The sequence below is a fragment of the Desulfosalsimonas propionicica genome (genome assembly GCF_013761005.1).
Classification (GTDB): Bacteria; Desulfobacterota; Desulfobacteria; order Desulfobacterales; family Desulfosalsimonadaceae; genus Desulfosalsimonas; species Desulfosalsimonas propionicica.
Genome location: NZ_JACDUS010000009.1, coordinates 57,672 through 114,319, shown reverse-complemented (window position 1 = coordinate 114,319; position 56,648 = coordinate 57,672). Strand labels below are relative to the sequence as shown.

Genomic DNA, 56,648 nt, shown 5'->3' with positions numbered 1-56,648 from the left:
CATTGGCGGGCACCAGGCGGATTTGCACCGGCCAGTGGGAAAGGGCGGAATCCGGGCTCTGATCTCCTTGAACGCTTCGGGCACCTTGACCGGAATCCTCGAAAATCTGCACTTGCCGGGACGGGCATCCGCAGGCCAATTCCGGCTGGGTTTCGTTTGTTTCAGACCCGGTTTGCTGAAGATTTTCCAGATGTTTTTCCACGGCTTCCTCGTCAAACTCCTCGGCTTCGCGTTCCACGATTTTCAGGGCGCCGGTGGGGCATTCACCCATGCAGGCCCCAAGGCCGTCGCACAGATTCTCGGAAATGACCTTGGCCTTGCCGTCGATGATCGCAATGGCGCCTTCGGCACAGGCAACAACGCACTGGCCGCAGCCGTCGCAGAGATCCTCGTTGATTTCTATGATTTTTCGCAGGGTTTTCATTATTTTCTCCGATGAATACGCTTTGATGGTTTGGTAAAAAGTTTCTAAGTAACTTCCAAAAAAAGGTGCTGTTATAGTTTGATCCCGGGGTTTGGGCCGGGAAGAACGCTTCCAAGGAAGCCCAAGAGCGAGGTCGGTTTTTGAAGCGACATTGAGCGTTTACGGAAAAATTCAGCAAATGCCGGAGCGTAAAAATTTCAAATTGTTTGAGGCCGACAGGCCGAGTTTTTGAAATTTTAGCGAAGGCATTGGCTGAATCCGTAAACGATCAGGAGCGAAAAAACTGACCCCGACCGCAGGGCTTCCTTCCTGCAAAAATGCCAGGCGGAATAAAAAGCTTCTTCCGATTCTGTCATTTTTTTGTTATTTGTAAAAATTTGAAGTTAATTCAAAAAAATCTCTTTTGCCCGCTTTTGGCCGGCTTGTGTTAGAAACTGCCGGCTGATAACCTTTTCCATGTGGGCTTTGTCCGGTTCTTTGCTTTTTGCCGAATCCTCCAGGTTGGCGATCAGGTCCGCATCATAGAGGACCCTGAAGTTCAATGTCTCATTTTCCCGGGGATGGTGGTGGTGGCCGATGATGTCGCAGACCTCGTCGATCATGGCATCTGCCGCGCCCACATCCTCCATGATCTGTCTGGCAACCCGAGGGCCTTCTTCCTCCTGATAGCGGGCAGCGCTGCTGCCATGCTTTTTTTCCGCCTCTGGAATGCCGATATCATGCAGGTATGCGGCTGCCAGAATCACCGCCATATCCCCGCCCTCCCGGCCGGCGATGGCTTCGGCATGCCGGGCCACCCGGGTGGCATGTCCGATGCGCTTGAAGTCCTGCCTGAAATATTTTTTCATTTCCACGGCAATCCGGTCCTTCATCAGCTCCTGGCGCTGGGCCAGCAGTTCCGGGGGCAGCTCGCCGAGACACTGGTCTGCGAACTTGCAATAGGCCGCGCACCCGAAGTCCATGTTCGGATTGACAAACCGGTGACCGCAGTGACCGCATTTGCGCATGGTATCATCCTTGAAAAATTCCACCGGCTTTTTGCATTCCGGGCACTCGGTTTCAAAAATGGCGCCCGGTTTCCAATATCTGCTGTCCTGTCCTGGGCATTTCATTCTATGCTCCTCCTTTTTGCCGGCCCTGGATTCATATGCAGCGCCTGGTTCACGTCTGATCTCAAATTAAGCATCCATTGGGATTGCGTAAATTGTTTGTCTCCTTTTTAAGGTATTTGCCGGGGTCCTGCATTGACTTAAGTCAAGCTTCCGGTTTGACAGTCTCCACGAGTGGAAATAGTTTATAAGAAAACCAGTACGAATGAATTTTAACCCACCGGACCCAAAGGAGAGGCTATATGGCTGACAAGGAAGCGCTTTGCGAAAAAATCAAAGAGATTTACCCGGATATCGGCGAATGCGGCATTGATGTAACAGTGGATTATGACCAGGAAAACAAGGCCTGGGTCGTGGATTTGAAAAAAGACCAGCATGAGCTCAAAACCTTTCTCGAACCCGAGGATGCAGAGACCTGCATGATGGGCAAGCAGTGCATCGGCCTGGGCATCCAGATTGCCCAGCTAAAGGACAATATCCTGAAAACCTAAAGATCTGCAAAAATCCCGGGCTGGATACACAAATCCAGCCCGGTAAAAAAAACGATAAAAAATCTTGACAAAGTTTTCACGATAGCGTAGTTAATTTTTAATAAAAGTTAGAGAAGCAAAATTTAATGAGAGCTCTCAAATGAATGAGCCCCAAAAACCGGATACAAAGGATAAACCGTTGACACCGGTGATGGAAGATTATCTGGAAGCCATTTTCGATTTGGCCGCTGAGAAAAAAGTGGTCCGGGTCAAAGATATTGCCGGTCGGCTGGACGTAAAGATGCCCACTGTTACCAGTATGCTCAAAACGTTGAGCAAACGGGGCCTGGTTCATTATGAAAAGTATGAATATGTTGAATTGACCGCCAACGGCCTGGCCGTGGGAAAGGAAATGCGGCGACGGCATGGGATCTTATATCAGTTTTTAACCGATATTTTGCAGGTTGAGCCGCAGATGGCCGACGAGGAAGCCTGCAGGATGGAACATGCGCTCAGCACTTCGACACTTGAAAGTTTTACGGATTTTATGGCCTTTATTCAGCAGTGTCCCCGGGCAGGGGAAAACTGGCTTCAGCATTTTGAAGAATACCGGCTTTGCGGCTATCAGCCGGAAAAATGCCGGGCCAGAACCGGTGACTTTGCCTGTGAACTCAAAAGTCGGGTCGGTTCTTTAAAAGACACTTCATCGGAAAAATAAGCCGCATAGGCTGATATCCGCCGTATTTTTTGGCATGGGGCCAGAGGCGGTTATTTTTTGGTGCATTCAGTTAGAAATATAAAACAATTAATGTGTTATCTAATCAATCAATAGTTGTCTATCCCGGAATCCCTCCTCAAGCCGGGGAAGGTTTCCGGGAAGGTTATGGCAATTTTTGGAAAGGACTGGAAAATGACATTGGATCAATTAAAGCCCGGGGATGAAGCCTATGTTGAAAAATTGTGCAGCCGGGACAGACTGGGGCGCAGGCTTATGGATATGGGGGTTTACCCCGGCCTGCGGATTCGGGTGATCCGGAATGCACCCCTTGAAGATCCCATGGAAGTGGAACTGGACGGATATTATATCAGTCTTCGGCATGAAGAAGCCAGGGCAGTGGAGATTGCATGCAAATGAGGCAGCAAAAAACGAAAATTGGACTGGCCGGCCAGCCCAACTCCGGCAAATCCACACTATTTAATGCTTTGACCGGTGCCCGGCAGCATGTGGCCAACTATCCCGGAGTAACCGTGGAAAAAAAGATCGGTTGGTATGCCGGCAACGGGGAAAATGTGGAAGTCGTTGATCTCCCGGGCACCTACAGTCTGACCTCCTATTCTCCGGAGGAGCAGGTGGCCCGGGATTTTATCCTCCGGGAAGATCCGTCCGTGGTGATCAATGTGATGGATGCATCCAATCTCAAGCGCTGCCTGTTTTTGACGTTTCAGTTAATGGAAATGCAGGCGCCGGTGGTCCTGGCCCTGAATATGATCGATCTGGCGGAAAAACGCGGCATTTCCATTGATACGCAAAAGCTTTCCGGACTTTTGGGCATTTCCGTGGTGGCCACGAATATGAAAACCGGCCGCGGGAAAAAGGAACTGCTCGACACCATTTCAGCACTGGCGGATACCAGTGGTTCGTCAGGCGGCATCGGGCTGGACTACGGGGAGATGGAGCCGTTTTTGCGCGACATTGAAAGCCGTGTTCTGGCCGAGACCCCGCAATTGCCGGCAGCTTATCCCCTTCGCTGGCTGGCCGTCAAACTAATGGAAGGCGACAGCGAAGTAATTCGACTGGTTGCATCGGTCCATCCGAGCCCTGAGGATTTTACCGCAGATATTGAACGGCTGCGCGCAGACTTCGAGTCCCGGTTTGATGAAATGCCGGAAATCCATATTGCCAACCGCCGCTATCAGGAGGCGGATCGGATCGCCAGATCCTGCATGTCACCGGGGCAAGCCCGGCGGCTTTCCTGGTCGGATCGGATCGATAAAGTGGTCTGCCACCGGCTGATGGGGCCGGTGGTCCTGGTGGCGGTGATCTGGCTGCTTTATTATTTGTCCATTGTCCAGGGTTACAATGTCACCAATTATACCTGGCCGATTCTGGCAAAGATCCGCAGCTGGGTGGAAGTCCTCCTGCCCGGGGCCGGATTTATTGAAATTCCGGTAATGCGGGCCTTTGGCTTGTGGTTTGTTGACAGCATCAATGCCCTTCTCAATTACATTCCCATATTTTTTATTCTGTTTGCCTTAATTGCCATTCTGGAAGATTCCGGTTACATGCCCCGCATGGCCTTTATCATGGACCGGCTTTTTTCACGCTACGGCCTGCACGGCCAGTCCACCCTGCCCATGGTGCTCGGCGGTATTTATGTGGGCGGATGCGCCGTGCCCGGAGTCATGGCGTGTAAAGCAATACCCGATGAACGCTCGCGGCTGGCCACCATTTTGGTGATCCCCCTGCTCAATTGCCTGGCCAAGGTGCCCCTTTATGTACTGTTGATTAATATTTACTTCGCTTCCCACAAAGCCTGGGCCATGTTTTTCATTTCCACGATCAGTTTGCTTTTGGTGCTGCCCATTTCAAAAATCCTGACTCTGACGGTGCTGAAAAAAAGGCCCACTTCCCCTTTTGTCATGGAAATGCCCCCCTATCATGTGCCCACTGTGCGCGGAGTGCTGACCCGGGCAGTGGAACGGGTCTGGCTCTTTGTGCGCAAGATTACAACTATTGTGGCCGCCGTGGCCGTGGTGGTGTTTATCCTGATGCGGTTTCCCGGCATCAGCGAAGAGCGCATGGCGCATTATCAGGAAGAAAAGCACAAAGCGGTCTCATCTTTTATCCAGGATATTGAGGATACGGATTATGCCGACGCTATTGATCCGGACAACATCATGGATTTTGTCCGGTACTGGAGCGGTTACAAAAATGCGCGCCTTGGGGCGGGCGGCGGTGATGCCGCCAAAGCCGTCAATGAAAGATTCAGGGAAAAAGACCCGGAGCTTTATGAAATTGTCACCCGCCAGGGAAAAGACGGCATGATTGCCTATCGGGCCGCCCGTAGCCTGGAGCGGAGCCGCAAGCAATTGCTCATGGATATGAAAAATGAGCAGATCCATAACAGTTTTCTGGGATGGGCCGGAAAGAGCCTGGAGCCGGTTACCCGGTATGCAGGGTTTAACTGGCGGGTTAACGTGGCGCTGCTAAGCGCGCTGGCCGCCAAAGAAAGCAGCGTTGCCACCCTGGGAGCCCTGTATGAATCAGATGAGCGGGGAGAATCCCTGGAAAAACGCATGGCATCAAAAGAGACAGGATTCACTCCGCTGCATGGTCTTTCCCTGATGCTTTTCATGGTGCTTTATCCGCCGTGCCTTGCCGCGGCTATTGCAGTTAAGATTCAGGCCGGGGGAACCCGGTGGATGCTGTTTTCCATTGGCTATTCCATGGTTTTGGCACTTGGCGTTGCCGTGGCGGTTTTTTCCGGGGGCAGGGCCCTGGGGTTCAGCGGCTTTCAAGCCATGTGGATTTTCTACGGTCTTGCCCTGACATTGACGGTGGTCATGGGACTGGTCCGAAACCGGCCGGATTTTGATGTTATTTAGGGCGGTAACATTATTTGGCGGAAAATCTGAATGTTTATTGAAAGGAATCGTTTTTTTAATGGACGGATGAGGGGCCCTGAGCGCTTCCGGGCCCCTCATCAGGTTTTAATTTACTTAATTTAAAGGAGGTTTGTTGTATGCAAAAGACAAGATGGACGGCACTTATGGGATTTATTCTGATTCTCGCGGCATCAGGGCCGGCTCTGGCCCATACTCCCGTGTGCTCCTGCTATGGAATTGGCGATGGCACGGTGGTTTGTGAAGGTGGATTTTCTGACGGCTCGTCTGCAGCGGGCGTGGAAGTACGCGTGGTCGCAGAAGACGGAAAAGTGCTGGAAAAAGGCAAAATGAATGATTTCAGCGAATTTGAGTTTGACCAGCCGGAAGTGCCCTACACCGTCATTTTTGATGCGGGAAAGGGGCATGAGGTTGAAATTCCAGGCGAGAAAATTGATTAGCAAATCAACCGCAATGATTCTGAAAAAACCTTGAAAGTCAAGATAAAAAGGGAGATGCAGGAATGAAAAAATGGGTAGTGATGGCTGCAGCCGCCGCAGTATTTATGACAGCCCCTGCAATGGCACATTTCCAGATGATTTATACCCCGGAAACCGCTTTGGAAAACGGGCAGGCCATTGATCTGAAACTGGTATTCACCCATCCTTTTGATGCCGGCCATACCATGGATATGGAAGAGCCCGAGCAATTCTTTGTGGTGCGTAAACAAAGAAAAAAGGATTTGAAAGACACCTTAAAACCCATTGAGTGGACGGGGCTGGAAAACAGTGGTGCAGCCTATGAAAGCACCTGCCGCCTGAGGGGGATGGGCGACAATGTGTTTTGCCTGGTGCCGACCCCTTATTATGAGGAAGAAGAAGACGTTTATATTCAGCAGATCACCAAGATGATGGTCAATACGGCCGGGTTTCCAACGGATTGGGATGCGGAAATCGGGCTGCCGGCTGAAATCGTGCCCCTGGACAAGCCTTATGCGCTGTGGACCGGAAATGTATTCCGGGGTGTTGTCAAAAGAGAGGGCAAACCGGTTCCATATGCAGAAATCGAGGTGGAATATCTCAATCATGAACCGGATATGAAAAAAAACGCCTTTGCCGGAAAGGCGAAAGTCCGGGCCCCTCAGGATTCATTTGTCACCATGACCATTAAAGCCAATGCCAGCGGTGAATTCACCTATGGCCTGCCCAGGGCCGGGTGGTGGGGTTTCTGTGCTCTGGGTGCGGGCCCGGCCACTGAGCACAACGGCAGGGAACTTTCCCAGGATGCCGTGATCTGGGTCCAGGCCCGGGATATGAAATAAAGGAAATTCGTTCATGGAAACCGTGCTGCTTGTGATCATCGGGTGCGCGGCCGTCTGGTACCTGTGCCGTTACATTGTCCGCGCACTCAGCGCGGGTGGTTCCGGGTGCGGGTGTGCAACGTGCCGGGATTGTCCATTGGCGCAAAAACAAGAAAAGCAGGAAAAATGCCAATAACCCCGGCAAGGCAATTCATTATTTGCAATTTAAAATAAAAAAAGAAATGGAAAAGGAAAGAATGAAACAGATTATTGTATCGATACTCAGTTTTTGCATGTGCGTGATAGTGACGGGCTCGCCGGTATTTGCCAAGGAGCTGTCCAATTATGAGTTAACCCGGAAAATTAACGAACTTGAACAAAAAGTGGGAATAAGGGATTTTTCCGGTCAGTGGACGGATCGGATTTCCATCAGCGGCCTGCTGGAAGTCGAAGGGGTGTATGAAGATCGGGACAACCGGGACGGCACAGGTGAAGATTCCAGCGATCTGAACCTGGCAACGGTCGAGCTGGGCATTGATGCGCAGTTCAACGATTATGTTAGCGGACATGTTGTGTTTTTGTGGGAAGAAGACGACACCGAGCCCGTGGACCTGGATGAAGGTTTTATTACTTTAAGGCCGGGCAGAGCCAGTCCGTTTTATCTGACCGCCGGCAAACTCTACGTGCCGTTTGGCAATTTTGAAACCCACATGGTTTCCGATCCCCTGACCCTGGAACTCGGAGAGACCCGGGAGTCGGCCGCAGTGGCGGGTGTTAAGCAAAACGGCTTTTACGCATCGGCCTACGTTTTCAACGGGGATACGGACAAATATAATGATGACAGTCACTTGGACAATTTCGGGGCCAATGCCGGATATATCATGGAGAGGGAAAACTTCACCCTGGATGCGGGTGTTGGCTATATCAACAATATCCTTGATTCAGACTTTTTATCCGATGAAGGCATTGAAGAAGTAGATGATTATGTGGGCGGGGTCGCAGCCCATGCCATTTTTTCCTCCGGGCCGGTGACCCTGATCGGCGAGTACATGACCGCCTTGGATGATACCGAGTATACGGACAATGGCAACATAATGGAAATAAAAGAGATTTCCGCATGGAACCTGGAACTGGCCTATGGCTTCACCTTTGCGGAAAAAGACACCACCCTGGCTGTGGGTTGGCAGGGAACAGACGATGCAGGCGGGTTTCTGGCAGAGGACCGCTACATCTGTGCGATGAGCATGGACGTGTTTGATTCCACATCCGTTGCCCTGGAATATTTCCATGAGGAATATGAAAATGATGATGAAAACGATGCCGTGACCGCCCAGCTGGCCTTCGCATTTTAACCAGCAGAATTGCCGCAAAATGAGACATTTGCTTGACTTGAACCGGTAACGTGCTATGATTTTTCCCCTGCTTTGGCCTTTGTGCCCGGCAGGGGTTTTTTAATTTTGCAGCCGGCTGCAGCTGCGGCCGGCAAACAGATGGATCCAGGCGAATCAAACGGTTTAAAACAACTATGTCTGACGACACACTCACCCGGCTGCTTTCGGAAAAACAGAACCTCATACGAATCCTGGATCATTTAAAGGAAGGTATTATCGCCCATGATCTGAAACGCAGGATCTTTTTTTTCAACGAGGAGGCAGAACGGCTCACCGGATACAGCCGCAATGAGGTGCTGGGCAAAGACTGCCACGAGGCGTTTGGCCAGCCGTTTTGCGGCCAGAAGTGCCTTTTCGATGAAAACCAGCCGGAAAATCACCAGGATCTGCCTGAATACATGGAGTATCCGGTCACGATCCTGACAAAAGACGGCCAGAGCCGCAAGGCGGAAATGTCGGTTTCCCCGATCCGGGATGATACCGGTGTTATCGTGGGTGTGCTGGCCTCTGTGAGCGACCTGACCGAACTGCTCAAGCTCCGGTTCAAGGCCGGGGAATTATCCGGATTCGGCAGCATTATCGGCCGGGATTACAAGATGCTCCAGATTTTTCAGCAGATCCGGGATCTGGCCGCTTATGACTACCCGGTGCACATCTCCGGGGAAACCGGCACGGGAAAAGAACTGGTGGCAGAGGCCATTCACCATGAAAGCCGCCGGGCCGGGGCATCCTTTGTCCCCATCAATTGCGGGGCCCTGCCCGAAGGCCTCATTGAAAGCGAGTTGTTCGGTCATGTCAAGGGTGCTTTTTCCGGGGCCATACGGGATAAAAAAGGCCGTTTTGAGCTGGCGCACAACGGGACGGTGTTTCTCGACGAGATCGCCGAGCTTTCCAATGCCATGCAGGTCAAGCTGCTGCGGTTTCTGCAGACCGGAAAATTTGAAAAGGTGGGCGGCGAAAAGACCGTGAGCGTGGATGTGCGCATCATCAGCGCCACAAACAAGGACCTGAAAAAACAGATCCAGGCCGGGGCGTTCCGGGAGGATTTGTATTACCGGTTAAATGTGATTCCGGTTCATTTGCCCCCCCTGCGGGAGCGGCGAAATGACATCCCGCTTCTTATTGAACATTTCCTGCGCAATGCGGCCCGGGAGCACGGCGATGAACCCCCAAAGGTGGTCTCCGAAGAAGCTTTGGGTATTATGCTCGATTATGACTGGCCCGGCAATGTCCGGCAGCTGCAGAATGTGCTTCAGTTTGCCATTGTCAAATCCGGCGGCAGCGTGATCCGGCCGTCAAATCTGCCATTGGAGCTTCGCAGTGCAAAATCGTCTGAAAAGCGGCGGGGGCCGGACAAAAAACTCGATGTGGATTCCGTTCGTGCGGCCCTGGAAAAAACCGGGGGAAACAAGGTCAAGGCGGCAAAGCAGCTGGAAGTGGGGCGCGCCACATTGTACCGGTTTATCCGGGATTATCCGGAGGCGGTCCCGGAAAACGAGTAAGGCAGGCGGTTTCTGAGCCCGATGCCGGCCATGTCCATGTACACGTCATAGACCAGAATTTCCACCCCGTTTTTTACAGCCCTTCGCAATTCCTCCCCGTATGCCGGGTCAATGTGGTCGGCCGGCATAAATTTGACGGCGTCCATGCGCTGTACCAGGAAAAACATCACACACCTGTGGCCTTCTGCGGCCTGGCGCTGCAGCTCTTTTAGATGATTTCGACCGCGCTGGGTTTGCGCGTCCGGAAAATACCCGGTCTGGTTTTCCACCAGGGTGCAGTTCTTGATCTCCACCCAGCATTTTCCGGTTGTGCGGCTTTCCAGCATCAGGTCAAACCGGGTGTGATCCCCGGCCCGCACTTCGGCGCGCACTGAATCATATCCCGACAGCTCCGGGATCACGCCGGATTCCGTACACCTGCGCACCAGCCGGTTGGGCACCAGGGTGTTTGTGCCCACTAGGGAGCCGGGCATTTCAATGAGTTCCCAGGTGTATTTGAGTTTGCGCCGGGGATTGTCGGAAACAGAGATGTAAACGGGCCTTCCGGGCTGGCTGCAGCCGGCCATGCTCCCGGAATTGGGACAGTGGGCCGTTACCGTCTCACCGGTTGCCAGCCGGATGTCTGCAATAAACCGCTTGTATCGGCGGATCAGTGTGCCGGCGATGAGTTTTGGCCATTGGATGAAACAATTTTGTACCATGATACAGCCCTGATACATCAAAATCGACAGAAAGAAAACCCAATCCGTGCATTGCCGGTCATGTCTGCATGACTTGACAACATCCTGCGGCAACTCCCATGATAAAAATAACACTTTGTTTTTATATAAAAATTGATTTATATTGGGATTGGTTTTCAGGGGGACCAAACAGCTTTCTGCCCAAAAAACCGGCCGGTGCAGCAGTGTTTTGGCATGAAAGTTGTAAAGTTTGCATCATATGATTCAACAAAAAATCAAAAGCAGCAGCAACCCCTGTCAGCACAAAAATAAATGCCAGCATTCACAGAAATGATGGATTTCAGGTATTGAAACCGGCCAACGAAAATATTAAAAGAACAATGGAACTTGTCAAAGCCATGCTGGAGCTTGCCGATGATGGTGATGCCGAGCGGGAGGATGCGGGCTGCGGCGTTCTTTACGGGATGATCCGGGATGCGGGCTACAAAATCCGTAAACGGGCTGAAGCCGAAAAGGCCGCCCATATGCAGAAAGGCAACTGGCGATAACCCTCTGCAGCGTTTTGTCCGGCATCTGCAGCAGTCAGCCGGCATGGGACTGGCAAAAAAATTTATAGGCATTATTTTTGTGAAAAGTGCTGGTTTGTTAACTTTAATACAACGGAGGAAGTGATGGCTGCATTTGATTTCAGCGCTGATGATGTTTTTAAGCTGGCCGAGGATATCGAGATCAACGGTGAGCAGTTTTACCGAAAAGCCGCACAAGATGTGGACGACCCCAAAAACGAGGAAATGCTTAACAATCTGGCGGACATGGAAGCAGATCACAAGCGGCTTTTTGAGCAGATGCGCGCTGAGTTAAAGGAGAAGGAAAAAACCCAAACCGTATTTGACCCTGAGGGAGATGCGGAAAATTATCTCAAGGCCCTGGCAGACATTCGGGTGTTTTTTGAAAAACCCATTGACACATCTTCCATGGAAAATATTTTAAAAGCCGCCATCCAGGCGGAAAAAGACTCCATCGTGCTTTATCTGGGCATGAAGGAACTGGTGCCGGAAAAATACGGAAAAAACCGGCTGGAAAATATCATCAAGGAAGAAATGGGGCATATCCGCCTGCTGAGCGGGGAACTGACCAAGCTCAAGAAATAGTTTCCCCGCCGGCGCCGGACCAGGGCCCTATAACCGTTACCATGCAAAGGAGGTGACACTATGCCCAGCTGGAAGTGCAGCAACTGTGGATACACATTTGACGCTGATGCGCCGCCGAAACAGTGTCCGTCATGTAAGGAAAAATGCGAATTCGTGGACAATTCCTGCTACACTCCGGATTGCGCGGACTCGGGCCGTGACGACCGGATCGGTTCCAAACGCTGATAATCCGTTTTCACATGAACATGGTTGACGGTCCGCTGATGCTCAAAAAGAGCAGCCTTGGCGGCGGCATCAAGATGGCACAGGATTACGGCCGCCAGGTTGCGGCCAAACTGGAATGATTTTTAGCTGAACCAACAGGAGGAAATGAGCATGGACAAGTATGTTTGCACCATCTGCGGATATGTGTATGACCCGGCCCAGGGTGATCCGGACAACGGCATTGCAGCGGGCACCAGTTTTGAGGATCTTCCCGACGACTGGGAATGCCCGGTCTGCGGTGCGCCCAAGGCTGATTTTGAAAAACAGGCATAGAACCGTAAAACCGGTTTCAGGCATTTTTGCGCTCCCGTCCGGGAAAAGCTCCTGAAACCGGTTTGTTTTTTTGTAAACCCGGCGGATTGTCAATCTGTGCCGGTTTGAACCAGTGACGCAAATAAGACCGACAATTTCAAAAAGCAGCAAACAGAGAGGCGACAGGCTATGAAACCGGTGGAGATCGCAAAAGGCGTTTATCATGTCGGCGTACATGACTGGAACATCCGGGATTTTCACGGATATTCCACGGAAAAGGGCACCAGTTACAATGCTTTTCTGATTGTGGATGAAAAAATCGTGCTCATCGACGCTGTCAAAAAGGAATTTGCCGACCAGCTGCTGGCCAATATCTCGCAGGTTGTGGATCCGAAAAAAATTGATATGGTGATCAGCAATCATACCGAGATGGACCATTCCGGGGGACTGCCGCGGGTCATGCACTATATCGGTGAAGACAAGCCGGTGTTGTGCTCCAAGATGGGCAAAAAGAACCTGTCCCAGCATTTTTCACAGGACCTGAACTACCGGGCAGTGGAAAACGGCGAGGAGATTTCCCTGGGCGGCCGGAGCCTGGTTTTTCTTGAAACCCGCATGCTGCACTGGCCCGACAGCATGTTTACCTTTGACAAGACCAACGGAATTCTTTTTTCCAGCGATGCATTCGGCCAGCACTATGCCGGCTATGAAATGTTTGATGACGTGATCGGCAATGCCATCATGGCGCATGCAAAGAAGTATTTTGCCAATATCCTGCTGTTGTATGCGCCCAAAATTTTAAAGCTGGTGGAGCAGGTAACCCAAATGGGCCTGGATATCCGCATGATCTGTCCCGATCATGGGATTATCTGGCGAACGGATCCGGCCAAAATCATCAATGCCTATGTTGCCTGGAGCCAACAGGAGCCATTGAACAAGGCGGTGGTGGTCTATGACACCATGTGGAAAAGCACCCGCATCATGGCCGAAGCCATTGCCGACGGCATCGCCGAAGCCGGCGTGGCGGTCAAGCCCATCCACATCCGGAGTTCCCACAGAAGCGAGATCATGACCGAGCTGCTCGATGCCCGGGCTTTTGTGTTCGGCTCGCCCACGTTAAACAACAATATTTTTCCCACCGTGGCCGATGTGTTGACCTATGTAAAGGGTTTGAAACCCAAAAACCGCCTGGGCGCAGCCTTTGGCTCCTACGGCTGGAGCGGCGAATCCGTGAAAATCATCCAGGCCGAGCTTGAAGCCATGGGCGCGCAGATCATTGACAAGGGCCTTCGGATCCAGTACGTGCCGGATGCCGATGCCGTGGCGCAGTGCGTGGATTTCGGCCGCCGCATCGGACAGGCTGTCAATGAATAACCAAAAACCCTCTGAGCCTGACGTTGAGCTGGCCGATTGCATTGAATGCGGCGTGTGTGCGGATCTCTGCCCGGATGTGTTTGAAATGACCGATGCCGGGTATGTGCGGGTGATTCCCCAGCCGGTCTATCCGAAAGACTGCGTGGATGAAGCCATCAAGCACTGCCCGGCCGACTGCATCCGCTGGAACCCTCAGGCTCCCGCAGGAGACGAATCATGAAAAAAGTGGCGCTGTTTGTATTCAATGATGATCCCATGTGTTTTACCCATGTGCTGTTAAATACCCTGGATATGCATGAGCGTGGATATAATGTCCAGGTGGTCCTGGAAGGCGAGGCCACCAAGCTGCTGCCCGGCCTGGAAAACGAAAAAACAGCAACTTACGAAATGTGGCGCAAGGTTATAGACCAAAAACTGGTGGCCGGGGTGTGCCGGGCCTGCTCCAAACAGATGGGCACCCAGGCATCTGCGCAAAAACAGGGCCTGGGGCTTCTCGATGACATGTCCGGGCATCCCTCCTTTGCCGGTTTTCGGGACCAGGATTACGAAATACTGGTATTTTAGCCGTGACTGGCGCCAGAGCCCTGAAACGTGAAATCCGGCAGGTGCTGGCCGATTCCGGGCAGGACAAGGCCATGGCCAGCATAGGGGGCCATCGGCCCAGGCAGGCCATTAATGCTCTGATATCGCATTTTTATGAAGCAGAAGCCTTGATCCGCTGGCGTGCAGTTACTGCCGCCGGCATTGTCACCGCGGATCTGGCCGAAGCAGAGCCCGAGTCAGCCAGGGTGATCATGCGCCGGTTCATGTGGATGCTAAATGACGAGTCCGGGGGCATCGGCTGGGGCGCGCCCGAGGCCATGGGTGAGGCCATGGCCCGAAATTCCCTGCTGGCCGCTGAATACGCCAGTGTCTTGTGCTCCTACATTGATCCCGGACAAAATTTTTTGGAACACCCGGGTCTTCAGCGCGGGCTGCTCTGGGGCCTGGGGGAACTGGCGCGGGCCCGGCCGCAGATGGCCGCATGGGCAGCACTGCATATCGCCGGGTTTCTTGATTCAGATGATGCTTATCACCGCGGCATCGGGGTCTGGGCGGCCGGCAATATGGGCAGCCCGGACAATCTTGACCGGGTTCATGCACTGACTTCAGACAGGGCTGTGATCGAATTTTTTGAAGACTGGCAGCTTTATTCGGTCTCTGTTGCAGAATTGGCCCTGCGGGCGGTTTCAGCCATTACCCGGACACAAGAGGAGGAATGATGTACGTTTTGGGTCTTCAGGGCAGCCCCCGGGCAAAGGGCAACACTAACTTTCTGATTGACGGATTGCTCGATCACCTCAGGGCAAAGGGTGCGGAAACCGAAAAAATTAATGTCCGCCGGCTGCGGGTGGAGCCTTGCATCGGCTGCGGCTACTGTGAGGAAAAAGGCATCTGCGTGTTTGCAGACGATGACATGACCGCCCGGATTTATTCCATGCTGCGCCGGGCCGATGTGGTGGTCCTGGCCGGGCCGGTTTATTTCTACAATTTTCCCGCACACATCAAGGCGGTCATTGACCGCACCCAGGCCCTGTGGTCGCGAAAATACCGCCACAGCCTGGAAGATCCGGGCCGGCCCTGGCGAAAGGGCATCCTTCTTTCCGTGGGGGCCACCAGGGGCAAGAACCTGTTTGACGGCATGAAGCTCACAGCCCGGTATTTTTTTGACGCTGTTGGTGCGGACTACACTGATTCCATTGTCTACCATAGAATCGAAGCCCCGGGCGATCTGACCCATCATCCCGGGGTGGCAGATGACATCCAATCCTGCGCCGCAAACCTGGATTCGCTTCTGGCCCGGAAAAAAATCCTTTTTGCCTGCCGGGAAAACGCCTGCCGCAGCCAGATGGCAGCGGGATTTGCCCGCTACCTGGCCGGCGACCGCATCGAGGCGCTAAGTGCCGGCAGCACCCCGGCGCCAAGGGTCAATCCCGTGATGCAGGAAGTCATGGCGGAAAAGGGCATTGACATGGCTTACCGCACTTTGCGATCCATCGAGGATGCTGTTTCCGGGACCCGGCCGGACATGATTGTGACCATGGGCTGCGGTGAGCAGTGCCCCTATATTCCCGGGGTGTCATATGTGGACTGGGACTTACCAGATCCGGCCGGCCAGTCCATTGATTTGATGCGGCAGGTCAGAGATGAGATTGAAAAGCGGGTCAGGCAATTGATGGACAATCAGGACGGGTCCGAATCATTGTCAAAGGAAAATTCCTGAAATCCGGCGTTTTCCAGATCCACGTAAAGCATCCGGTTTCGCAGCACCCGGCCCCGGCCCAGAAGAATCTTGATGATTTCCATAACCTGAAGGGTTGCCATGAGCGCCGGCGTCACCCCGGGAACCCCCATCATGGCCTCGGGCGACGGGGCGGAAGCGCTCTGCTGCTCCGGTTTTCCGTAAAGGGCTTCTATGCCGGGATCCGGGGGAAACACGGTCATGACCTGGCCTTCAAGCCCGGCAATGGCGGCATGCACCAGGGGGATGCCCGCCTGCCTGCAGGCGGCGGCAAGGGTCATCCGGCTGGCCACGCTGTCCAAGGCATCGGCTGCGGCGTCCGCGCCCTCAAGAATCTCTCCTGCATTTTGCCGGTCCATGGCCACGGTAAAAGCCCGCACGTCAACTGCCGGGTTGATTGCGGCAAGGATTTTTTTTGCGGCCTTTGCCTTGTTTGTGCCAAGGGTTTCTGAAAAACACATTGCCTGGCGGTTGAGGTTGGATTCGGCAAATGCGTCCGGATCGGCAATGGTGATTTTCCCGATGCCCGTGCGCGCGGCGCCGGCCGCGATATGGCCGCCCAGGCCGCCGGCCCCGATAACGGCAATGCCGGATTCGGCCAGTTTGAGCTGGTCTTGTGTGGAAAGGCTTGTTGCGTTTCGCATGTAGCGAACAGGCCAGATGCCGGCTTCCAGGGCGGCCGTGTAAGCCCGGGCAAGACCGGTTTGACACAGCTCTGCCGCCTGCTGCGCCCGGGCCTCGGAAATCACCTGCACGGGCCTTTTTGCCGGATCATGGATTTTTTCCGCCATGTCTGCCACGGTCTGGCCGAGGCGGGAGTCGCTGTTTGGGTTCATATGAACGCCTTTGTGTGAAAATCCCTTAACCAGCGCGGGGATGGAAAATGAATGTTGATTTTTACCTGTATGCCTCACTGGCCCGATACCTGCCCGAAGATGCCCGGGCGGAAAAAAAGACCATTGTTTCGGTTTCGCCCGGTACAACGGCCCGGGATTTACTGAAAACTTTTGAGGTCCCCGAAAAAGAGGTCAAGCTCGTGTTTGTCAACGGCGTGCGCAAGAACCTGGATGCGGTTGTTTCAGAAGGCGACCGGGTGGGCATGTTTCCGCCCGTGGGCGGCGGTTAGCCCCATTCCCCGGCGGCCGGTTTTTTTGCTTATCACCGCCCCTGTGCGTCTGCGGCATGGATTTGAATGCGCATGGTGCCGGTTTTCTGGCTAAGGGTTGCTGCCACATCTCCGGCATGAATCTTTGTGTGATTGATCTGCACCTCAGGGTTGTCTTTTTCAAGTATGGATCCCTGGCGTGTCCAGAAGTCCAGGAAATCCTTGATCTCCATGACCACGCCCGTTTCCAGCAGTTGATTTCCCAGGTCTGCGGCCACCTGGTTGAAGCATTTGACCGTGACGGCAACAATTCTGCCCTGTTTAACCCTGTTCTTATTTTGCCGGATTTCGCTGCAATGGCGCCGCAGGCCGCTGTATGTGCCCTGCTTGCGGAAGGCAGCCCCGAACACCCCGGGCATGGCCGCTGATACCGCAAGGGTGCAGGTGTTTTGAATCTCTTCGGATTCCGGGCTGTCCACGGCCCGGCCGTCCATGAACAAGGTCTGGATTCGGTTTTGAATGTAGCCGGCATCCGTGCACAGGGCCTGCTGCAAAAAATCGCTGACCCGCGTGCCGGCCGGTGTCTCAAATTGGATGCCGTAGCCGAAAACAAGCCGGATAAGCGAAAGTCGGCTTTGAGCCACGATGATGGCCATTTCCACGGACGGCTCAGCAATGGATGTCATAAGCGCAATCTGATCCTTTTTCAACAAAGGTGGAATCGTAAAAAAACTTTTTACAGGCTTATCAACAAAAGCGCCCCGGAGAAAACAGGTGGTTTTTCGTCCGGGGCGTGTTGTGTCGGTTTTCACACGGTACTGAAATCAGAAGTCAAACATCGTGTCCAGATCCGCGTCATTGACCTGGAAGGTGATGTTGTGGGGCGCCAGTGCTTCCTGGCGGAAGTAAGCCGGCAGCCGGTCGTCTTTGGGACCAAAGCCTGCGCGCTCGTTAAAGTCCCGCTCCATTTTCAGGATTTTTTTGCCCATCTCCGTGACATCATCGCCTGTGAAGTTCAGGCCGTGAAAAGCGTTGATCATGTCAATCAGGGCCTGAAAGGTTTCCTCCTGGTCCAGGATGGCAAATGCAATAAACAGGCACATGCCTGTTGAGTCAATGGCTGCGGTGGCAATCTGGAGATTGCGCGAAAGCTCGATCTGGCCTTCGGGCTTCAGGGCGTCCACGCTTCCGCCCACGCCCATGATATTGGCGGTCACAGCGTATCCGGCCGTGTGGTCTGCGCCCATGGTGGAGGTGGCATAGGTAACCCCCATTCCCTGAACGGCCCGGGGGTCATATGCGGGCATGGACTGGTTTTTGACCACAGGCACCCGTTCCACGCCAAAGACCTTGCCGGTCACGCCCGCGCCCGAGCCCAGGATCCGGCCCAGGGGCGTGCCCTTGCCCACTTCTTTGACCAGTTCGATGGCTTTGGCGGCATCTCCGAATTCCGCCAGGCCCGCGTCCATGGCCACGCCGATGGTGGCGCCCATTTCGATGGTGTCGAGTCCAAAATCGTCGTCCAGCCGGTCGAGCATGGCGATGGAATCCAGGTCGTCAATGCCGCAGTTGCCGCCGTGGGCCCACACGGTTTCATACTCGGGCTGCTTGGTCAGGTAATGACCGTCTTTGTCCATATAAGTGCCGGAGCAGCGGATCACGCATCCCCGGTGACAGCCGTGGGTGGCCTGGCCGCCCCGGGCGGTTTCGGTTTCTGCCTGGGTTTCGCCGCTGATGGCCGCAGCCTTGTCAAACCGGCCGGTTTTAAAATTATAAGTGGGATACCCCCCTGCCTCGTTGACCACGTTGGTCAGCACGTTTGTGCCGTAAGCGGGCAGGCCCTGGCCCGTGACCGGATGCTTCTTTAAGCCGGCCACAAAAGCCTTGTTGGCTTCCTTGAACTTGTCTGAATCCATAGGCGAACGCATGGACAGGCCCGAGTCATCCAGTACGATAGCCTTGATCCCCTTGCTGCCCATCACCGCGCCGACCCCGCCGCGGCCGGCATGCCGGGAGGGACGCAGTTCCATGTCCGTGCACGCCACTGTGGCGGCCCCCAGCTTCATCTCGCCTGCCTGGCCGATGGAAAGACAGCAGATCTTGTCGCCGTACTCTGCGGTGAGTTTTTCCACAGCATCGTAATTGCCGAGCATTTTCAGATCATCTGCCGGCAGGATTTCCACGCCGTCTTTGTTGACCACAAGCTTATAGAGTTTGTCCTCTGCGGGTTTTCCCTCCAGGACAATGGCCGCATATCCGAGCCGGCCCAGCACCTGGGCGGCCTGGCCGCCGGAATTGGCCTCCTTGATGCCGCCGGTCAGCGGGCTTTTGCACCCAACGGAAATCCGGCCGGACATGGCGGCAGCGCTTCCGCTGAGCAGGCCGGGAGCAATGACCAGCTTGTTTTCAGCGCCCAGGGGATGGCACAGGGGCGGGACTTCTTTGGCCACCACGGCCGATGTCATGCCCCGGCCGCCGGAACCGGCGTAATCGCCGATGGGTTCTGTGACAGCTTTGGGGGGATGGTCCGGACCCATCTGGATGCGGAGAATTTTGTCCATGAGAAAACCTCCTTATAATTCAGGCTGGTTAAAGGATGATGGCACCATCTAAAAACTGACTTTTACGAAACCGTCAAAGGATCGGAAAAAGGCAGAATTGGTTTCTTATTCTATTTTTATGGGAAATCCGGAAGATGTCAAGCAATTCATGCAGATGGCCGGGCTGTAAATCGACAGGCCAGGGTTTAGCCATCGTCGGCATTATCAAGGCCCAAGGCCGGATCCGGGGGCTTGCGGTTTTGCCCGTCCCTGTAGCATTTGCCTGCATACCAGTTGATCTGCCGGCAGATGCCCCGGATCAGGCTTACCTCCCCTGCGCGCAGGGGCAGGCGGGAGAAAAATCGCCGGAACCGGTCCATCCAGTGATCCGGGTTTTCAGGCTGAAGATAGTTGATGCGCACCAGGGTTTCGGTTAACTGGGCGTACATGGCATCAAGCTGTCTGCGGTCGGCCAGTTTCGGGGAAAAGGCCTTTGGCGGGGCAAGGGTGGCCTTAAACAGTTCATAGCAGATAATGGTCACTGAGTGGGCCAGGTTGATGGAGGAAAACCGGGCAGTGGGAATATGGACAAGGCTGTGGCAGAATTGCAGTTCGGCATTGGTCAGGCCCCGGTCCTCCGGGCCGAACAAAACAGCCGCCTTGTTTTGTGCGCTGATGGAAATCAGTTTTGCAGCTGTTTTTTCCGGGGAGGAAAGGACCTGCCGCCGCCCCCCGAGCCGGGCGGTAGTGCCGGCCACGTAGCTGAAGCCGCCAAGCGCGGTCTGTAGATCATCAAAAACTTCGATGCCGTTTGCCAGGTCTGCGGCCGCGTGCGTGGCCAGGGTGAGAATCCGGCTGGTGTCAAAGTTTTCCGGGCTGACCACGATCAGGCGGCCCAGGCCCATGTTGCACATGGCCCGGGCCGCGGCCCCGATGTTTTCCGGATACCTGGGCCGGTTTAAAACAATGGCGATATTTTCCAAAAAAGGGTGCGGATCCATGATGTCCTGGTTTTTTCCAAAGGTTGGTTTTTTCTTAGCAGGCCCCGCAGCATCGGTCAAGCCGGGGGCTGGAATTTTATATCCCCGGCACCGGGCCAATGGAAAACCGCATTTTTTGCCCGGATCACTGAATTTTTCCGGTCCGGTTAATTGAATTTCATGGTATACATCACAGTTAAACGTTTTGAAAGCGAAACCCTTCAGAAATAGCCGGAACCGGAGACCCTTATCAACCTGTTGGCGGTTGACCAATCGCATACGGGGCGTTGCCGAAAAACCGGTTCATGAGGGGGAACTTTTGGCTGCAGTCCGAATGTTACAAGGTTTTGAAATGAGATTTTATCTGAGCGTGTTATTCATTCTGGCATGCGTCATCCCGTTTTTGGCTTGTGCCGATCAGAATCCCGAAGACCAGAAAGGCGGCGGTCCTGAATCAGAAGCCGCCGCAGCCCCGCCCGAGGTGGGATACATCACGGTGAAGCCGCAGCAGATCACGCTGTCCAATGAACTGCCCGGCCGGGTAAAAGCGTATCGTATAGCCGAGATCAGGCCCCAGGTAGGCGGCATCATCGAATCCCGGCTATTCAGGGAAGGCAGCTTTGTCGAAAAAGGCCGGCAGCTCTACCAGATCGATCCGGCCCGCTATGAGGCCGACTTGCAGAGTGCCCAGGCCGGGCTGCAGGATGCCAGGGCAAAGCTGAAAAACGCGGCCGCCCTGGCCGGCCGCTACGAACGCCTGATCGGCGCCAAAGAGATCAGCGAGCAGGCCTACGACAACGCCATGGCCGATCTGGAGCAGGCCAGGGCGGCAGTCGCGCTGGCCCAAGCCGCAGTGCGGACCGCAAAAATCAATCTCGACTACACAAAGGTCTACGCCCCGATCAGCGGCTATATCGGGCCGTCGGCCGTAACCGGGGGGGCGCTGGTCACCGCCGGGCAGCAGGCCGCTCTTGCAACGATCCGGCAGCTGGACCCGGTCTATGTCGACCTGTCCCAATCGGCCTCAGAAGCCCGGCAAGTGCAGCAGCGCATCATGGCCGACCGGATGAAGGGAAAGCCTGAAACCGAATATCGCGTGTCTTTGTTGCCCGGCAGTTCAGAAGAACCCTATCCCCATGCCGGCGCACTCGATGCTGCTGATCTTTTTGTCGACCCGCAGACCGGAACCATCCGCCTGCGATCGGTGATTCCCAATCCGGACACTGAACTGCTGCCGGGCATGTTCGTGCGGGCCTCCCTGGAGTTGGCCGGGGCCATGGAGGCCATTATTGTCCCCCAGAAAAGCGTGATCATCGAACCAGACGGCACAAATTCCGTTTGGGTGATCGGCGAAGGCGACCAGGCGGAAAAGCGCGGCGTGAAAACCGGCGCTGCCTGCAAAAACAACTGGGTGATCCGTGAAGGCCTTGAGGCCGGCGACAGGGTGATCGTGGAGGGGACAATGATGCTGCGCCAGGCAACGGTGGTAGAGCCCATAGCGCTTGAAGAAAAAAAAGACCCGGGCAATAATCCGGATCCGGAGGGCGCCGGGAAAACCGGTCCCTCGGGCAAAAATAGGTCATAGGCAATGCTGTCGAGGTTTTTCATCAACCGGCCGATTTTTGCGTGGGTCATCGCTCTTGCCATCATGGGGGCGGGGGCGCTTTCCATTTTTATTCTGCCGGTGGAGCAGTATCCAACGATCGCCGCCCCGAAAATCGTGGTTTCGGCAAACTATCCGGGCGCATCGGCCGAAACGCTCGAAAATACCGTCACGCAGGTGATCGAACAGAATCTTACGGGAATCGACAACCTGCGCTATATTCAGGCCACGAGTTCCTCTGCCGGGCGGGCGAGCATCACCCTGACCTTTGAGCCGGGCACGGATCCGGATATCGCCCAGGTGCAGACCCAGAACAAAGTCTCCCAGGCCCAGGCCTCGCTGCCTTCAATCGTTCAGCAGCAGGGCATCTCGGTTCGCAAATCCGGCAGCAGTTACGCGCTGATCGTCGGGTTTTACGCGGAAGACGGCACGCTTGACCGAAATGATATTTCCGATTTCATCGCCTCCAATCTGGTGGAACCGTTGAGCCGGGTCGACGGGGTCGGCGAGATCAATGCCTTCGGCCCGGAGCATGCCATGCGGGTGTGGCTCGATCCATCGGCCATGTACAACTACAAAATTACGGCCCTGGATGTGATCGGCGCTATACAGGAGCAAAATGTGCAGCTGGCCACCGGCGAGATCGGGGGTGCACCGAGTGTTGAGGGCCAGCAGATCAATGCGACCATCACCGCCCAGTCCCTTCTGGAGACGCCCGAAGAGTTTGCCCGGATTCTGCTTACAGTTGCCCCGGATGGATCCAGGGTCACCCTCGGTGATGTGGCCCGCATCGAGATCGGCGCGGAAAGCTACAGCATTATCGGCCGGTACAAACGGAATCCCGCCGCCGGCATTGCCATCCAGCTGGCCCCCGGCGCCAATGCCCTGGAAACCATACAGGCACTCAAGGACCGGGTGGAAGAGTTTCGACCGATTTTTCCCAAAGGCATCGCAACCGCCTATCCTGTCGATATTTCCCCCTTTATCCGGGCTTCAATCACCGAGGTATTAAAAACGTTGGGCCTGGCCATCGGCATGGTTGTGCTGGTGATTTTCATATTCCTTCAAACCGTGCGGGCCACATTCATCCCCGCGGTGGCCATCCCGGTGGTGCTTCTGGGGACTTTCGCCTGTTTATCGGCGCTCGGCTATTCCATCAACCTGCTGACGCTGTTTGCACTTGTTCTGACCATCGGTATGCTGGTTGATGACGCCATTGTGGTCACGGAAAACGTCCAGCGCAAGCTGGAAGAGGACAAGACCCTCACATCCAGGCAGGCCGCGTTTCTCTCCATGCGGGAGATTTCGGGTGCGCTTGTGGGCACGACCACCGTACTCTGGGCGGTTTTTCTGCCCATGAGCTTCTTTCAGGGGGCCACGGGCGCCATCTACCGGCAGTTTTCCATCACCATGGCCGCAGCCATGGCCATTTCACTGTTTATTGCGCTGAGCCTCTCACCGTCGCTCTGTGCCATGGTCCTGAGGCCCGGCAGGAGCCGCAAACGCACCGGGCCGTTCGGTTTGTTCAACCGCGGGTATGAGAAAGTGCAAAACGGGCATGCGCGGGTTTTGCACAAATTAATGAAAAGCCGCATTGTTCTGCCCCTTGTCTTTATTGTTCTGGCGGCGGCAAGCGCGGTGCTTTTTTTCCGGATTCCGACATCTTTTCTGCCTGACGAGGATCAGGGCCGGATGTTTGTTATGCTCGACGGGCCGCCGAGCGCGACATTGGAGCGGACACTTGAAAAAATCAAAAAAATCGAGGATTTTTATCTCGACAAGGTCGGCGGAGCCGTGGACGGGATTTTTGCCGCGGCCGGGTTCAGTTTTGCCGGCAGGGGCCAGAATGTGGGCGCGGCGTTTATCGCACTCAAGGACTGGGAGCAGAGGGGCGAGGAAAACTCTGTTTTCAGGATTCAGCAAAAGGCCCGGCAGCAGCTTTCCGGGGTGCGCGACGCGTTTATCATCCCCATTGTCCCGCCGCCGGTATCCGCCCTGGGCAACGCCAGCGGGTTCGAATTCCAGCTGGTGGACCGGGCGGGCCTCGGCAATGAGGCCCTGTCCGATGCCATGAATCAAGTGCTGGGAAAGGCAAACAGCAGCCCCCTTCTGACGCAGGTCCGCTATAACGGGTTGAGCGACACCCCGCAGTACAATCTGCGCATCGATGCTCTAAAGGCGCGGGTCATGGGCGTGCCGATTTCCACCGTCAATCAGACACTGAGCACCGCCCTGGGCGGGACATATGTAAACGACTTTCTGGAAAAGGGCCGGGTCAAAAGGGTCTATGTGCAGGCCGATGCCCCTTACCGTATGATGCCTGACGATATTGGCCGCTGGTATGTTCGAAACGAATCCGGCGGTATGGTGCCGCTTGCGGAGTTCGGCTCCGGCGGCTGGACCCATGGCTCACCGCAATTGACCCGGTTTAATGGTTCCTCCTCGCTTGAAATCCAGGGGTCGGCAGCCGGGGGCGTCAGTTCCGGGCAAGCGCTGGAGGAGGTCGCAGAGCTTGCAAAAAGCCTGCCCCAGGGCATCGGGATCGAATGGACGGGTCTTTCCTACGAGGAGCGGCAGGCCGGCAGCCAGGCCCCTTTGCTCTATGCCATCTCCGTGGTTGCGGTCTTTCTGGCACTGGCCGCACTCTATGAGAGCTGGGCCATTCCGCTGGCCATTATACTGATCGTGCCTTTCGGCATATTTGGGGCGCTTTTGAGCACCTGGCTCAGTTCCCAGGCCAATGACGTCTATTTTCAGGTAGGCCTGCTGATGACCATCGGGCTGGCGGCAAAAAATGCGATTTTGATTGTCGAATTTGCAAAAAACAATTTCGAAGATGGCATGAGCGCCTATGATGCCGCATTCCATGCTGCAAAGCAGCGGCTGCGCCCCATATTGATGACGTCGTTCACCTTTATCCTGGGTGTCATGCCGCTTGCCTTTGCCTCCGGTCCGGGCTCAGGGGCGCAGAATGCGATCAGCATCGGGGTGCTGGGCGGCATTTCCGCTGCCACCCTGTTTGTGGTGTTTTACGCACCCTTCTTTTTTGTTTCGGTATACCGGCTGTTCCGGGTCAAGCAATCTGCCGGGAGTCGGAACGGGACAACCGCAGAACAACGATAAGCGCGATAAGGGCCCGATAAGTCCGATATGAAAGCAGGCTTTTATATCTTTCTTACTGATGACTTATAGGCCTTCCGGGGCCATCTGTTTTTCCAGGTAATCCATCAGCGCCCGGGCAGCCGGCGACGGGGTGCGCTCCCGGCGGGTGGTGAGGTAAAAGTGCCGGGAGAGATCCAGCCCGGTTACAGACAGGGCTTTCAATGACCCGGATTTGAGTTCGTCTTCCACGGCAATGGGGGACAGAATGGAGATGCCCATGCCGCTTTTGATGCCCTGGATCACCGCGGCTGTGCTGCCCAGTTCAGCTGCTACCGTGAAGCTGTCCATATTGAACCCGGCCCGGGCCAGCTGCTTTTCCAGGGATTTTCTTGTGCCGGATCCGGGTTCCCGGAGCAAAAAGGGCTGGCTGCAGAGCCGGTCCAGTTCGATTTCCCTGCGATCGGCCCAGGGATGATCGGTCCGCACAATCAGCCGCATTTCATCCCGGATCAGTGCCTTCTGGACAATTCGATCGGTTTCGGCTTCCGCGCCCACCATGCCGAAATCCAGCCGGCCGGCCAGCACGTCATCAATGATCTGTCGGGTGTCGCTGACATGAAGGCGGATGCGCACCTCCGGGTAAGTGCGGGTAAAGCCGCCGATCTGCCGGGGCAGAATATAGCCGCCCGGAATGGTGCTGCCGCCAATGGCGATTTGGCCGCTGATATGACCCAGAAATTCGGCCACCGCGCTTTCGGTTTCCGCTGCCAGGCCCAGCATCCGGTCGGCATATTCATACAGCAGTTCTCCGGCCCGGGTGGGCTTGGCGGTTTTGCCCATCCGGTCGATTAACCGGCAGCCGAAGTGGGCTTCCAAATCCCGGATATGGCTGCTCACCGTGGGCTGGGTGAGGTGGATGGCTTCGGCTGCCCGGGAAAAGCCCTCCAGGTCAATGACCTTTTTAAAAATTTTGAGCTGCCAGAGATCCATGTGATAATCGCTTCCATAGATTTTTTCAATTGTTTTAAGCAAATCCATCAGAATTTGCAATTTGCCGCACACGCCCTGCCGGACTTACATTGCATACACGTTAAGCAAGCCCTGCAGCCATTCCTAATAAAAGTCAAGCGATGTGATTGGTTTTTGTGAAAATTAGCACAGGCCAAAATAAAACGCAATTTGTCCTGTGCGCTGAAACGGAGGTCTGAATGAAAGAACTCGATTGCAGAAAACAGGCGTGCCCGGCACCCGTGCTCATGACCCGGCAGGTCATTGCGGCCGAGGCCCCTGATACCCTGACCGTGCATGTGGACAACGAAGCGGCCTGCCAGAATGTGAGCCGTTTTTTTGCCTCAAAAGCCTATGAAGCAACCGTGGAAAACACAGAAGACGGTTTCCGGGTGACGGGCACCCGAAGCGGTCAGGACGCTCAGGCGTCTGCGGAGGTTACGGATTTGCCCGGCCCCGCGCAAGAGGCCGGGCAAAAGCCGGAAAAAAAGATCATGGTAATGATCACCACAGACCGGATGGGCTACGGCGACGACGTCCTGGGCAAAAAGCTCATGACCAATTTTGTCAATACATTAGATGAAATGGGCCCGGAGCTGTGGCGCCTGGTGCTGGTCAACAACGGGGTCCGGCTTGCGGTGACCGGCTCCGAGGTGCTTTCCGCTCTGCAGCAGCTGGAAAAAGACGGGCTTGCCGTGCTGGTCTGCGGCACCTGCCTGGACCACTATGGTCTGCTGGAGCACAAGCAGGCGGGCCAGACCACCAACATGTTAGATATTGTCACTGCCATGCAGCTGGCCGACCAGGTCATCAACATTTGATAACCCCGACAGAGAGCCCCCATTGATTTGCCGCTGATTATGATTAAATTTTATATTTTGGCGAAAGCGACTCAGTAACATCCTTTCACGCAAATCAAAGTTTGGACAAAGCAATGCGCTTTTTTCAAAGGAGGCGGTTTTATGACAGACAAACTGGTTATTGTCGGCGGTGTCGCAGGCGGCGCCACTGCTGCGGCCCGGGCCCGGCGGTTGAATGAAACCGCTCAGATCATCGTTTTGGAGCGCGGTCCCTATATCTCTTTTGCCAACTGCGGCCTGCCGTATTACATCGGCGAGGTAATCAAAAAGCGCGATGATCTGCTGGTCACAGATGCCGAGTCTTTTTCAAAACGGTATAATGTGGATGTGCGGCCCAACTCCGAGGTTGTCGATATTGACCGGGACAACCGGCAGGTGGTGGTCTTAAATCGTGAAACCGGCGAGCAGTACCGGGAATTCTACGGAAAGCTGATTCTCTCCCCGGGCGCAGAACCCATCCGTCCGCCTTTTGAAGGCGTGGACCTGGACAATGTCTTTACCCTCAGAAACATTCCCGACACCGACCGGATCAAGGCATACGTGGATGAAAACCAGCCAGAGCGCGCCGTGGTGGTGGGCGGCGGATTTATCGGCCTGGAAATGATTGAAAACCTGGTCTTTCGGGGCGTGCAGATCACCATGGTGGAGAAAATGGACCAGGTGATGCCGCCGCTTGATTATGAAATGGCAGCGCTGGTGCAGGCGCACATGATTGAAAAAAAGGTGGACTGCCGGTTCGGCGACGGGGTGGCCGCGCTGAAGCAAAACGGCGCAGCCATAACCGTGCAGACCGAAAGCGGTCATGAGATTGACTGCGACATGGTGATTTTGTCAATCGGCGTGCGTCCGGAAACCGGCCTGGCCCGCAAGGCCGGCCTGACCCTTGGCAACAGCGGCGGCATTTGCGTGGACGACACCCTGCGTACTTCGGATCCCCACATATATGCCGTGGGCGATGCCGTGGAGATGCGCCACCGGCTCACCGGAAAACCCGTGCTCATTCCCCTGGCCGGCCCGGCCAACAAGCAGGGCCGTATTGCAGCAGACAATGTCATGGGAAGACTTTCGGTTTTCCGGGGCACCATTGGCACCAGTGCGGTTCAGGTCTTTGAGCACACGGCCGCGTCAGCCGGGTTAAACGAAAAAACCCTGAAAGCGGAAAATATTCCCTATACAGCCGCTTACACCCATTCGGGTTCCCATGCGGGCTATTACCCGGGTGCTGAGACCATGGCGGTGAAACTGCTTTTCAGCCCCGGTACCGGCCGGCTTCTGGGCGCCCAGGCCGTGGGCAAGGTCGGGGTGGACAAGCGCATTGATGTTCTGGCCACGGCCATTTATGCCGGACTGACGGTTTTTGACTTAGAAGAGCTGGATCTGTGCTATGCCCCGCCATATGGTTCGGCCAAGGACCCGGTGAACATGGCCGGATACGTGGGCGCCAACCTGATCAAAAAGGATTTGGAAAAAATCAATTGGAATGAGGTGGCCGGGCTTGATCCGGAAAAAATGGTTCTGCTGGATGTGCGCACCAAAATCGAGGTCAGGACTTCGGGCACCATTGACGGGGCCGTGCATATTCCCGTGGATGAACTGCGCGACCGGATGGGCGAACTGGACAGAAACAAAACCCATGTGGCTTATTGCGCCGTGGGCATGCGCTCCTATCTGGCCTATAAGATGCTGATTCAAAATGGTTTTTCAGCCGCTAATCTGGCCGGGGGTTTTCGCACCTACCTGGCCGCCACTGAAAAGATCCTTTTGATGTAGGCTTTTGGATGCATTGGCCGCCTGCCATGCTTATATTGTAAAAACGATGCGGGGAAACCCTTTTTCTAAACGAAATGAAACCCAATAAGGAGGCGGCCATGGCCAATATCACATTTAAAGGAAACCCGGTTCAGACCAATGGCGAACTGCCCGAACTCGGGCAGCCGGCACCGGATTTTGTGCTCACCAAAACCGATCTCACTGATTTGTCCCTGGCGGATCTGTCAGGCAAAAAGGTGATTTTAAATATTTTTCCGAGCATTGAGACAATGGTGTGCGCCGAATCCGTGCGCCGGTTCAATGAAGCGGCCCACAGCCTGGACAACACGGCCGTGCTTTGCATCTCCCGGGATCTGCCCTTTGCCCACCAGCGGTTTGTGGACAAAGAGGGGCTGGATGCGGTTATTTCCCTGGCCGAGCTTCGCAGTCTGGATTTCGGGGACCGCTACGGGGCGCGCATAACAGACAGTGCTCTGGCCGGACTGCTGTCGCGGGCAGTGGTGGTCATCGACGAAAACGGACGGGTGCTCTACACCCAGCAGGTGCCGGAGATCGGTCAGGAGCCGGATTATGACTCGGTTCTGGAGGCCGTGCGCACCATGGACAAGAATACCTCGTTTGAAGATGTCTGCACCAAGATGCCGGTTGGCGAGCATGCCCGGTTTGATGATACAGACGATGCCTGCGATGACGGACGGGCCGGGAAAATTTAGGACAAGGACCGGCCGGGTCCGGAGGAGACAATGGGTATAGATGTGACAGTGAAAGTCGGCGGCGAAGCCGGACAGGGGATTCAGACGGTCGGAGACCTGCTGGCCCATGTCTGCCATGGATGCGGCCTTTATGTTCTGGGTGTAAATGACTTTGAATCTCGTATCCGGGGCGGCCACAGCTTTTTGCAGCTGCGCATCAGCGACAGGCCAGTGACCGCACCGGACCACCGGGTGCATTTGCTTGTGGCCCTGAGCCCCAGGACCCTGGACATGCACCTGTCTGAGCTGGCAGAAGACGGCCTGGCCATTTTTGACAGCCAGGAGGCAGATGCCGGCAGCAATGTTGTGTCCATAGCAGTGACCGATATGGCCCGCAAGGCCGGCGGGGCCATCATGGCCAACACTGTTGCCGCAGGTGCCTGCCTGGCTTTGCTGGGCGCGCCGGACAGTCTTCTGGAAAGGGTTTTGAAAAAACAGTTTCAGGCCAAAAAAGCCGGGGTTCTGGAAAACAACCTCAATGCCGCGCAAACCGGGGCACAGGCAGTGGCGGAAATCGATTTTGCACCGGCCTTTGCCTGGCCGGAGAAAAAACCGGCCGGAAAATTGCTGTCCGGCGCACAAATCCTTGCCCTGGGGGCACTGGCATCAGACTGCCGGTTTGCGGCGTTTTATCCGATGTCTCCGGCCACCGGCATCATGGCCGGCCTCACCGGCTTTGAAGGCCGGGCCCCGCTGGTAGTGGAGCAGGCAGAAGACGAGATCGCCGCGGCCAACATGGTCATCGGGGCCTCATTTGCCGGGGTGCGGTCCATGACCGCCACGTCAGGCGGCGGATTTGCGCTTATGACCGAAGGCCTGGGGCTTGCCGGCATCACGGAAACCCCGATGGTGATTGTCAATTCCCAGCGGCCCGGCCCGGCTACGGGCCTTCCCACGAGAACGGCCCAGGCGGATCTTCGATTTGTGCTCCATGCAGCCCAGGACGAGTTTCCCAGGTTTGTTTTGGCCCCGACAAGCCTGGATGACGGGTTTGAAACCATGGGCCGGGCCTTTGCCCTGGCAGACAAGTACCAGGTGCCCGCTGTTGTGCTGACGGATCAGTATTTCAACGATTCCGTCAACATTGCCCAAAAGCCCCTGAACGCACCTGAATCCATTGATTGCCACATTGTTACGGATGCGGACATGGATGATCCGAAAGCTTACAGGCGCTATGAAATCACCGATTCCGGGATTTCTCCCCGGGCGCTGCCCTGCGCGGGACAAGCCCTGGTCATGGTCAGTGGAAACGAACACCAGCAGGACGGTCACATCAGCGAAACCATCCCGGATCGCATCGGCCAGGTGGACAAGCGCTTTCGAAAACTGGCCGCCATGGAAGGGGAAATGCGTCCGCCGCGGACAGATTATCCCGACAGCCGTGTCCTTTTGGTGGGCTGGGGATCTGCTGCCGGGGCCATCGGCGAAAGTGTTGAGATGCTGAGAGCTGAAGGCATGGATGCCGGAGGGGTTTATTTCACCGATATCTGGCCCTTTCCGCAGCAGGCGGCAGAAGAGATCCTTGGCCGCTGTGAACGCTTCTACATGGTGGAGCAAAATGTTTCCGCCCAGCTCGGCGGGCTTATCCGGGAGAAAACCGGGCTGAAATGTTATCAGGCGGTACTGAAATACGACGGCCGCCCCTTTTTCCCCTTTGAGATCGCCCGGCGGGTAAAGGCTGCTGAGGAGGCCATTGATGGTTGATGTAAGCGCTTTTCATTGCGATTATGAAAACAAGTGGTGCCCGGGCTGCGGCAATTTTCCCATCCTGGAGGCTTTAAAACAGGGTTTGGCCGATCAGGGGCTGGTTCCGGAAGATGTTTTGATGATCTCCGGCATCGGCCAGGCCGGAAAAACCCCGCATTTTTTGCGGTGCAATTTTTTCCACGGCCTCCACGGCCGGGCTCTGCCGCTGGCCACAGGCGCCTATGTGGCCAACTGTGAACTTCCCATCCTTGTGAGCATGGGAGACGGCGACTGTTACGGCGAAGGGGGCAATCATTTCCTGGCCGCCATCCGGCGAAACCCGGATATGACGCTTTTGATCCATGACAATCGGGTCTACGGCCTGACCAAGGGGCAGGCGTCACCCACTTCAGAGCGGGGCTTTGTCACCAAAATCCAGCCAAAAGGTGTCAGAAGCGACCCATTCAATCCCGCAGCACTGGCCCTGTCCCAGGGGGCGGGCTTTGTGGCCCGGGCCTACTGCGGCCACAAGGAGCAGCTTGCCGGACTCATCGGTCAGGCCATGGACTACCGCGGGCTCAGTGTCATTGATATCATGCAGGTTTGCGTGTCGTTTAACACGGTTAATACCTATGACTGGTATAAAAAGCGGGTCTATGATATCAACGAGCAGGGCCATGATACAGATGATTGGAATGCGGCCATGGACCTTGCAATGGCCGGCGGTGACCGGATGGCCACGGGTCTGTTTTACAAAAAGAACCGTGCCAGTTTTGCCGATCGGGTGCCCGGGCTGGCAGACAGCCCCCTGGCCGCCCGTCGCTATGATCCGGCACAGGTTCAGGCATTGCTGGATCAGGCATGAATGGGTGTATGCAGCGGTCGCATCCGCCGGCCTTTGCCTGAGCCGGGAATCTTAAACCTTCAACGTAAACCCCCGCCATAGTAAAGGAGGCCTTGAAATGGCAAAAAAAGTACTGATTTCCTTTGATGATTCCGAAAACGCCATGCGTGCTGTGCAGTTTGCTGCGGATCACTTTCTCCGGGATGCGAAAATCACGCTTTTCAGCGTTGTTGAAGACAGCTCCACCCTTTGCGCCATGAACAGCCCGGAACTGACCCCGTATTTCAAGTCCGAGCAGCAGGCCTTCTGCTCCCTTGAGGACAAGAAGCGGGAGCTTGTGGAAACCGCAATCCAGGCGGCACGCAGGTGCCTGATCGAGGCGGGATTTGATCACGAGCAGGTTCATACCAAAATCAACAGGCGCTCCAGCGGCGTTGCAAGGGATATCATTTCCGAGGCCGAATCCGGTTACGATGTGGTCATCATCGGCAGAAGAGGGGTTTCGTCCCTGCAGGACTTTCTGTTCGGCAGTGTGGCCCAGAAAGTGCTCCAGGGGGTTAAAAACGCCGCTGTTCTGGCTGTGCCCTGATTTTTTTTTGGGAGACGGGTATGAATGTATTGATCACCGGGGCTGCCGGTTTTGTGGCCCGGCATATGATCCGGGATTTTCTGCAGAGGGGCTGGACCATCACGGCCGTGGATCGAAACGAGCCGCCTGAATCGTTCAAAGATGATAACATCCATTATATCCGGGCCGATACATCAAAGCCGGGCTCATGGCAGGATGCAGTGGCCAAAGCCGATGCAGTGGTCAACCTGGCGGGCAAAAATATTTTTTCCAGGTGGACGGAAAAATATAAACAGCTCGTTTATGACAGCCGGATCCAGACCACCACAAATCTGGTAGAGGCCATGGACGAGGGTCGGCCCGGGGTGTTGTGCAGCACCTCGGCGGTGGGATATTACGGAGACAAGGGCGATCGCCTGGCCGATGAGACCGCGCCGCCGGGCGATGATTTCCTGGCCCGTCTCAGCATTGACTGGGAAAATACCGCGCTTGGCGCACAGCAGAAGGGCGTGCGGGTGGTTCTGCCCAGATTTGCCCTGGTCATGGCAAAAGACGGCGGCGCCCTTGCGGCCATGCTTCCGTCTTTTCGGTTTTTCGCGGGCGGCCCCATGTCAGACGGCACCCACTGGATGCCCTGGATTCACATGGATGATCTGGTTGGCGCCATGGCCTTTGTGATTGAAAATTCCGATATTTCCGGGCCCGTGAACTTTACCGCCCCCAATCCTGTGCGCAACCAGGCGTTTGCCAAAACTTTGGGGCGGGTCCTGGGGCGTCCGGCCGTGCTGCGAGTGCCCGGGTTTGTGCTAAAGATGGCCATGGGTGAGCTTGGAAAGCTGATGTTAAACAGCCAGCGCGCGGTGCCGGCGCAGCTTTTGGAAGCCGGGTTTGAATTTCAATACCCCGAGCTGGAAGGGGCGCTGGCAGCAGCACTGCGTACCTGAACAAGGAGGATGATATGGAAACCAAGACGCTTCAGATTCCCAATATTTCGTGCAACCATTGCGTGATGACCATCAAGAATGAACTCTCGGAGATCCAGGGCGTGGCATCGGTTGACGGTGATGCGGACCAAAAGCAGGTCACGGTGAAGTTTGATGCCCCGGCCAGTATGGATCAGATTCTGGAAAAATTAAAGGAAATCAATTACCCGGCCCAATAACAGCGCCCAACAACTGCTCAGGAAGGTTTTGTGACACAACCCCAGTCGAATCCGGAAAATCAGGCAAATCAGGCAAAATCCAATTCCAGCAACCCGGAAACAACCGGCCGCAGCCAGAATGCCGTCACCCGGCAGCTGCCGGTCACGGGCATGACCTGCGCCAATTGCGCCGCCAATATCGAGCGCAGCGTAAAAAAGTTAACCGGCATTGAATCCGCAGAGGTCAATTTCGGCGCAGAACAGCTTGCTGTCTCATATGATCCCGGGAAACTCGGGGTCGAAGATATTGTCGGGCAGGTTAAAAAGGCCGGCTATGGTGTTGCCATCAGCCGGGCCGAACTGCCGGTCACGGGCATGACCTGTACCAATTGCGCGGCCAATATCGAACGGGCGCTGAACAAAAAAACCCCGGGCGTGGTATCCGCATCCGTGAATTTTGCCGCGGAAAAAGCCAGTGTGGAGTATATCGCCTCTGTGGTGGATTTAGACGGCATTGTGGCGGCGATTCGCAAGGCCGGCTATGATGCGGTTATTCCCGAAGGCGGGACGGAATCCGCAGAAGATGCCGAATCCGCGGCCAGGGATGCCGAGGTGCGCGATCAGGCCATCAAGTTTGCCGTGGGCCTGGCCTTTACCCTGCCGCTTTTTGTGCTTTCCATGGGCCGGGATTTTGGCCTTCTGGGCCCGTGGGCGCATTCCACCGCAGTGAACTGGGTTTTTCTGGTGTTGGCCACGCCGGTGCAGTTCTACACCGGCTGGGATTATTACACCAGCGGTGTGCGGAGCCTGGCCAACCGCGGGGCCAACATGGATGTGCTGGTGGCCATGGGCTCGTCTGTGGCTTATTTCTATTCCCTGGCCGTGCTGATCTTGCCCGTTTTGGGCGATCATCTCTATTTTGAGACAGCCGCCGTGATCATTACGCTGATCAAGTTCGGCAAGCTTCTGGAAACCCGAACCAAGCGAAAAACCGGGGGCGCGGTCAGAAAGCTGCTCAACCTGCGGCCGGATACGGCCGTGGTGGTGGAAAACGGGGAGGAAAAAGAAGTGGCCGCCACTCGCGTGGAAAAGGGCTGGGTTTTGCGGGTGCGGCCCGGCCAGCGAATTGCCGTGGACGGCCAAATCGCAACGGGCCAGTCCTCGGTGGATGAATCCATGCTCACCGGAGAGTCTGTTCCGGTGTCCAAAAAGCCCGGAGATACGGTCACCGGCGGCACCATTAACATTGACGGAACATTTGATTTCAAGGCCACCCGGGTGGGAGCGGAAACCGCCCTGGCCCAGATCGTGCGCATGGTTCAGCAGGCCCAGGGCAGCCGGCCGCCGATCCAGGCCCTGGCAGACCGGGTGGCGGCGGTGTTTGTGCCGGCCGTGATCGTGGCGGCATTGGCCACATTTGCCATATGGATGCTGGTGACCGCAGATTTTGTTCCGTCCATGATCCGGCTGGTATCCGTGCTGGTGATCGCATGCCCGTGCGCCCTGGGCCTTGCCACACCCACCGCGGTCATGGCCGGCACGGGCAAGGGGGCGGAAACCGGGGTGCTGTTTAAAAGCGGCCAGGCCCTTGAGGCAGCCCAGCAGCTTGACACCATTTTGCTGGACAAAACCGGAACCCTGACCGCCGGGCAGCCCGAGGTGGTGGAGACCACAGGCGGCAGCGGATCGGAGCACGAGCTTCTGGCAATGGCCGCAGCAGTGGAAAAGGGCTCAGAGCATCCCATCGGCCGGGCCGTTGTCAGGGCAGCGGAAAATCAAGGCATTTCCTTTGATTCGGCTTCTGAATTTAAATCCTTTGGCGGCGACGGGGTCCGGGCGCAGGTCAGCGGCCGCACCGTGGAAGTGGGCAAGATTGACTGGTTTTCGGACAATAACGTGGATGTGTCCGGATTTGCCGACACAGCCGGGAAATGGCAGCAGCAGGGCCGCACCGTGGTCATGGTGGCACAAGACGGCAGAGCCGCCGGCATCATTGCCGTGGCCGACACGCTCAGGTCCGAGGCAAAGGAAGTGGTGGCAGCGCTGCATGACTACGGCCTGACAGTGGTGATGCTCACAGGCGACAACACTGCCACGGCCCGGGCCATTGCACAGGAACTGGGCATTGACCAGGTACTGGCAGAGGTCCGGCCCGATCAGAAGGCGGACAAGGTCCGCTCGGTGCAGGCAGAAGGTTCCCGCGTGGGCATGGTGGGCGACGGGATCAACGATGCCCCGGCCCTGGCTCAGGCGGACGTGGGTTTTGCCATTGGCGGGGGAACCGACGTGGCCATTGAGACCGGCGACGTGGTGCTTTCCTCGGGAAGCCTTCACGGGGTGATCCGGGCGCTGCACATCAGCCAAAGGACCATGGCCACGGTTCGTCAGAACCTGTTCTGGGCGTTTTGCTACAACGTGGTGCTCATTCCGGTGGCCGCAGGGGTGTTAAACCCGTTTGAAGGCCTGCCCATGATGCTGCGCCAGCTCCATCCCATGCTGGCGGCCCTGGCCATGTCGCTTAGCAGCATTTCCGTGGTGACAAACAGCCTGCTGCTGTACCGGGCCAAGATTCGATAGCCATGAATGCCGCTGATCTTGAAGCGTTGTACCGAAAGTACAACCGCCGCAGATACGTCCGCCCGGATCCCCTGGAGTGCGTATATGACTATCCGGACATAAAAGACCGGGAAATTGCCGCCTTTGTGGCTGCTGCCCTGGCCTACGGGCAGGTGGGACAGATTGTCAAAAGCGTGCGAATGGTCCTGGACAAAATGGGCCCTTCGCCCCGCAGTTATCTGGAAAATAGCGGAATTGATCATCTGTATGCGGATTTTGATGGATTTGTGCACCGCTTTGCCACCGGACGGCATGTGGCAGCCATGTTGGCAGGTCTAAAAGGGGTTGTGGACCGGTACGGAAGTCTTGAGCAGGCATTTGACCAAGGCACTGGTCCGAAAGATGTCACATATGCGCCCGCCCTGGGTGCGTTTGTGTCTGAAATGGCCCGGTACTGGCCGGAAAATCCGGGCCATCTGGTGGCGGTTCCGGAAAAGGGCAGTGCCTGCAAGCGCCTGTTTTTGTTTCTGCGCTGGATGGTGCGCTGCGATGACGTGGATCCCGGGGGATGGGAGTTGATGCGCCCGGCAAAGCTCGTCATTCCGTTGGATGTTCACATGTACCGGGTATGCTGCCAACTGGGGCTGACCGACCGCAGACAGGCCAACCTCAAAACCGCCATGGACATCACGGCCGGCTTTGCACAAATGGTTCCCCATGATCCGGTGCGCTATGACTTTGTCCTCACCCGCCCCGGTATCCGGGGGCCGTGGTAACGGCATTATTTTTTGTTTGACCTTATTTAAAGCTTCTGGTAATGATACTTGATTATGAATTTTGTGGGGATGTAGCTCAGCCGGGAGAGCGCGGCGTTCGCAACGCCGAGGTCAGGGGTTCGAGCCCCCTCATCTCCACCATGTTTTTAAAACCATTTCCGAATGCCCGTCTGCATGGATCCTGTTTTATCTGCAACACAATCTGCCACCTTCCCGTTCCCGGCACGCAAAATCGGCGACTCTGCGGTATGCAGTCAGGGGTGATACCGGAAGACGGATTGCACAAAGGACAAACAAAATATGGCCCGAACCGCGGAAGCTGAGCGCAGCACCAAAGAAACCCGGATTTCTGCCAAAATCGACATTGACGGAAGCGGTAAACACGACATTGATACCGGCATTGCCTTTTTCGATCATATGCTGACGCTGTTTGCTGTCCACGGCCTGTTTGATCTCCATGTCCACGCCAGGGGCGATATTGATGTGGATTTTCATCACACCGTGGAGGATGCCGGCATTGTGCTCGGCGATGTGATCTGCCGGGCCCTTGGGGACAAAACGGGTATTGTGCGCTACGGATTTGCCGCAACACCCATGGATGACGCCCTTTGCCAGGCAGTGGTGGATCTCTCGGGCCGGCCCTATCTGGTCTATGACCTGCCCGCAGGGCTGTATCCGGACTCGGATTTTTCTCCTCAGCTGGCAAAGGAATTTTTCCGGGCCCTGGTTAATGCCGTGGGCATGAATCTCCATATCCGGGTGCCCTACGGGGAAAACAACCACCATATCACTGAATCGGTTTTCAAATCCGTGGGCCGGGCCATGGACCAGGCCACATCTTATGACCCGCGGATTGCCGGAGTCCAGTCCACCAAGGGAACATTGTAGCGCCGCTGTTTCGGATTTGAGGAGTTGGGTAAAATGATTGTTATACCGGCAATTGACATCAAGGGCGGACGATGCGTGCGCCTGCTGCAGGGGCGAATGGATCAGGAAACCGTGTTTTCAGACGATCCCCCGGCCATGGCGGTGCGCTGGATTGACCAGGGCGCCCGACTCATTCATGTTGTGGATCTTGACGGGGCGATTGAAAAAAGCCCCAAAAATCTTGCGGCTATCGAGCAGATCACATCAGCCGCGGGATCTGTGCCCATCCAGGTGGGCGGCGGTATCCGGGATCTGGATACCATCGGCATGTATCTGGACCAGGGTGTGGACCGGGTGGTGATCGGCAGTGCGGCCATTTATGATCCCGATCTGGTCAGACAGGCCTGCCGGGATTTTCCGGGCCGGATCGTGGTGGGCATTGATGCCAGAAACGGCAAGGTGGCCATAGAGGGCTGGACACAGACCACCGAGGTTTCCGCCATTGAACTGGGGCGGCAGTTTGAGGATTCCGGGGTGGCGGCCATCAATTTTACCGATATCGAGCGCGACGGCATGCAGACCGGTCCCAATATTGAGGCGATCCGGGAGTTTGCCAGGGCTGTGGGCATACCCGTGGTGGCCTCGGGCGGTGTTTCCTGCATGGATGACATCCGGAACCTTTCCAAACTGGCAGAGGACGGAGTCTCGGGCATTATCACGGGCCGTGCCCTGTATGACGGCCGGCTGGATTTGCGCGAGGCAGCAGCGTTTCTTGATGCCCTGTAACAAACATGTCCGGCAGCGCGGGGTTTGCCCGGTGCCGGGGCTGAAAATCAATTTGACAATCCCGTGTCAAATCCTTATTTTCATTTAAATTTGGGTACATGCCCAATCCTGCCCGAATATGTCTTTGGCATACAGCCTGTATCGGAGGTAGCATCGGTTGGCGTTGTATATATCAGATGAAAAGCTTGCCGAAATCCGCAACGCCGGGGAAATCGTGGATGTGATATCCGCACGGGTGTTTCTGAAAAAGGCGGGAAAGGACTATGCCGGCCTGTGCCCGTTTCATGCGGAAAAGACCCCGTCGTTTACCGTCAGTCCGGAAAAGCAGATTTTTCACTGTTTTGGCTGCGGAGTCGGGGGAGATGTATTTACTTTTCTGATGAAATACGACGGCATCAGCTTTCCCGAAGCCGTGGAAGCCGTGGCCCGGCAATACGGCGTGAGCCTGCCCGCCCCGGACATGTCGGAAAAACAGCGGCAGGAAGCATCCCAAAGAGAGCAGCTGCTGGGGCTAAACCGCAGGGTTATGGAATTTTATCAGGAGATGCTCCTGAAAAACCCCCGGGGCAGGGGTGCCAGAAGTTACCTTGAAAAGCGGGGAATGGATCCGGAGATTCTCAGACAGTTTGGAATCGGCTTTGCCCCCCCGGGCTGGGACAACCTTATCGGGTTTTTGCGCAAAAACCGCTTTTCCCTTTCTCTTGCGGAAAAAGCCGGACTGATTGTGCCCAGAAAACAGCAGAACGGGTACTATGACCGGTTCAGAAACCGGGTGATCTTTCCCATCCGGGACGTGACCGGCCAGGTGGTGGCGTTCGGGGGGCGTGTCATGGATGAGGCCCTGCCCAAGTATTTAAACTCCCCGGAAAGCCCGGTATATCACAAACGCAGCACCCTTTACGGCCTGCACGCGGCCAGGTCCGCCTGCAGAAGCCGGGGCCGGGTTTACATCGTTGAAGGCTATTTTGATCTGCTGGCCATGCATCAGCACGGCCTGACCAATTCTGTTGCCACCCTGGGCACGTCTTTGACCCGGGATCATATTCGCAGGCTCAGCCGGGCTGCCGGGTCCGGGGACAAGAAAGCCTATCTGGTGTTTGACTCGGATGCCGCCGGGGTCAATGCTGCCAAGCGAACCATCGGCGCCTTTCTTGAAGAAGGCATGGAGGCGGCCGTGATTTTGCTGCCCCCGGGTCATGACCCGGATTCCTATTTGTTTGATCAGGGGGCGGAAGCCTTTGACCGGCTGGCGCAAAAGGCTCCGACCCTGTTTGGATTTTTGATCGAAAACGCGGTTTCCGCCCACGGGCTGGCTTTAGAGGGAAAGGTGAAAATCATTACGGAAATGGCACCGGTGCTTGCCGAAATTCAGGATGCCGTGGCCCGGTCGGTCTATATTCAGCACCTGGCTGAAACCATCGGTGTGGATGAGGCCGCGGTGCTTGAAAAAGTGCGTCAGCAGCAGCCGTCTTTGAGCAATCGCGCCCGCGGCGGTTCAGGACAACCGTCTGCTCCGGCTTCGAATTCCGGGGATTCTGCAGGCGCGGCACCTGAAGCCCGCAGGCAGCCGACAGACCGCCTGGAAATGAAGGTGGTGGCCATGATGATCCAGCATCCTGAGATGATTGCCGAAGTGGAGCAAAACCGGATCCTGGAGCAGTTTGAGGATTCCCGGATGCAGGAACTGGGCCGACAGGTCGGCCGGGTGATCGGCCTGGAGGGTAAGACCGCTTCAGATCTGCTCGGACACCTTGAAGATGAACAACACCGGCAGATGGTGACCTCCATGATGATGGAAGAGGCCTGCTGGGCGGAGCAGAGCTGCCGGCTGCTCTTGTCTCAATTCACCAATTGCAAGCAGCGCCGGAAAAATGATCTGCTTGACCGCATCCGGGCCGCTGAGCAAAACAATGATCAGCAGCTGCTGCTCAAGCTGTTGAGCGAAAAACAGAAACAGGCCGCCGGCCGGCATTAACCAATGCCGGCCGCAGGGTCTTGTTATAATGATTAAAATACCAGGAGGCTTGGGATTTATGGCAAAACGGTCCGCAAAAAAAGGGGACGAATCCAAAGAAGTCCAGAAGGAAAAAGTCAACCAGCTGATTTCCAAGGGAAAGGAGCAGGGTTATCTGACCTATGAACAGATCAGCGAGGTGCTTCCCGAGGAAATGATGTCCCCGGAGCAGATCGATGAAACACTCATGTGGTTTGACGACCTGGATATCGAGGTGGTGGAGAAAAAAAAGCAGCGCCTGTCCTCGGAGACCAAAAAAGAGGGCGAAGGAACCGTTGCCGACACCGAGGAAGTCGATGAAACAGCCAAATTCCGGTCGGTCAATGATCCGGTGAAGATGTATCTGCGGGAAATGGGCATGGTGACCCTGCTGTCGCGGGAAGGTGAAATCGAAATCGCCAAAAAGATTGAGTTTGGCGAGCAGGAAGTTTTAAAGGCCATGCTCGAAACCACCCTGGGCGTTGACAGCATCATTAACCTCGGCGATCAGATCGCCGCGGGCACGTTGCGGCCCAAGCATGTGCTGCGCGATATCGACGAGGGCGATACCATCGTGGACGAATCGCTTCAGATCGAAAAATTTCTTGAAACCATTGATCAGATCAAAAGCATTGATGCGGAAAATCAGCAGCTGCGGGACCGGATTTTCCATGAATCCATGGATTCTGACGAGCAGCGCCGGGTTATGCGCTCCATCCGCCGCCGAAACCGCAAGATTTTTGATTTGTTTAAGGATTGGCGCCTGGAAAGTGATGTGATCGAGGAGATTGAGCGCAAGATTTACGAGCAGGTGGAATGGTTTGACACCACTCACAAGGTGTTCTGCGAGTGTGCCGCCGCCTTTGACGCGCCAATTTCCGAGGTTCGCCAGCGCCTGGAAAAGGAAAAGGGATTTGTCAGGTGGGGGTGCGCCTGCTCGGTCTATGCCAGCGGGGAAGTGGCCCAGCTGTTTGAGGACTTGAAAAAACTGCACACTCAGACTGAAATGCGCGAACGCGAGATCAAGGCCTCGGCCCGGAGCCTGAAACGGATCATGGCCCGGATCGAAGACGGCCACCAGCGGGCAAAGGACGCCAAAGGCGAGCTGGTCCAGGCCAATTTGCGGCTGGTGGTCAGCATTGCCAAAAAATACACCAACCGCGGCCTGCAGTTTTTGGATCTCATCCAGGAGGGCAACATCGGGCTGATGAAGGCGGTGGACAAGTTTGAATACCGGCGGGGCTACAAGTTTTCCACCTATGCCACATGGTGGATCCGCCAGGCCATTACCCGGGCCATTGCCGACCAGGCACGCACCATCCGGATTCCGGTGCACATGATCGAGACCATCAACAAGCTCATCCGGACTTCCCGCTACCTGGTCCAGGAAATGGGCCGGGAGCCCTCGCCCGAGGAAATCGCCGAGAAAATGGAAGTGCCCATTGACAAGGTGCGCAAGGTGCTGCGCATTGCAAGGGAGCCCATTTCCTTAGAAACGCCCATTGGCGAGGAAGACGACAGTCATCTGGGCGATTTTATCGAGGACAAGACCTTTATGTCGCCTTCAGAGGCGGCCATTAACCTCAATTTGTCCGAGCAGACCCGCAAGGTGCTGGCCACCCTGACCCCGCGGGAGGAAAAAGTCCTGCGCATGCGCTTTGGCATTGGTGAAAAATCAGACCATACCTTAGAAGAGGTGGGCAACGATTTTGACGTGACCCGGGAGCGCATCCGGCAGATCGAGGCCAAAGCCCTGCGCAAGCTGCGGCACCCCACCCGGAGCCGCAAGCTCAAGTATTTTATCGAGTCCTGAAGCAAAAACCCCGGCAAAGGTTTCCAATAAGGCCTTGACAAAAAGCAGGCGAGCCGGTAGGTAAACAAAGCCTTTTTGGGAGCAATAAAGAAAAAGGGGCCCATAGCTCAGCTGGAAGAGCCACCGGCTCATAACCGGTCGGTCCCAGGTTCGAATCCTGGTGGGCCCACCACAAGACAATTTCATAAAGTTTCAAATAAACCCAAAACCCCGGAACCCATAACGGTTACGGGGTTTTTTGTGCGTTGCGGTACAGGCTTTTATGCCTGATACCGCTTTTTCATCGCCCTCAAACCGGTGCCGCTCAAAATGGCAAGGCCTGAGAAAATCAGTATCATGCCGGTGATTTCCCAGAAAATGGGGACTTCTTCCAACACCAGCCAGGCGCAGAGCACGCCCAGGGCCGGGGTGGCAAGGGTGCCCAGGCCGGCGATTCCGGCAGGCATTTCCTGGAGAGCGAAAAACCACAGGGACCAGGCCACTGCTGTGGCAAATACCGCGTTGTAAACCACCGCACCGATAAAAAAAGGCGTCCACACAATGGGTTCCGGCTCCAGCAGCAGAGCGATCAAAAGCAGGGGCAGGGCGCCGATCACCAGCTGCCAGGCATTTAATGCAAAAAGATCCACCTGCACCATACTGCGCAGGTATTTGTTCCAGGCGCCGGCCAGAGCCCATGAAAATCCGGCCAGCATCGCCAGAAAGGAACTCAACAGGCCGGCCTGCTGCTGCCATGGATGAAACAGGCATATAAGGCCGGCAAATGCAATGCCCACGGCAATCCATTGCCATCTGTGCATTTTTTCGCCAAAAAGAGGGGCGGCCAGGACAAGGAGCCAGAACGGCATGGTATAAACCAGTACAGCGGTTTTGCCTGCGCCGCCGGCAACCAGGGCCCAGGTGGAAAAGCCGAAAAACCCGGTGGTCTGGAGCAGACCCAGCAGTACAGCCCCCCAAAACGATCCGGGGGATAACGGGCGCTTTAACCCTGCAGTGATCAGAAACAGGCCGGCGCCTGCAATCAGGGCGCGGATCATGCCGAAAGTAAACGGCCCGCTAAAGGCCAGGGCCTGCTTGACCACCACCCAGTTATACCCCCAGATCAGGGACAGGATTGCCAGGCCGATAACCGGCAGCCATTTTCGGGCAACAATTTTGTCGCGCATTGCCATAACCGTGTCGTTTTCAGCCAAAATCCGTAAATACAGGCATCCGGAACAGAGGCATATTTCGGTTAGATTTCCTTGAGGGGTTTGTTGGCCGGGCATTGCCGGATGGTTGTGCGAAATTGTTCCAGGGCTTCGGACAGGGCGGTCAGAGAATCTGTTTTTCCCACCGGGATCCAACTGGTTCCCTTTTGCTCCATGGCCTCTATGACAAATGCCACAGTAAAATCGTTTATGTCGCGGGCCGGCTGGTAGGCGGTTTCTTTTTCATCCTCTGATGCGGTTGAAGATACCAGGCCGCATTGGCAAAGCTCGGAGATGATTTCTTCAACCAGACGGATGGGGATATCCAGGTTGCGGGAGATGGCCCGAAGGGTCATGGGGTTTTGGCCGCGGGCAAATTGCGTGACCAGCAGGTGGGCCACCTGCAGGCTCATCAGCTTTCGAAATGACGGGCTGATGTTTTTCCTGTCCGGGTCAAATTCATAGTCCTCCACATTCTGGTGCGCACACGACAATTCCGCCCCGAACAAAACAATGAGCCAGCTGAGCTGCAGCCAGATCAAAAACAGCGGCAATGCGGCAAAGCTGCCGTAAATGGCGTTATACTGGGCCACGCCCAGCTGGAAGACAATATAGAACTTCTGCACAATGACAAAAAGGCTTCCGGCCACCACACCGGCGATCAGGCCGGATGCGTAATTGATTTTTGCGTTGGGCATAAAGATGTATAAAAAGGCAAACAGGATCCAGACAAGACAATAGGGAATTAATCCGATCAAAAGGCTGATCAGCGGGGAGAATACGCCCAGCAGCGCGATCTGCTGGGTGATCCGGTGAATCTGGGTGGCCACCATGACCGTGACGCTGCTTGACATGATCAGCAGAACCGGGGCAATGAGCATAATGGAGAGATAATCGCTGAATCTTCTGCCAAGGGAGCGGGCCGATTTGATTCGCCAGATATCATTTAGCGATTTTTCAATGTGACCCAGCACCCGTATAACCGCCCAGAGCAAAACCGCCACGCCCACGCCGGCAATCAGGCCGCCTTTTGTGTTTTCCAGCATGTTGCGGGAAAATTCGATTACCTGGGCAATTACCTGTTCCTGGCCGCTGAAATTTTCCAGCAGCTGCTCTTCAAGGCGGTTCTGGAAGCCAAAGCCCTTGGCGATGGCAAAGGCCATGGCCACCACGGGAACAATGGAGAGCAACGTGTAAAAGGTCAGTGCCGAAGCCCGGAGCGGACATCTGTCCTCGATGAATTCTTTTACGGCAATGATGACAACCAACAGGTTTTGAATCAGCAGGCGCCTGCCGCGGCTCAGATCCCTGAACCGGATTTTCCAGATATCTTCATGGACAAAAGCGGCAGCCGCACTTACCCATACTGGTTTTTTCATCTGCAGGGCCTCCCGGGTCGGGCTTTTTGTAAACGGGCAACGAACTGATGGTTTTTACAGACCAGTATATCGTGAATACGGCGTTTGTCAATTTTGATGGCGCTGTAAAAGTCCAATATCTGCGTTACGCGCGATTTCTCAGAATTTCACGTACGGATAAGTACGCTGCATTCTTCGAAATCGCGCAAGCCTTGATCTTGAACTTTTACGACGCCATCTGAAAACCGACTTTTTACACCTGCAGGATGCCTTTTGTCTTTTCGGCCACTTCGTTTAAGTCGCTGGCATCGGGCCGGCCCCGGATATCGCCCATTCGGCCGGCTTCCGAGAATTTCTGCATTTTTTCCGGCACGTACTGACCGGGCACATACCATTCAGCCAGGATGGTAAAGCCCAGGTGGTCAAAAAGCTGGCCCATGTATTTGACCGCGGGGATGGCTTCGTTGATCCCGGTATGCACACCGCCGTAGGTGCAGTAGATCACGGCGCTTTTGCCGGGCCGTTTGGGAGAGGCCGGCTTGATATCCCCGTTTTCGGCATGTTGGCGCCGCAGGCGGCCAAACAGCTCCTGCATGGATTTTCCCGGTAGCCATTCATAAACCCCGGAGCCGGCAAACACCATGTCATAATCCAGCACGTTGATGTCGGCCTGGGTGTTTTTGTCCACTTTCACCGAGTCCACTTGGTGGCCGGCATCCTGCAGGGTGTTGTCAATGGTTTCGGCAACCTTGCGCGTGTTGCCGGTGGAAGTGTAGTAGAGATGAAGGATCTTCATAACCTTTGCAACTCCTTTGGGTCTTGTGTTGAAAACAGAAAGGCAATGCTTCGTCCGTATATAAAGGCAACATCACCAAATACGTCATAAACATAATCAAAAATATGCAAATGTCAAAACATCCGGTCACTTACCTGCAGGCGGAAAAGATGTTCGGACTGTTTTGTTCACAGCAATGGCCGGCTTTTTTCACCAAAGCCAATCGTTATGGTTTAAATTCATGGACTGGCAAGTTGACAAGTTGGCGGTGATATGCCATAGCAGTCCATCAGAGAAGAAAAAACCGGAAGATGCGGGCGGCCATATCATAAGCACGGCAATGACATATCAATACCGAGATAACAGGACAAAAAGGCGTGGGTGCAAGGACCTCCACGCCTTTTTTTGTCTGAAATCTGATGGCGCTGTAAAACTCCAATATCTGCGTTACGCGCAATTTCTCAGAATTTCACGTACGGCTAAGTACACTGCATTCTTCGAAATTGTGCAAGCCTTGATCTTGAACTGTTTACGGCGCCATCTGAAATCAAACTTTTTACGGTGCCATCAAATCGGCAAAACCCAATTTTTGTGAAAGGTCGTGGAAATGAAGGTATCTGATGTCATCAAAATAATGGCTGACATGGCGCCGCCGCATTTGGCCGAAGACTGGGACAATTCCGGGCTTCAGTTCGGCAGTCCGGCCTGGGATGTCAAAAATGTTTTCGTGGCCCTGGAGCCGTCTTTAGAGGCCGTCCATGCGGCTGTCAGGGCCGGGGCGGATATGTTGATTACCCACCATCCCCTGATTTTCAAGCCTTTGTCCGCCATTGACACAGACAGCCCGACAGGTGCCGTCATCGAAACCGCCGCAAGAAACCGCCTGGCTGTTTTTGCCGCCCATACCAATCTTGACAGTGCTGCAGGGGGCGTCAATGATGTGCTGTGCGAAAAAATCGGGCTGGCGGACCTGTCCGTGCTGTGCCCGGCGTCCGGGCCCCGGCAGTACAAGGTGGTGGTGTTTGTGCCCGAAGACCACACGGCAAAGATGATTGATGCTGTGTGCCAAAGCCCGGCCGGCCGTATCGGCAATTATTCCTGCTGTACGTTCCGCAGCCCCGGAACAGGCACATTCGTGCCCGGGCCCGGGGCGGATCCCTACGACGGGGTGATTGGCGAACTCTCCGAGGCCTCTGAAGTGCGGATGGAAACCGTGGTGGAAAAGGCGGACCTGGAAGCGGTGATTGCGCATTTAAAGGCCCACCACCCTTACGAGACCATGGCATACGATCTCTATCCCCTGGAGCCGGAAACAGCCGGCCAGGGTCTGGGCCGTATCGGCAGGGTCATGCCGCAAATGACCCTTGGTGAACTGGCCCGGGATTTAAAAAAACGCCTGGAACTGCCGTGGGTGCGTTTTTCCGGGCCTGCTGATTTTTCCGTGGAAAGTGCGGCCGTGTGCTCGGGAAGCGGCGGCGGCCTGCTTGCAGCGTTTTTTGCTAGCCCGGCACAGGTGCTGATCACCGGGGACTTAAGGTATCATGACGCAATTGATGCCGTGCAAAGGGGGCGGGGCTTGATTGACATCGGCCATTTTGCCTCCGAGCATATTGTGGTTGACGTGATCTGCTCCCGGATCCGGGATGCGGTCCATGCGGCCGGCGGGTCTGTTGATGTAAACGTCTTTGACCGGGAGGCTGATCCTTTTGTCCACGTGTGAGGGGGCCTGCCGAAAAATACAAACCCTATGAAAGCCGGGTAAATTATGCTATCGATCAGCAAACCGCAGCTGGAGCTGCTCATTGAACTGCAGGAAAACGAACGCGAAGCCGGCCGGGTGCAGGCGGAAATCGACGCCATGCCCGACAAAATGGCCGCCCTTGAATCCGGGCTCCAGGCATGGACCCAGGAGATTGAAACCAGAAAGGCGCATGTGGAAGCCCTGAAAAAGGATTACCGGGCTTATGAGGGCGAACTGGAGACCAACCAGGCCAGGATCAAAAAACGCCAGGTCCAGCTCAACTCAGTGAAGACCAACCGGGAATACCAGGGGATGTTAAAGGAAATCGACGATATCCGTGCGGCCAGTTCCCGGATCGAGGATGCCAGCCTGCAGTGCCTGGACGATCTGGAGGCTGCGGAAAAGCAATTGGAGGAAAAAAACAGGGCTTTTGCCGCAGAAAAAGAGCGCATCGATGGGGAAAAGCAGCAGCTGGCGGAGCAGACCCAACAACTGCGGCAACAGATGCAACATCTGCAGGAAAAAGCAGCAGAGCTTGCAGCCGGTCTGGATTCGGATTTGGTGGCCCAGTACCGGCAGGTCAAGCAGCGTTGCGCCGGCATTGGCCTGGTGCCGGTGGAAAATGCGGTATGCAAGGGGTGTCATTTAAATGTTCCGCCCCAGTTGTATAATGAACTGCATCGTGGAAATGAGCTGCGGATGTGTCCGCATTGCCATCGGTTGATTTATGTTTTATAATGGATTTGCGGTCGGCGTCAGCCAGACGATCGCCGGCGGGCCGCGCGCCTGCCGGAGGAAAGTCCGAACACCACAGGGCAGGGTGCTCCATAACGTGGAGTCGCGGCAACGCGAAGGAAAGTGCAACAGAGAGCAGACCGCCCCACACCTTTTATTGGGTGCGGGGTAAGGGTGAAACGGTGCGGTAAGAGCGCACCAGTTCCCCGGGCGACCGGGGAAGCTTGGTAAACCCCACCCGGTGCAAGACCGAATAGGGGAGCGTTTGAGGGCGGCCCGCCTGATGCTCCCGGGTAGGTCGCAGGAGGTGCCGGGCAACCGGCATCCACAGATGAATGATCGTCGTCCCAAACCGGGGCAACCCGGTTTGAGGGAACAGAATTCGGCTTATGGACGGCGCCGGCCGCAATTTTTTCTGCGCAATTTGTCTGCATGGATACATGAGAGGATGGTTATGTTAAAAATCGAAGATCTGGTGGTGGAGGTTGAGGGCCGCACCATTTTAAACCGAATCAGCCTGGAGATTCCCGAGGGAGAAACCCATATTCTGTTCGGACCCAACGGGTCGGGCAAATCCACCCTGATGATGACCATCATGGGCTTTTCCGGCTACCAGGTGAAAAGCGGGCATATCTGGTTTAAGGGCGAGGATATCACCCGCATGCCCATCCACGAAAGGGCGCGGCTGGGAATCGGCGTGGCCTTTCAGCGGCCGCCGGCCATAAACGGACTCAAAACCCGGGACGTGGTCTCCCTGTGTGCGGGGCAACGGTCCGCCAATGTGGAGGAGCTGGCCCAAAAGGCCAATTTCACGGATTTTCTGGATCGGGATCTGAACCTGAACTTTTCCGGCGGTGAGATGAAACGCTCTGAAATGCTGCAGCTCATGGCTCAGGGTCCGGATCTGGTGCTGCTCGATGAGCCCGAGTCCGGCGTGGACCTGGAAAATGTGGTGCTGCTCGGCGAGATTATCAATGAACTGCTCGGCCGGGGCGTGCGCCAGCGGGAAAAGGAGAGCCCCATTGCCCACCGCGAGAAAAAGAGCAAATCCGCCCTTGTGATCACCCATACCGGCCACATTTTAAACTATATCACCGCAGACAAGGGACATGTGCTGTATAACGGCGTGTTGTGCTGTGCCAGAAACGCCCGGGAAATTCTGCAATGGATCCGCGAATACGGTTATGAGGAGTGTTTTCGATGCGCGAGCTAGACGGTAAAAACAAGGCAGCAGCCCGGGATGAAAATAACAGCCCCAAGCCCGGATACAAGGATAAGGCAGATCCGCATGCCTATCTGGAACAGCTCGACAATGTGGATCCCGAGGAAGCCAGGCAATGGCTCAATGTGGGTGTGGACATCACCGGGCAGAACCGCTCCGGAACCTTTATTCAAAAAGACTGCTCGGTTCTCCATTCCGGATGCGGGTCCGCAGATGTTGAAATAATGGGTATCAGCCAGGCCCTGCAAACCCACGACTGGCTCAGCGATTACATGTGGCGCCTGGTTTCCCCGGAAAAGGACGATTATACCCGTATGACCCGTGACATACCCCATGAGGGATATTTCATCCGATCGCTTCCCGGGGCGCAGGTTGCCGAGCCGGTCCAGTCCTGCCTGTATATTTCAGAAGAAGGCCTGTCCCAGCATGTGCACAACGTTGTGATTGCAGAGGAAAATTCCAGCATCCATATTATTACCGGCTGCGCCACTGCCGAGCATCTGCGAAGCGGCCTGCACGTGGGGGTTTCTGAATTTTATGTCAAAAAAAACGCCACTCTGCACTTTACCATGATCCATCGCTGGGGTGAGCAGATCGAAGTGCGCCCCCGCACGGGTATCCACGTTGAAGAAGGCGGTACAGTGGTGTCCAATTATGTTTCCCTGCGTCCCGTGGGATCTTTGCAGATGAACCCGGTGACTTACCTGGCCGGCAAAGATTCGGTGGCGCGCTTTAACAGCATCCTTGTGGCCCCGCCCGGATGCGAGCTGGATACGGGCTCAACGGTGATCCTGGAGCACCCCGGGGCCCGGGCGGAAATCATTTCCAGGGCCATTACCACGGGCGGCACCATCATCGCACGGGGCGAGATGGATGCCCGGGCCGAAGGCGTCAAGGGGCATCTGGAATGCAAGGGGTTGATTTTAAAAGAGGGGATCATGCACGCTATTCCGGAACTGGTGGGCCGGGTGCCGGGGGTGGATATGTCCCACGAGGCGGCTGTGGGAAAAATCGACCAGCGGGAAATCGAGTATCTCATGGCCCGGGGGCTTGACGAAGAAACCGCTGTTTCCACCATTGTTCGCGGATTTTTAAATGTGGACATCGAAGGGCTGCCTCCCGGCCTGGCCGAAGAAATCGACCAGGTGGTCAGAGAGACCCAACATGATGCAATATAGGCGGATGTAATGGAAATCGATGCGGCAAACGGGCTTTGTGATCTTTCTTTTGGAGAACGGGTGCGGTTTTATTCCCACAATTACATGCGCTGCCTGATGTTTATCCGTACCTGCACCCGGCCCGAACAATCCTTTACCAAAAGTCTTTATTCAAAATTGATCACCAGCTCCCATCTGCTCGAGGATTTTTTGGACTTTCACGGGGCCAAAAACAACGCAGACTGGTACTATTACCGGGAAATGACTGCGGCAGTGCGGCATCTGAGCCTTGCCGGCTACACCCAGAAGCATGTGTTAAACCGCCTTGTGTTCTACGACATTGACGTCAAGGAAGATTTCCGGGCGTACGGGGAGATCGTGCTTTCATTTATCAACGGGTCTTTGTCCAATCTGGCCCCGGCCATTCTGGAAGAAGCCAGCCGGCTTGGCATTGCCGAACCGGCTGAGGGCGGATATCCGGAAACCAATTTTCCGGGGGTGTCTTCCGGGGAGATGCTGGACTACAATATTTATGATGAGGACAAGGATCAGCAGCGAAATCAGATCGTCCGGGTGGCCAATGAGTTTCTCTCCATTGCCGATGATTTTGACACTTATGAATTCTACGAGGTCTACGACCGCGACGGGTTAAAGGCCCTGGTGCCCGAAAAGGTCAACGAAGTGGAGATCCGGCGCTTTGAGATGCTGGTGCACAACCTGCAGTCCTCGTTTGATTCCTATGTGATCCAGGGCGGATTCCGGTACGGCAACCGGGGGCTGAAGCAGTTCCGTTCCTATTTTTCCGTGATATTCCATCTCCTGCAGATCATGGGCCGGCTCCTGCATTTCTACGAGCGGCATTTGATCGAGGTGGGGTATAAAAACATCTACCGTGTGGTGCGCAGGCAGCTCTGTGAACTTGTTGATCCCGACCGCCTGCTGGACTGCACCATCAATTACGGTCTGTATTACGTGAACCATTATTTTGCCTCCGGTCGGGACGAGGCCAGGGAAATTTTAAAGGAAAACGTGGAAAAGGGCGCCATCCAGGTGCCCATCCCAAAGGATCTGGGGTTTCACTGCCGGCCCAGCCTGCTTGTGGCCAAGGTGGTCCAGCGCTACGGCGGGCAGGTGGATCTGGTGGTGGATGATCATCGCTTTGACGCCAGCAGCGTGCTCGATATCCAGTGGGCCGGGGGCATGATACAGAAGGAGGGCATCAAGGAGGTGAGTTTTGAGGGCGATGTCCGGGCGCTAAAAGACATTGAGGTCCTTGCCGGGGTCAACTACGGCGAAGACCGAATGGGCAAGGGCATCCCGCTTCCCAAAAGCCTGAAATATCTGCGATAGGCTTTGTGATTTGTTTATGAATGCGACCCGGCATATGGCATCAGCCGTGATCGTGGCCGCCGGACGCGGGGTGCGCATGTGTTCTCCGGTTGCCAAGCAGTTTCTTGCGCTCGGGGACATGCCCGTTCTTGCACGCACCCTGCAGGTTTTTGCCGCACATCCCCAGGTCGCCGATATCTGCCTTGTGGTTCCGGAGGCGGATTTTGCGTTTTGCCGCAAATCGGTTCTGCCCCTGGTAGAGAACCAAAAACCCATCAAACTCACGGCCGGGGGCCGAAAGCGGCAGGACTCGGTGCAATGCGGGCTTGCCAGTCTGGACCGGCCTGAAAAAATTGTGGTGATCCACGATGGCGTGCGTCCCTTTGTCACGGCCAAGCTCATTTCCGGCTGTATTGACATGGCGGCTGAAACCGGGGCCTGCATTGCCGGCATTCCGGCCGCAGAAACGCTTAAGCGGGTGGACGCCGGCAACGTGATCGCCCAAACCGTAAACCGGGACGGGATCTGGCTGGCCCAGACCCCCCAGGCCTTTGATTTCCGCCTTATCCAAAAGGCTTTTGAAAAAGCGGCGGCTGACGGATTTCTCGGAACCGATGACGCGTCCCTTGTGGAGCGCATGGGTGTGGGCGTGCGCATCATCGAGGGCAGCCGCGGCAATATCAAGATCACCACACCGGCAGACCTGGAAATGGCTGCCCGGCTTTTAGAAAATCAATCAACAGCGGAGGCCAAACCATGAGCAATGAAGTATTCGATGCCATTTACCAAAGACGTACCGTCCGTAATTTCGAAGATAAACCCGTTTCCGACGACGTGCTCAATTCCGTGCTCGAAGCTGTCAGGTGGGCGCCTTCCTGGGCCAATACCCAGTGCTGGGAGGTGGTGGCGGTAACCGATCCGGAATTAAAGGCCCGGCTGCAGCAGGAGGCCGTGCCCAAGTCCAATCCGGCCCACAAGGCCGTTGGCAGCGCTCCGGTGGTGCTGGCATTGTGCGCCCGCTTAAACGAGGCCGGCTATTACAAAGGGCAGGTGACCACCAAGTTCGGTGACTGGTTTATGTTCGATCTCGGCATTGCCGCCCAGAACCTGTCTCTGGCCGCGCATTCCCTGGGGCTGGGTTCGGTGATCATGGGCCTGTTTGACCAGGACAAGGCCGCAGAAGTGCTCAAGGTGCCGCAAAATCATGAATTGGTAAGCCTGATTCCCATGGGATACCCCTCCAAGGTGCCCTCTGCACCAAAGCGCAAATCCGTGGAAGAATTCTGCCGGCAAAATACGTTCTAGACGAAATTACCGCCTCAGGGCCTTTCGGAGGTCTGCTCCAAGATCTTCCGAAATTTCTGCCAGGGCCTTGCTCATGGCCCTGGCCAGGCCCAGGGGATTGTTTTGGGAAAGGTTCTGTCTGGCCTGGTAGGTTTTTGTCATGATAATGCAGTGCCCGGATTGCCCGCTTCGGGTTACGGACAGGGTCGCTGTGAGTTCCAGCACGGCCTGCCACGGGCTGCGGGTGTCATCTTCGTAAAATGCTTCTATGGTTGCCCAAAGCACATGCGTGGGTGCTTCCAGTCGTTTTTCGGCGCGGGTCACGCTCCGGACCGCCCGTGCTGCCTGAAGATCCCGCATGATCCGGTCACGGACCATTTCTGATGGCTTTGATACCCATTGGTGATAGGCGTATGTTTTTCTGCGCAACTGGTGATCGGCATACACCATGTGCCTGGACCGGTAAGGGGCGGCTGCATCAAAGGCCTGGACGGCCAGCACTGCATCCGGCGCGGTGGTTTTGGTGCCGGCCGTCATTGGCGCAGGATAAGAAAGAACATAGGATTCCACGGGTTTGGGGGGCTCACTGAAACCGGTGCACCCGGGCACCAGCAGGATCGCGAAAATGGCTGCGGCAATGGCCGGCATTTGTCTGGACAAGATGTTTTGCTTCATTTTTTAAGCGCTTTTTTTGTCTGAAAGCCTTTGTTTACTTGGTTTCCGGCCGGATTTCCGGTTCCATCGGTTTTTCCGGAACCGGCCGTCCGTAAAGAATCTGTGAGGGCTGCCGCTCCAACTGGTTGATCAGGCTGTTGATACCCGTTGCCGCCTCACGAAGTTCTTCCATGATATCGGCCATTTGCCGGTCATATTCCCGGATACGGACTTCGGCCCCATCCAGGCTTGCCGAGCCCCGGGCAAACAAGTCGTCTGCGGTTTCCGCAGCCTTTCCCACCTGGTTTACCGCGCTGTCAAACCGGCCGGCGCTGGTGTTGATGGTTGCATCAATTTGGTTGACGGCCTTTCGGGTATCGGTAATGAGTCCGTTGATGTTTTGCAGGCTTTCTTCCGCAGAACTCCGGAGACGGCTCCATCTCTGGGTATCGAGCAGTTGGTTGCTTTTTTCCAGCAACTGACTGAGCTGAACTGAAATGCCTTCCACATCCACTTCCTTGATGCTTCCCAGAATTTCATTGATATCCGATAAAAGTTGTTTCATTTCCGAAGGCCGGGTGGCCACCACCGGATGTTTGGGTTCAAAGTCATACTCCGGAACCGTAACCAGTTTGTCCGGCGCCTGTCTTTCCAGTTCCACAAACATGATGCCGGTAATGCCCACGGATTTGATCTGGGCCACGAGATTGGTTGTATTCCGGAGGGTTTTATCAAGGGTGAACACGATTTCAATGAGCCGTCCGTCCGGGGCCACGTTGATCTGCTCCACCCGGCCCACGTTCACCCCCCGGTATTTGACGGCCGCATCCTGGCTCAAGCCCTGAACGGATTCGTCAAAATAGGCCGTGTATTTATGCCCCTCCTGAAAGTACTGGGCCATGCCCAGCCACAGAATGACCAGGATCACGGCTGTTATGCCGATGATCACAAACAATCCCACCGAGAATTTTGTCCGCACAGACTGCATGCAAATGCTTTCCTGATAAATTGGGTCAACTGCCGGGGTTTATTTTTTTTATAAAGGATTTGTACCTGGTGCGCAATCTTAGATTGTCCGGATCACAAGCCGGTCCCGGTTTTGATGCCGGTTATGCATCCGGCGGCCTGCGGGTGAAAAAGCGCCTGACTTCCGGGTCCGGATCATGGTCCCGCAAATCCGCGGGTGCGCCCCGGGCGATGATATTGCCCGTTTCCCTGCCCAGCATGATGGCGCGCCGGCCCACGGCAAAGATGCTGTCGAGATCATGGGTTACAATGACAATGGTGGTGCCCAGTGTCTGGTTGATGTGCAGAATCAGCCGGTCGATTTCAGCCGCAGTTACCGGATCCAGACCGGCCGAGGGCTCATCTAAAAACAGGATGTCCGGGTTTAAGGCCATGGCCCGGGCAAGACCGGCCCGTTTTTTCATGCCCCCGCTGATCTCCGAGGGCAAGTGGTCGCCGTAGCACTCCAGGCTCACCAGGGAAAGTTTGATCTGCACAATTGCAGCCACGGCTTCAGCCGGCAATCCGGAAAATTCCGTTATCGGCAGGGCCACGTTTTCCGCCACAGTCATGGAGCCGAGAAGCGCGCTTGCCTGAAACAGCACCCCGATGCGTCTAAGGGCCAGGGAAATCGCCTTTTCACCGGATGCGGCAATGTCTGTATCCCCGATAAAGACTTTCCCCCCGGCCGGCTGTTCCAAACCGATCATATGGCGCATGAGCGTGGATTTGCCCGAGCCCGAGCCGCCCACGATAATAAAAATCTCGCCCTTGTTTACGGTAAAGTTCACTTTGTCCAGTACATGGTCTTCACCGTAAACAACGGCCAGGTTTTCAACCCTTATGATCTCTTGTGCGCCCATAAACCTTTCTTACCAGTAGCTGCGGATTACCGCAAAAATTGAGTCAAACAAAATAATCAGAAATATGCTGGTCACCACTGCGGAAGTAGCGGCGCTGCCCACGGCCGCGGCCCCGCCCCGGGCCTGCATCCCCCGGAAGCATCCGGTCAGGGCAATGAGCAGGGCAAATACAACGGATTTTGACAGTCCCCACATGACTTCAAACAGGGTCAGGGCATCCAGGGATTGGTTGATATAGGCCCCGGGGCTGAGATTGAGCATGAGCACGCCAATGACCAGGCCGCCGGCCACGGCGAATATGCTGGCAAACACGGTGAGCAGCGGCACCACCACCATGGCGGCCACAACCCTGGGCAGGACCAGAAACACGTTGGGATCAAAGCCCATGACCACCAGTGCGTCGATTTCTTCTGAAATTTTCATGGTGCTGATTTCCGCGGCATAAGCTGACCCTGACCGGCCGGCCACCACAATGGCGGTCATGATCGGGCCCAGTTCGGAAACCATGGCCAGAGACACCAGGGAGGCCACATACAAATTGGCCCCGAACTGGGAAAGCTGCAGCGAGGACATAAAGGCCATGATCAGGCCCAGCAGGAAAGTGATCAGCCCCACCACGGGCAGGGCGTCCACACCGGTGGTTTTCATGTATGCGATGCTATCACCGGCCCGGAAGGACCGGGGTTGTCTGAAAACCCGAAGAAGTGAAAACACCATGGCTCCGATAAATTCCACAAAACAGGCCCCGCCACGGAAAACCGAGATGGTGGCATCCCCGAGTTCG

Annotated in this window: 57 protein-coding genes, 2 tRNA genes and 1 other RNA gene (2 of these 60 cut by a window edge); 45 read left to right on the top strand and 15 right to left on the bottom strand. The window is 55.6% G+C overall.

Features of this window, described 5'->3' with window-relative positions; genetic code table 11:
- Both HNR65_RS13775 and HNR65_RS13770 read right to left on the bottom strand, forming a co-directional pair.
- Positions 1-424, bottom strand: the 5' portion of a protein-coding gene (locus tag HNR65_RS13775; protein WP_181552089.1) for an ATP-binding protein. Its footprint begins 329 nt before the window's first position; only the first 424 of its 753 coding nucleotides appear in the window; its start codon is at positions 422-424; its stop codon lies beyond the left edge, outside the window.
- A 383-nt stretch (positions 425-807) separates the two neighbouring features.
- A complete protein-coding gene (locus HNR65_RS13770) occupies positions 808-1,536 on the bottom strand; it encodes an HD domain-containing protein (RefSeq protein WP_181552088.1) in 729 nt (242 codons plus the stop codon).
- Between the two features lie 239 nt (positions 1,537-1,775).
- Here HNR65_RS13770 and HNR65_RS13765 point away from each other — a divergent pair, with 239 nt between their 5' ends.
- The 9 genes from HNR65_RS13765 (at position 1,776) to HNR65_RS13725 (ending at position 9,799) form a co-directional block, all read left to right on the top strand.
- Positions 1,776-2,024 carry a hypothetical protein gene (locus HNR65_RS13765; RefSeq protein ID WP_181552087.1) on the top strand — a complete coding sequence of 83 codons (249 nt, stop codon included), beginning with the start codon at positions 1,776-1,778 and terminating at the stop codon, positions 2,022-2,024.
- Positions 2,025-2,163: 139 nt separating this feature from the next.
- Positions 2,164-2,721, top strand: a complete 558-nt coding sequence (locus tag HNR65_RS13760; protein ID WP_181552086.1) for a metal-dependent transcriptional regulator — start codon at positions 2,164-2,166, stop codon at positions 2,719-2,721.
- 165 nt (positions 2,722-2,886) lie between these two features.
- A complete protein-coding gene (locus HNR65_RS13755; protein ID WP_232364780.1) occupies positions 2,887-3,138 on the top strand; it encodes a FeoA family protein in 252 nt (83 codons plus the stop codon).
- Complete coding sequence (gene feoB, locus HNR65_RS13750; protein ID WP_181552085.1) at positions 3,135-5,609, top strand: ferrous iron transport protein B; 2,475 nt, start codon at positions 3,135-3,137, stop codon at positions 5,607-5,609. Before HNR65_RS13755 ends, feoB begins: the two co-directional genes overlap by 4 nt.
- A 137-nt stretch (positions 5,610-5,746) precedes the next feature.
- The gene (locus tag HNR65_RS13745) at positions 5,747-6,067 is read left to right on the top strand and encodes a hypothetical protein (protein ID WP_181552084.1); all 321 of its coding nucleotides are present in this window, start codon (positions 5,747-5,749) and stop codon (positions 6,065-6,067) included.
- 62 nt (positions 6,068-6,129) lie between these two features.
- Positions 6,130-6,927: a DUF4198 domain-containing protein gene (locus HNR65_RS13740; protein WP_181552083.1), complete on the top strand. Its 798-nt coding sequence runs from the start codon at positions 6,130-6,132 to the stop codon at positions 6,925-6,927.
- 13 nt (positions 6,928-6,940) lie between these two features.
- The gene (locus HNR65_RS13735; protein ID WP_181552082.1) at positions 6,941-7,102 is read left to right on the top strand and encodes a hypothetical protein; all 162 of its coding nucleotides are present in this window, start codon (positions 6,941-6,943) and stop codon (positions 7,100-7,102) included.
- A gap of 61 nt (positions 7,103-7,163) precedes the next feature.
- On the top strand, positions 7,164-8,258 hold the full coding sequence (locus HNR65_RS13730) for an LbtU family siderophore porin (RefSeq protein WP_181552081.1): 1,095 nt from the start codon (positions 7,164-7,166) through the stop codon (positions 8,256-8,258).
- A 173-nt stretch (positions 8,259-8,431) separates the two neighbouring features.
- The gene (locus HNR65_RS13725) at positions 8,432-9,799 is read left to right on the top strand and encodes a sigma-54 interaction domain-containing protein (protein WP_181552080.1); all 1,368 of its coding nucleotides are present in this window, start codon (positions 8,432-8,434) and stop codon (positions 9,797-9,799) included.
- Here HNR65_RS13725 and sfsA read toward each other — a convergent pair.
- Complete coding sequence (gene sfsA / locus HNR65_RS13720; protein ID WP_181552079.1) at positions 9,769-10,500, bottom strand: DNA/RNA nuclease SfsA; 732 nt, start codon at positions 10,498-10,500, stop codon at positions 9,769-9,771. The genes HNR65_RS13725 and sfsA overlap by 31 nt on opposite strands.
- Positions 10,501-10,859: 359 nt before the next feature.
- Here sfsA and HNR65_RS13715 point away from each other — a divergent pair, with 359 nt between their 5' ends.
- The 9 genes from HNR65_RS13715 (at position 10,860) to HNR65_RS13675 (ending at position 15,783) form a co-directional block, all read left to right on the top strand.
- Positions 10,860-11,027: a hypothetical protein gene (locus HNR65_RS13715; RefSeq protein WP_181552078.1), complete on the top strand. Its 168-nt coding sequence runs from the start codon at positions 10,860-10,862 to the stop codon at positions 11,025-11,027.
- A 123-nt stretch (positions 11,028-11,150) separates the two neighbouring features.
- On the top strand, positions 11,151-11,630 hold the full coding sequence (locus HNR65_RS13710) for a ferritin family protein (protein WP_181552077.1): 480 nt from the start codon (positions 11,151-11,153) through the stop codon (positions 11,628-11,630).
- 60 nt (positions 11,631-11,690) lie between these two features.
- A complete protein-coding gene (locus tag HNR65_RS13705) occupies positions 11,691-11,855 on the top strand; it encodes a rubredoxin-like domain-containing protein (RefSeq protein WP_181552076.1) in 165 nt (54 codons plus the stop codon).
- A gap of 150 nt (positions 11,856-12,005) precedes the next feature.
- Positions 12,006-12,167 (top strand): rubredoxin, encoded by a 162-nt coding sequence (gene rd / locus HNR65_RS13700; RefSeq protein ID WP_181552075.1) that lies wholly within the window; start codon positions 12,006-12,008, stop codon positions 12,165-12,167.
- A gap of 168 nt (positions 12,168-12,335) precedes the next feature.
- A complete protein-coding gene (locus HNR65_RS13695; protein ID WP_181552074.1) occupies positions 12,336-13,520 on the top strand; it encodes an FprA family A-type flavoprotein in 1,185 nt (394 codons plus the stop codon).
- On the top strand, positions 13,513-13,740 hold the full coding sequence (locus HNR65_RS13690; RefSeq protein WP_181552073.1) for a ferredoxin: 228 nt from the start codon (positions 13,513-13,515) through the stop codon (positions 13,738-13,740). The genes HNR65_RS13695 and HNR65_RS13690 overlap by 8 nt, the downstream gene beginning before the upstream one ends.
- Entirely contained in the window at positions 13,737-14,084 is a 348-nt protein-coding gene (locus tag HNR65_RS13685; RefSeq protein ID WP_181552072.1) for a phospholipase D-like domain-containing protein, read from the top strand. Before HNR65_RS13690 ends, HNR65_RS13685 begins: the two co-directional genes overlap by 4 nt.
- A gap of 2 nt (positions 14,085-14,086) precedes the next feature.
- On the top strand, positions 14,087-14,782 hold the full coding sequence (locus HNR65_RS13680) for a DVU0298 family protein (protein ID WP_181552071.1): 696 nt from the start codon (positions 14,087-14,089) through the stop codon (positions 14,780-14,782).
- Complete coding sequence (locus HNR65_RS13675; protein ID WP_232364779.1) at positions 14,779-15,783, top strand: arsenate reductase/protein-tyrosine-phosphatase family protein; 1,005 nt, start codon at positions 14,779-14,781, stop codon at positions 15,781-15,783. The genes HNR65_RS13680 and HNR65_RS13675 overlap by 4 nt, the downstream gene beginning before the upstream one ends.
- Here the strand turns inward: HNR65_RS13675 and HNR65_RS13670 are convergent.
- Positions 15,744-16,637, bottom strand: a complete 894-nt coding sequence (locus tag HNR65_RS13670) for a HesA/MoeB/ThiF family protein (RefSeq protein ID WP_181552070.1) — start codon at positions 16,635-16,637, stop codon at positions 15,744-15,746. The genes HNR65_RS13675 and HNR65_RS13670 overlap by 40 nt on opposite strands.
- Positions 16,638-16,684: 47 nt before the next feature.
- On the opposite strand from HNR65_RS13670, the gene HNR65_RS13665 reads away from it, so the two are divergent.
- Positions 16,685-16,927 carry a MoaD/ThiS family protein gene (locus HNR65_RS13665; RefSeq protein ID WP_181552069.1) on the top strand — a complete coding sequence of 81 codons (243 nt, stop codon included), beginning with the start codon at positions 16,685-16,687 and terminating at the stop codon, positions 16,925-16,927.
- 32 nt (positions 16,928-16,959) lie between these two features.
- On the opposite strand, the gene HNR65_RS13660 is transcribed toward HNR65_RS13665, so the two are convergent.
- The 3 genes from HNR65_RS13660 to HNR65_RS13650 all read right to left on the bottom strand — a co-directional run bounded on the left by HNR65_RS13660 (position 16,960) and on the right by HNR65_RS13650 (position 20,447).
- Positions 16,960-17,592: a hypothetical protein gene (locus HNR65_RS13660; protein ID WP_181552068.1), complete on the bottom strand. Its 633-nt coding sequence runs from the start codon at positions 17,590-17,592 to the stop codon at positions 16,960-16,962.
- A gap of 138 nt (positions 17,593-17,730) precedes the next feature.
- Positions 17,731-19,467, bottom strand: a complete 1,737-nt coding sequence (locus HNR65_RS13655; RefSeq protein WP_181552067.1) for an aldehyde ferredoxin oxidoreductase family protein — start codon at positions 19,465-19,467, stop codon at positions 17,731-17,733.
- 185 nt (positions 19,468-19,652) lie between these two features.
- A complete protein-coding gene (locus HNR65_RS13650; RefSeq protein ID WP_181552066.1) occupies positions 19,653-20,447 on the bottom strand; it encodes an RNA methyltransferase in 795 nt (264 codons plus the stop codon).
- 331 nt (positions 20,448-20,778) lie between these two features.
- On the opposite strand from HNR65_RS13650, the gene HNR65_RS13645 reads away from it, so the two are divergent.
- Entirely contained in the window at positions 20,779-22,011 is a 1,233-nt protein-coding gene (locus tag HNR65_RS13645; protein ID WP_181552065.1) for an efflux RND transporter periplasmic adaptor subunit, read from the top strand.
- Positions 22,012-22,014: 3 nt separating this feature from the next.
- The gene (locus HNR65_RS13640) at positions 22,015-25,152 is read left to right on the top strand and encodes an efflux RND transporter permease subunit (protein WP_269750887.1); all 3,138 of its coding nucleotides are present in this window, start codon (positions 22,015-22,017) and stop codon (positions 25,150-25,152) included.
- Between the two features lie 63 nt (positions 25,153-25,215).
- Here the strand turns inward: HNR65_RS13640 and HNR65_RS13635 are convergent, their stop codons facing one another.
- Positions 25,216-26,169, bottom strand: a complete 954-nt coding sequence (locus HNR65_RS13635; protein WP_232364778.1) for a selenium metabolism-associated LysR family transcriptional regulator — start codon at positions 26,167-26,169, stop codon at positions 25,216-25,218.
- Between the two features lie 170 nt (positions 26,170-26,339).
- Between HNR65_RS13635 and yedF the strand changes: the two genes are divergently transcribed.
- The 16 genes from yedF to HNR65_RS13555 all read left to right on the top strand — a co-directional run bounded on the left by yedF (position 26,340) and on the right by HNR65_RS13555 (position 42,723).
- Positions 26,340-26,960, top strand: coding sequence for a sulfurtransferase-like selenium metabolism protein YedF (gene yedF / locus HNR65_RS13630; RefSeq protein WP_181552064.1), 621 nt, complete (start codon positions 26,340-26,342; stop codon positions 26,958-26,960).
- Between the two features lie 141 nt (positions 26,961-27,101).
- Positions 27,102-28,769, top strand: coding sequence for an FAD-dependent oxidoreductase (locus tag HNR65_RS13625; RefSeq protein ID WP_181552063.1), 1,668 nt, complete (start codon positions 27,102-27,104; stop codon positions 28,767-28,769).
- A gap of 98 nt (positions 28,770-28,867) precedes the next feature.
- Positions 28,868-29,482: a thiol peroxidase gene (tpx, locus tag HNR65_RS13620; protein ID WP_181552062.1), complete on the top strand. Its 615-nt coding sequence runs from the start codon at positions 28,868-28,870 to the stop codon at positions 29,480-29,482.
- Between the two features lie 30 nt (positions 29,483-29,512).
- Positions 29,513-31,225 (top strand): 2-oxoacid:acceptor oxidoreductase subunit alpha, encoded by a 1,713-nt coding sequence (locus HNR65_RS13615; RefSeq protein WP_181552061.1) that lies wholly within the window; start codon positions 29,513-29,515, stop codon positions 31,223-31,225.
- Complete coding sequence (locus tag HNR65_RS13610; protein ID WP_181552060.1) at positions 31,218-32,072, top strand: thiamine pyrophosphate-dependent enzyme; 855 nt, start codon at positions 31,218-31,220, stop codon at positions 32,070-32,072. The genes HNR65_RS13615 and HNR65_RS13610 overlap by 8 nt, the downstream gene beginning before the upstream one ends.
- A gap of 97 nt (positions 32,073-32,169) precedes the next feature.
- Entirely contained in the window at positions 32,170-32,640 is a 471-nt protein-coding gene (locus tag HNR65_RS13605) for a universal stress protein (RefSeq protein WP_181552059.1), read from the top strand.
- 20 nt (positions 32,641-32,660) lie between these two features.
- Positions 32,661-33,563 carry a TIGR01777 family oxidoreductase gene (locus HNR65_RS13600; RefSeq protein WP_181552058.1) on the top strand — a complete coding sequence of 301 codons (903 nt, stop codon included), beginning with the start codon at positions 32,661-32,663 and terminating at the stop codon, positions 33,561-33,563.
- 14 nt (positions 33,564-33,577) lie between these two features.
- Positions 33,578-33,781, top strand: a complete 204-nt coding sequence (locus HNR65_RS13595; protein ID WP_181552057.1) for a heavy-metal-associated domain-containing protein — start codon at positions 33,578-33,580, stop codon at positions 33,779-33,781.
- A 30-nt stretch (positions 33,782-33,811) separates the two neighbouring features.
- The gene (locus HNR65_RS13590; RefSeq protein WP_332309033.1) at positions 33,812-36,337 is read left to right on the top strand and encodes a heavy metal translocating P-type ATPase; all 2,526 of its coding nucleotides are present in this window, start codon (positions 33,812-33,814) and stop codon (positions 36,335-36,337) included.
- 2 nt (positions 36,338-36,339) lie between these two features.
- Positions 36,340-37,092, top strand: coding sequence for a TIGR02757 family protein (locus tag HNR65_RS13585; protein ID WP_181552056.1), 753 nt, complete (start codon positions 36,340-36,342; stop codon positions 37,090-37,092).
- A 65-nt stretch (positions 37,093-37,157) separates the two neighbouring features.
- Positions 37,158-37,233: transfer RNA gene (locus HNR65_RS13580), tRNA-Ala, on the top strand.
- 159 nt (positions 37,234-37,392) lie between these two features.
- Positions 37,393-37,980 carry an imidazoleglycerol-phosphate dehydratase HisB gene (gene hisB, locus HNR65_RS13575; protein ID WP_181552055.1) on the top strand — a complete coding sequence of 196 codons (588 nt, stop codon included), beginning with the start codon at positions 37,393-37,395 and terminating at the stop codon, positions 37,978-37,980.
- A gap of 33 nt (positions 37,981-38,013) precedes the next feature.
- A complete protein-coding gene (gene hisA, locus HNR65_RS13570) occupies positions 38,014-38,745 on the top strand; it encodes a 1-(5-phosphoribosyl)-5-[(5-phosphoribosylamino)methylideneamino]imidazole-4-carboxamide isomerase (protein ID WP_181552054.1) in 732 nt (243 codons plus the stop codon).
- Between the two features lie 157 nt (positions 38,746-38,902).
- Entirely contained in the window at positions 38,903-40,720 is a 1,818-nt protein-coding gene (dnaG, locus tag HNR65_RS13565) for a DNA primase (protein ID WP_181552053.1), read from the top strand.
- Positions 40,721-40,778: 58 nt separating this feature from the next.
- On the top strand, positions 40,779-42,551 hold the full coding sequence (gene rpoD, locus HNR65_RS13560) for an RNA polymerase sigma factor RpoD (RefSeq protein WP_181552052.1): 1,773 nt from the start codon (positions 40,779-40,781) through the stop codon (positions 42,549-42,551).
- A gap of 96 nt (positions 42,552-42,647) precedes the next feature.
- A tRNA-Ile gene (locus HNR65_RS13555) sits at positions 42,648-42,723 on the top strand.
- A gap of 88 nt (positions 42,724-42,811) precedes the next feature.
- Here the strand turns inward: HNR65_RS13555 and HNR65_RS13550 are convergent.
- The 3 genes from HNR65_RS13550 to HNR65_RS13540 all read right to left on the bottom strand — a co-directional run bounded on the left by HNR65_RS13550 (position 42,812) and on the right by HNR65_RS13540 (position 45,895).
- A complete protein-coding gene (locus tag HNR65_RS13550; RefSeq protein ID WP_181552051.1) occupies positions 42,812-43,717 on the bottom strand; it encodes a DMT family transporter in 906 nt (301 codons plus the stop codon).
- 68 nt (positions 43,718-43,785) lie between these two features.
- The gene (locus tag HNR65_RS13545) at positions 43,786-45,120 is read right to left on the bottom strand and encodes a YihY/virulence factor BrkB family protein (protein WP_181552050.1); all 1,335 of its coding nucleotides are present in this window, start codon (positions 45,118-45,120) and stop codon (positions 43,786-43,788) included.
- 232 nt (positions 45,121-45,352) lie between these two features.
- Positions 45,353-45,895 (bottom strand): flavodoxin family protein, encoded by a 543-nt coding sequence (locus HNR65_RS13540; protein WP_181552049.1) that lies wholly within the window; start codon positions 45,893-45,895, stop codon positions 45,353-45,355.
- 586 nt (positions 45,896-46,481) lie between these two features.
- Here HNR65_RS13540 and HNR65_RS13535 point away from each other — a divergent pair.
- From HNR65_RS13535 to HNR65_RS13500, 8 genes are all read left to right on the top strand, one after another.
- Positions 46,482-47,594, top strand: coding sequence for a Nif3-like dinuclear metal center hexameric protein (locus HNR65_RS13535; RefSeq protein WP_181552048.1), 1,113 nt, complete (start codon positions 46,482-46,484; stop codon positions 47,592-47,594).
- A 45-nt stretch (positions 47,595-47,639) separates the two neighbouring features.
- Entirely contained in the window at positions 47,640-48,353 is a 714-nt protein-coding gene (locus HNR65_RS13530) for a zinc ribbon domain-containing protein (RefSeq protein WP_181552047.1), read from the top strand.
- A gap of 13 nt (positions 48,354-48,366) precedes the next feature.
- Positions 48,367-48,755: RNase P RNA component class A (gene rnpB, locus HNR65_RS13525), an RNA gene on the top strand.
- Between the two features lie 49 nt (positions 48,756-48,804).
- Positions 48,805-49,563, top strand: a complete 759-nt coding sequence (locus tag HNR65_RS13520; protein WP_181552046.1) for an ABC transporter ATP-binding protein — start codon at positions 48,805-48,807, stop codon at positions 49,561-49,563.
- Positions 49,551-50,750, top strand: coding sequence for a SufB/SufD family protein (locus HNR65_RS13515; RefSeq protein WP_181552045.1), 1,200 nt, complete (start codon positions 49,551-49,553; stop codon positions 50,748-50,750). The genes HNR65_RS13520 and HNR65_RS13515 overlap by 13 nt, the downstream gene beginning before the upstream one ends.
- Positions 50,751-50,759: 9 nt before the next feature.
- Positions 50,760-52,079 carry an HPr family phosphocarrier protein gene (locus tag HNR65_RS13510; RefSeq protein WP_181552044.1) on the top strand — a complete coding sequence of 440 codons (1,320 nt, stop codon included), beginning with the start codon at positions 50,760-50,762 and terminating at the stop codon, positions 52,077-52,079.
- A gap of 16 nt (positions 52,080-52,095) precedes the next feature.
- Complete coding sequence (ispD, locus tag HNR65_RS13505; protein WP_220128396.1) at positions 52,096-52,818, top strand: 2-C-methyl-D-erythritol 4-phosphate cytidylyltransferase; 723 nt, start codon at positions 52,096-52,098, stop codon at positions 52,816-52,818.
- A complete protein-coding gene (locus HNR65_RS13500) occupies positions 52,815-53,363 on the top strand; it encodes a nitroreductase family protein (RefSeq protein WP_181552043.1) in 549 nt (182 codons plus the stop codon). The genes ispD and HNR65_RS13500 overlap by 4 nt, the downstream gene beginning before the upstream one ends.
- A gap of 6 nt (positions 53,364-53,369) precedes the next feature.
- Here HNR65_RS13500 and HNR65_RS13495 read toward each other — a convergent pair whose 3' ends face one another.
- The 4 genes from HNR65_RS13495 to HNR65_RS13480 all read right to left on the bottom strand — a co-directional run.
- A complete protein-coding gene (locus HNR65_RS13495; RefSeq protein ID WP_181552042.1) occupies positions 53,370-54,017 on the bottom strand; it encodes an ABC-type transport auxiliary lipoprotein family protein in 648 nt (215 codons plus the stop codon).
- A 34-nt stretch (positions 54,018-54,051) separates the two neighbouring features.
- Positions 54,052-54,984: an MlaD family protein gene (locus tag HNR65_RS13490; RefSeq protein ID WP_181552041.1), complete on the bottom strand. Its 933-nt coding sequence runs from the start codon at positions 54,982-54,984 to the stop codon at positions 54,052-54,054.
- Between the two features lie 121 nt (positions 54,985-55,105).
- Positions 55,106-55,864: an ABC transporter ATP-binding protein gene (locus HNR65_RS13485; RefSeq protein ID WP_181552040.1), complete on the bottom strand. Its 759-nt coding sequence runs from the start codon at positions 55,862-55,864 to the stop codon at positions 55,106-55,108.
- A gap of 9 nt (positions 55,865-55,873) precedes the next feature.
- On the bottom strand, positions 55,874-56,648 hold the 3' portion of the coding sequence (locus HNR65_RS13480; RefSeq protein WP_181552039.1) for an ABC transporter permease. Its footprint extends 365 nt past the window's final position; 775 of the gene's 1,140 nt are visible here — the last part of the coding sequence; its start codon lies beyond the right edge, outside the window — the gene reads right to left on this strand; it ends in the stop codon at positions 55,874-55,876.

Coding starts and splice junctions, on each gene's coding strand:
- HNR65_RS13535 (WP_181552048.1), top strand. CDS start 46,482: ATGAAGGTATCTGATGTCATCAAAATAATGGCTGACATGGCGCCGCCG.
- HNR65_RS13735 (WP_181552082.1), top strand. CDS start 6,941: ATGGAAACCGTGCTGCTTGTGATCATCGGGTGCGCGGCCGTCTGGTAC.
- HNR65_RS13520 (WP_181552046.1), top strand. CDS start 48,805: ATGTTAAAAATCGAAGATCTGGTGGTGGAGGTTGAGGGCCGCACCATT.
- hisA (WP_181552054.1), top strand. CDS start 38,014: ATGATTGTTATACCGGCAATTGACATCAAGGGCGGACGATGCGTGCGC.
- HNR65_RS13660 (WP_181552068.1), bottom strand. CDS start 17,592: ATGACATCCATTGCTGAGCCGTCCGTGGAAATGGCCATCATCGTGGCT.
- rd (WP_181552075.1), top strand. CDS start 12,006: ATGGACAAGTATGTTTGCACCATCTGCGGATATGTGTATGACCCGGCC.
- HNR65_RS13745 (WP_181552084.1), top strand. CDS start 5,747: ATGCAAAAGACAAGATGGACGGCACTTATGGGATTTATTCTGATTCTC.
- HNR65_RS13600 (WP_181552058.1), top strand. CDS start 32,661: ATGAATGTATTGATCACCGGGGCTGCCGGTTTTGTGGCCCGGCATATG.
- HNR65_RS13740 (WP_181552083.1), top strand. CDS start 6,130: ATGAAAAAATGGGTAGTGATGGCTGCAGCCGCCGCAGTATTTATGACA.
- hisB (WP_181552055.1), top strand. CDS start 37,393: ATGGCCCGAACCGCGGAAGCTGAGCGCAGCACCAAAGAAACCCGGATT.
- HNR65_RS13545 (WP_181552050.1), bottom strand. CDS start 45,120: ATGAAAAAACCAGTATGGGTAAGTGCGGCTGCCGCTTTTGTCCATGAA.
- HNR65_RS13645 (WP_181552065.1), top strand. CDS start 20,779: ATGAGATTTTATCTGAGCGTGTTATTCATTCTGGCATGCGTCATCCCG.
- ispD (WP_220128396.1), top strand. CDS start 52,096: ATGAATGCGACCCGGCATATGGCATCAGCCGTGATCGTGGCCGCCGGA.
- rpoD (WP_181552052.1), top strand. CDS start 40,779: ATGGCAAAACGGTCCGCAAAAAAAGGGGACGAATCCAAAGAAGTCCAG.
- tpx (WP_181552062.1), top strand. CDS start 28,868: ATGGCCAATATCACATTTAAAGGAAACCCGGTTCAGACCAATGGCGAA.
- sfsA (WP_181552079.1), bottom strand. CDS start 10,500: ATGGTACAAAATTGTTTCATCCAATGGCCAAAACTCATCGCCGGCACA.
- HNR65_RS13635 (WP_232364778.1), bottom strand. CDS start 26,169: ATGGATTTGCTTAAAACAATTGAAAAAATCTATGGAAGCGATTATCAC.
- HNR65_RS13495 (WP_181552042.1), bottom strand. CDS start 54,017: ATGAAGCAAAACATCTTGTCCAGACAAATGCCGGCCATTGCCGCAGCC.
- HNR65_RS13655 (WP_181552067.1), bottom strand. CDS start 19,467: ATGGACAAAATTCTCCGCATCCAGATGGGTCCGGACCATCCCCCCAAA.
- HNR65_RS13725 (WP_181552080.1), top strand. CDS start 8,432: ATGTCTGACGACACACTCACCCGGCTGCTTTCGGAAAAACAGAACCTC.
- HNR65_RS13715 (WP_181552078.1), top strand. CDS start 10,860: ATGGAACTTGTCAAAGCCATGCTGGAGCTTGCCGATGATGGTGATGCC.
- HNR65_RS13605 (WP_181552059.1), top strand. CDS start 32,170: ATGGCAAAAAAAGTACTGATTTCCTTTGATGATTCCGAAAACGCCATG.
- HNR65_RS13540 (WP_181552049.1), bottom strand. CDS start 45,895: ATGAAGATCCTTCATCTCTACTACACTTCCACCGGCAACACGCGCAAG.
- HNR65_RS13595 (WP_181552057.1), top strand. CDS start 33,578: ATGGAAACCAAGACGCTTCAGATTCCCAATATTTCGTGCAACCATTGC.
- HNR65_RS13705 (WP_181552076.1), top strand. CDS start 11,691: ATGCCCAGCTGGAAGTGCAGCAACTGTGGATACACATTTGACGCTGAT.
- yedF (WP_181552064.1), top strand. CDS start 26,340: ATGAAAGAACTCGATTGCAGAAAACAGGCGTGCCCGGCACCCGTGCTC.
- HNR65_RS13770 (WP_181552088.1), bottom strand. CDS start 1,536: ATGAAATGCCCAGGACAGGACAGCAGATATTGGAAACCGGGCGCCATT.
- HNR65_RS13615 (WP_181552061.1), top strand. CDS start 29,513: ATGGGTATAGATGTGACAGTGAAAGTCGGCGGCGAAGCCGGACAGGGG.
- HNR65_RS13515 (WP_181552045.1), top strand. CDS start 49,551: ATGCGCGAGCTAGACGGTAAAAACAAGGCAGCAGCCCGGGATGAAAAT.
- HNR65_RS13610 (WP_181552060.1), top strand. CDS start 31,218: ATGGTTGATGTAAGCGCTTTTCATTGCGATTATGAAAACAAGTGGTGC.
- HNR65_RS13730 (WP_181552081.1), top strand. CDS start 7,164: ATGAAACAGATTATTGTATCGATACTCAGTTTTTGCATGTGCGTGATA.
- HNR65_RS13500 (WP_181552043.1), top strand. CDS start 52,815: ATGAGCAATGAAGTATTCGATGCCATTTACCAAAGACGTACCGTCCGT.
- HNR65_RS13675 (WP_232364779.1), top strand. CDS start 14,779: ATGATGTACGTTTTGGGTCTTCAGGGCAGCCCCCGGGCAAAGGGCAAC.
- HNR65_RS13640 (WP_269750887.1), top strand. CDS start 22,015: ATGCTGTCGAGGTTTTTCATCAACCGGCCGATTTTTGCGTGGGTCATC.
- HNR65_RS13695 (WP_181552074.1), top strand. CDS start 12,336: ATGAAACCGGTGGAGATCGCAAAAGGCGTTTATCATGTCGGCGTACAT.
- HNR65_RS13685 (WP_181552072.1), top strand. CDS start 13,737: ATGAAAAAAGTGGCGCTGTTTGTATTCAATGATGATCCCATGTGTTTT.
- HNR65_RS13510 (WP_181552044.1), top strand. CDS start 50,760: ATGGAAATCGATGCGGCAAACGGGCTTTGTGATCTTTCTTTTGGAGAA.
- HNR65_RS13665 (WP_181552069.1), top strand. CDS start 16,685: ATGAATGTTGATTTTTACCTGTATGCCTCACTGGCCCGATACCTGCCC.
- HNR65_RS13530 (WP_181552047.1), top strand. CDS start 47,640: ATGCTATCGATCAGCAAACCGCAGCTGGAGCTGCTCATTGAACTGCAG.
- HNR65_RS13755 (WP_232364780.1), top strand. CDS start 2,887: ATGGCAATTTTTGGAAAGGACTGGAAAATGACATTGGATCAATTAAAG.
- HNR65_RS13760 (WP_181552086.1), top strand. CDS start 2,164: ATGAATGAGCCCCAAAAACCGGATACAAAGGATAAACCGTTGACACCG.
- HNR65_RS13670 (WP_181552070.1), bottom strand. CDS start 16,637: ATGAACCCAAACAGCGACTCCCGCCTCGGCCAGACCGTGGCAGACATG.
- feoB (WP_181552085.1), top strand. CDS start 3,135: ATGAGGCAGCAAAAAACGAAAATTGGACTGGCCGGCCAGCCCAACTCC.
- HNR65_RS13485 (WP_181552040.1), bottom strand. CDS start 55,864: ATGGGCGCACAAGAGATCATAAGGGTTGAAAACCTGGCCGTTGTTTAC.
- HNR65_RS13550 (WP_181552051.1), bottom strand. CDS start 43,717: ATGCGCGACAAAATTGTTGCCCGAAAATGGCTGCCGGTTATCGGCCTG.
- HNR65_RS13625 (WP_181552063.1), top strand. CDS start 27,102: ATGACAGACAAACTGGTTATTGTCGGCGGTGTCGCAGGCGGCGCCACT.
- HNR65_RS13650 (WP_181552066.1), bottom strand. CDS start 20,447: ATGGATCCGCACCCTTTTTTGGAAAATATCGCCATTGTTTTAAACCGG.
- HNR65_RS13585 (WP_181552056.1), top strand. CDS start 36,340: ATGAATGCCGCTGATCTTGAAGCGTTGTACCGAAAGTACAACCGCCGC.
- HNR65_RS13490 (WP_181552041.1), bottom strand. CDS start 54,984: ATGCAGTCTGTGCGGACAAAATTCTCGGTGGGATTGTTTGTGATCATC.
- HNR65_RS13710 (WP_181552077.1), top strand. CDS start 11,151: ATGGCTGCATTTGATTTCAGCGCTGATGATGTTTTTAAGCTGGCCGAG.
- HNR65_RS13690 (WP_181552073.1), top strand. CDS start 13,513: ATGAATAACCAAAAACCCTCTGAGCCTGACGTTGAGCTGGCCGATTGC.
- HNR65_RS13765 (WP_181552087.1), top strand. CDS start 1,776: ATGGCTGACAAGGAAGCGCTTTGCGAAAAAATCAAAGAGATTTACCCG.